Genomic DNA, 54,378 nt, shown 5'->3' with positions numbered 1-54,378 from the left:
TTCTTCCTTGAACGCTACATGCGCGCCTATGCGATCGAGTGGTCGGCCTTTGTCGATGCGGTGGTTGCGGGCACGCCGGTGCCTGCATCGATACAGGACGGCGTCAACGCGCTGGCGCTGGCTGAGGCGGCGAACCGTTCGTTGGCCGAGGGGCGTCCCGTGGCGATCACCTCCGATCTGATCGGGGGCTGATCCATGGCGTTTACCCTTGCTGCCTGCGCCGAGATGCTCTGGCAGGACAAACCGATCGAGTGGCGCTGCGCGCAGTTGCACGAGATGGGGTTTCAGGTTGGGCTGTGGAACTGGCCCGACCATGATCTGAACAAGCTTGAGGCCTCTGGCGCGGTGTTCTCGATCATGAATGGCTACCTTGAGGGGCGGCTGTCGGATGATGCGGGCGCCGATATGCTGCTGGCCTCGGCACGGGAAACGGCGCTGGTGGGCAAGCGGCTGGGCGTGGCGCGGCTGAACCTGCACGGCACCGGGCTGGGTGAGGGCGGACGGCCAAAGCTGGCCGAAGTGGCGACGCCGCTGAAATGGGTCAAGGCCATCGACACGCTGCATCGGATCTGTGATCTGGCCGAAGAGCTGGACGTGCAGTTCACGCTGGAGAACCTGAACCTGCCAGTGGACCACGCGGGCGTGCCCTTTGCACGCGCCGAAGAGACGCTGGCCTTGGTCTCGGCGGTGAACCGGCCGCAGCTGCGCCTGAACCTCGACCTTTACCATGCGCAGATTGGCGAGGGGAACCTGATCGAGCTGTGTCAGGCCTGCCTTCCGTGGATCGGAGAGATTCAGGTCGCCGATGTGCCGGGGCGGTGCGAGCCGGGCACGGGTGAGATCAACTACGCCGGGGTTGCGCGCGCCTTGCAGCACATGGGCTATGACGGCCCGGTGGCGATGGAGGCCTTTGCGGCGGGCGATGAACTGGCGGCGCTCGATGCGTTTCGCGCGGCCTTTACCGTAGCTTAGCGCATCAATCCTACGGGAACCAAAAACGCGCCCTCATGGGGCGCGTTTTCGTATTCAGCCATGATGAGGCGGATCAGACGCCAGCGTCGACGATTGCCTTAGCGAGGATCGGCACGGTCTGTGCGTTGAGGCCTGCGATATTGAGGCGGCTGTCACCGACCATGTAGATGCCTGCATCCACACGCATTTTCTCCACCAGCTCCGGCGTGGTGCCCAGCAGAGAGAACATGCCGCGGTGCTCTGCGATAAAGCCGAAACGGTCAGATCCGGTCAGGCGCTGCAACTCGTCCGCGAGCTGCTGACGCAGGGCGAGCATGCCCAAACGGGTTTCTTCCAGTTCCTTCTGCCAGTCCGCGCGCAATTCAGGATCGTTCAGGATCGTGGTCACAACGCGCGCGCCGTGATCGGGCGGGAAGGAGTAGTTCTGACGGTTCAGATAGGCGAGTGTCTTTTGGTTCAGACCTTCTGCATCGCCCTGCTGGCTGATCGCCATCAACAGGCCGGTGCGTTCGCGGTAGATGCCGAAGTTCTTGGAGCAGCTTGCCGCAATCAGGCATTCCGGCACCGAGGAGGCCACGAGGCGCACGCCAGCGGCGTCTTCTTCCAGACCGTCGCCAAAGCCCTGATAGGCGATGTCGATCATCGGGATCAGGCCGCGCTCGTTGAGCAATTCAACCACGGCTTTCCACTGGGTGAGGTTCAGGTTGGCACCCGTCGGGTTGTGGCAGCAGCCGTGCAGCAGCACCACGTCGCCTTCTTTTGCGCCTTTGAGATCCTCGATCATACCGTCGAAGTTCACGGCACGGGTCTCTGCGTCAAAGTAGCGGTAAACCACGGTCTCGATGCCGACGTATTTCAGGATCGACACGTGGTTCGGCCATGTGGGATCGGACACAAAGACGCGCGCATTGGGGTTGGCCATCTTGATCAGTTCAAACGCCTGTCGCACCGCGCCGGTGCCGCCGGGGGTGGCGACGGCGGCAATTTTGCTGCGCTCGACTGCTGTATCAAGGATCAGACCGATCATTGCGTCGGCATAGGCGGGATCACCCGCGAGGCCGGTGTAGGCCTTGGTGGCTTGCTCGTCGATGATGCGCTGTTCTGCGGCCTTTACGGCGCGCATCACCGGGGTCACACCCTCGGCGTTCTTGTAGACACCTACACCCAGATCGACCTTCTGGTCCCGCGGATCATCGCGGTACATCTGCATCAGCGCCAGAATCTTGTCGGCAGGCTGGGGTTTCAGGTTCTCGAACATGTCTTAGTTGTCTCCGGTTGCAACGGGAAGAGTGGGGAAGGCGCCCCATTCGCTCCATGAGCCGTCATAGAGCGCGTGATCGTGCTTGCCCATGCGCTCCATGGCGAGGCTGAGCACGGCGGCGGTGACGCCCGATCCGCAAGAGGTAATGGCAGGCTTCGTGAGGTCAACACCAGCGCTTTCAAAGATGGAGCGCAAGGCGTCCGGGTCTTTCATGGTGCCATCGTCATTGAGCAAGGTGGTGAAGGGCACATTCTTAGAGCCGGGAATATGGCCTGCGCGCATGCCGGGCCGGGGTTCGGGGGCTTCGCCGCGGAACCGGTCCGCCGCGCGGGCGTCGATAATTTCGTGATCGCCGAGTTTGGCGGCAGAGGACACTTGTGTCACATCGCGCACCAGCTGGTTTTGTACCCGCACCGTCATGTGGCGGTCGCGGATCACCGGCGGCAGATCCTCCAGCGGGCGGCCCTCGGCGGTCCATTTTGGCAGACCGCCATCCAGAACGGCCACATTGACCTGACCCATCAGGCGGAAGAGCCACCAGACACGGGCGGCGGAAAACAGGCCCGCGCCATCATAGACCACCACCTGATGCCCGTCGCCGACGCCCATGGCGCGCAGGCGGGACATGAATTTTTCAACCGGGGGAGCCATATGCGGCAGATCGGAGCGATGATCAGAGATATCATCGATATCAAAGAAGCGCGCGCCGGGGATGTGCCCCGCGTCATACTCTGCCTTAGCATCGCGTTCCATCTGCGGCAGATACCAAGACGCATCGAGAATCCGCAGATCGGGGTCCTTTAGATGCGCGGCCAGCCAGTCGGTGGAAACCAGGGTTTTCGGATCGTCCATACTCAACGCCTCCCGGGACTTGCGTTGGCAAAATGCCTACTACCCGCGCCCCGGTCGTGCAAGGCCGCTTGCCATGCTTTCACGCAGGCGACCCCAGTTGTGCGATGAAATACCGGTTTTGCGCCGTGTTTACCCCACAACGCGCAGGGCAGGTGCGCCGCGCAGCCGTTGCCGCGCGCCCGAAGGGAAGCGATCTGCAAATGACAGACCGGCGCGGATGAGGTCGGGGTCCATTTGCCCGTGGGTCAGGGCCTCGACCGCGTCGCGCGCCTTGGCGGTATTGTCGCGGCGCATGTGGTGCAGCATGGCGATAAACTGCGCTTCATCGGCGCTGAGCAAGTCGCGGGTATCCAGATCAAGGGGGTCATTGGAGGTGAAATCGCCGCTTCTGAGTTCAAGCACCTCGCGCACCACGGGCCACAAGGTATGGGCAACCGCCAGACCATGTGCCTCACCCCAGTTTTCAGCCGCAATGATAAAGGCGCGGTGCCACGCCTGACTGCCCGGCGCGTTGGCCGCCGTAACAAAGTGGCGCATGATCGACACCAGCCGGGTCTCAAACGGATCAAAGCCAAAAGCCACCAGCGGGGCCTGCGCCAGTTCGGGAGTGAGAGGAACCTGAAGTGTCATAATCTGCGCCTTTTACCTGTCCGCCCGCAGCGGTCGCATCAGGGATGCGGTCGGGCTGTTCACATTCTGACCGGGCAAAAAAGGCTGGGCGCTATTTCCTTAGTTATTTTGTCGGATATTGGCAAGGGGCAAAAAAACACCGCAGGGCAAGAGGCTCTGCGGTGCATTATCGGCGTCAGACGGTGCTGAGGCGAGAGGGGTGCCCCTCTCAGTAGCGCGGATCGTCGCTGTCGTCGTCTTCATCCTCATCGCTGCTGGCGGGGAGGTTGAAGAAGCTGTCGGCGTCGACGATTTCGTCTTCTTTCTTGTCCTCGTCATCGGAGGAGCCAAGCGTAAAGGTCTCAAGCCCCTCAATGGCGGTCGGGATCTTGGGCTCTGCGTCCATTTCCAGCGATTGTTCGGTGGAGACCAGTTTGCGGCGCTCGTCGTCGCTCATCACGCCACCTTCGGCAGCGCGTTTCTTGGCGGCTTTTTGCACGGCGGCATCCAGTTCGGACTGTTTACACAGGCCAAGGGCCACCGGGTCAATCGGCTCCATGTTGGCGATGTTCCAATGGGTGCGCTCGCGGATCGACTGAATGGTCGGCTTGGTGGTGCCCACCAGTTTGGCGATTTGGGCATCGGCCAGCTCGGGGTGGAATTTCACCAGCCAGAGAATCGAGTTCGGGCGGTCCTGGCGTTTGGACAGCGGGGTGTAGCGCGGGCCACGGCGCTTTTCTTCGCCTGCAGCTGCGGCATTGAACTTCAGCTTCAGCTTATGCAGCGGGTTGTTTTCCGCTGTGTTGATCTCGTCCTGCGTCAGCTGGTTGTTGGCAATCGGGTCAAAGCCCTTCACGCCAGCAGCCACATCGCCATCTGCGATGCCCTGAATTTCAAGCTCGTGCATGCCAACGAAATCGGCGATCTGCTTGAAGCTGATCGTGGTATTGTCCACCAGCCACACGGCGGTCGCCTTGGCCATCAACGGTTTTGCCATGTGCTTTACTCCTTCGAAACACGTCTGCCCCCGACGGTGTGACCGGACAACCTGCGGATAAACCTCTCCCGTCGCCTTAGATCGGCTTCCCCGGAGCTTCGGGGCGGGTTTCCGTTGTCGGGGAACTTCAGGTCTATATAGTCGCCTCGAAACCATAAGGAAAGAGGCGAATGCGGGGAGTTTTGTTCACAATATTAGCGGCTGCGGGGCTCTTGGGTGGTGCGGCGCAGGCCGAAGGTGAGCGAGCGGGTGAGTTTGACTATTACGTGCTGGCGCTGAGTTGGTCACCCAATTGGTGCGCGATTGAGGGCGACGCCAAGAGATCAGAGCAATGCGATGAGCGGTATGATTACGGCTGGACGTTGCACGGGCTGTGGCCGCAGTTTCATCGCGGCTGGCCCAGCTATTGCCGCACCAAAGAGGCGCCGCCGCGCCGGCGTCAGACCAGCGAGATGAGCGATATCATGGGCACATCGGGGCTGGCGTGGCATCAGTGGAAGAAACACGGAACCTGCAGCGGTCTGTCGGCGCAGGGCTATTTCGACCTGTCGCGTGAAGCCTACGCGAAAATCACCCGTCCTGAGGTGTTCCGTCGTCTCGACAAGGCGGTGAAACTGCCTGCCTCCGTTGTGGAAGAGGCGTTTCTGAAGGCCAATCCAACACTTACGGCCGACAGTCTTACGATCACCTGTCGCGACGGGTTCATACAAGAAGCGCGGGTCTGTCTGTCGCGTGATCTGGCGCCGGTGCCTTGCGGACGGGATGTGATCAAGGATTGCACCTTGCCCAACGCGGTGTTCGAGCCGGTGCGCTAACACGCTGAAGACAATGAAAAACGCGGCCCCGAGGAGCCGCGTTTTTTGGTCTTTATCGGACTGAGGGTCAGCTTGCTTTGAACTCCGGGTAGGCGTCCATGCCAAGCTCCGCCATGTCGAGGCCGTTGATCTCGTCTTCTTCGGTGACGCGGATGCCCATGGTGGATTTCAGGATCATCCAGACCACGCCGGAGACCACGAAGGTAAAGGCACCGATGGCTGCAAAGCCGATGATCTGGGTCACAAAGGACGTGTCGGCGGTATAGAAGGGAACCGCGAAGGTACCCCAGAAACCGGCCAGAAGGTGAACCGGGATCGCACCCACCACGTCGTCGATCTGCATCTTGTCGAGCATCGGCACGGCGAAGACCACGATCACACCACCCACGGCCCCAATCCACAGCGCGCCAAACAGCGTTGGATCAAGCGGACCTGCGGTGATGGAGACCAGACCGGCCAATGCACCGTTCAGGATCATGGTCAGGTCGGGCTTTTTGAACAGCAGTTGGGTCAGCAGTAGCGCGGTGACGGCCCCCGCCGCAGCGGCCATATTGGTATTGGCAAAGATGCGGGACACATCGGTCACATCGCCCACGGTGCCCATCGCCAGTTGCGAGCCACCGTTGAAGCCGAACCAGCCGAGCCACAGGATGAATGTCCCCAAAGTGGCCAGCGCAAGGTTGGAACCGGGCATCGGAACGGTGCGGCCATCTTTGTATTTGCCGATACGCGGACCGAGGATCAGGGCACCGGCGAGGGCGGCAAAACCACCAGCGGCATGCACCAGAGTAGAGCCTGCAAAGTCGGAAAATCCCATCTCGGAGAGGAAGCCGCCGCCCCACTGCCAAGACGCCTCGATCGGGTAGATCACCCCGGTGAGGATCGCGACAAAGATCAGGAAGGGCCACAGCTTGATCCGCTCGGCCAATGTGCCAGACACAATAGATGCGGTGGTGGCGCAGAACATCAGCTGAAAGAAGAAGTCAGACCCGGCGGAGGCATAATCGAGTGCCGCAGCGTCCGTGCCAAGGCCCACAGGCTCCAGCGAGGTGACCGCAAAGAGCGGGCCGAGCACGCCCGGCACAATCCAGCCTTCGCCCGGATACATCAGGTTAAAGCCGATCAGCCAGTACATGATTGCGGCGATGGAGAAGAGCGCCACGTTCTTGGTGAGCTGCATGGTCACGTTTTTGGAGCGCACAAGGCCTGCTTCGAGCATGGCGAAGCCTGCGGCCATCCAGAAGACCAGAAATCCGCCGATCAGGAACAGGAGCGTGGTGAAGATATAGGGGGTGATGTCTGGTGTCTCTGCTGCGGCGTCCTGCGCGAAGGCCAGACCCGGCAGGGTCGCCAGCGCCGTGGCGGCGAGTGTCACTGTCAGTTTCTTCATTTTATTTGGCTTTCCTTTGCGAAAGGCGCGTTAGAGCGCGTCTTGATTGGTTTCGCCGGTGCGCACACGCACGGCTTGGCCGACATCCAGAACGAAGATCTTGCCATCGCCGATCTTGCCGGTGCGGGCGGTCTGGGTGATGGTCTCAACGACCTGATCTGCGAGGTCGGAGGGCACCACGATTTCGAGCTTCACCTTGGGGACGAAGTTCACCTCGTATTCGGCCCCGCGGTAGATCTCGGTGTGACCCGCCTGCGCGCCAAAGCCCTTGATTTCGGTTACCATCAAACCTGACACCCCAAGAGCGGTCAGCGCCTCGCGGACCTCTTCGAGTTTGAAGGGTTTGATGGCTGCAATGATCAATTTCATCTCGTCACCCTTTCCCGGGCCCTGCGCCCGCTGTTTGCAGGTGCAGAAGATCGCTCCTCTCGAGTCGTGGGAACGCGGGACTGGGGTCAAGACGCCTGCTTTATGGGCTTCGGCTGAATAATTTCGCTGAAAAAAGGAGCTTTGCTTGTTATTTAGGCGCGATTTAGATGGGGTTTGGCGGAAAACCGCCTCTCTACATCCTGAGCCAGAGCCGCTATTCTGTGCAAAACAGGCAGGGCGTAAGTCCGCCAAGACCTAAAAGACGAGCAGTCAGAACAGGATTTTCAGTATGACGCAGGGGCGCAATTCCGGGCGCGGAACTTCTGGTCGCGGGCGTGGCCCGCTGGTTGCGGAAAAACGCAACGTGGGCGGGACAACACGCAAACCGGCAAAAAAGGCAACAAAGACGCGCACACCGCGCAAGGCCAAGCGCGGCTGGAGCCTGTTTGGACGCCGCAAGACAAAGCGTGCCGCGCCTCGCAAGCGCGGCCTCATTGGCTGGCTCTTGATGCCGTTTCAGATCGTGTTGCGCGTTGTTTGGGCGGTGAGCTGGCGTATGGGGGTTGTTGGCGGCATTTTCTTGGCGGGCGCGGTGGCCTATCACTATTCTAAGCTGCCCGAGTATCAGGCGCTGCTGGATGGCCGTCATCAAGGCTCGGTGACGCTTTTGGACCGCGAGGGCAAAACATTTGCGTGGCGCGGCGATCAGTTCGGCGGCGTGGTGACGGCGGATACTGTCTCTCCCCATCTGAAAAACGCGATTGTCGCCACCGAGGATAAACGGTTCTACCGCCACTTTGGGATCTCGCCACGCGGCATCGCCAGTGCGGTGCGTATCAACCTGAGCGAAGGTCGCGGGCCTTTGTCGGGTCACGGCGGGTCAACGATCACACAGCAGACTGCCAAGCTGATGTGTCTGGGTGTGCAATATGACCCCACCGTCTGGGAGAGCGAAGCCGCTTATGAGAGCGATTGCCGCCAGTCTTCGCTGTGGCGCAAGGCCAAGGAAGCCATCTTTGCGATGGCAATGGAGGCCAAATACACTAAGAACGAGGTGCTCTCGATCTATATGAACCGCGCCTATATGGGCGGCGGGGCCCATGGTGTAGAGGCCGCGTCTCAGCGCTATTTCGGCAAATCCGCAAATCAGGTGAACCCGCCTGAGGCCGCGATGCTGGCGGGGCTGCTGACCGCACCTTCGACGCTGGCACCGACCAATAACATCGAGCGGTCGCGCAATCGCGCCGCCACGGTGCTGCGCCTGATGGAAGAACAGGGCTACCTGAGCGCACAAGAGCGCCAGATGGCGGCGGCCAACCCGGCAGAACTCAGCGAGGCGGCAGCGGCGCGGGCCGGTGGCTATTTCGCGGATTGGATCATGGACACGGTGCCAAGCTTCCTTGGCGATCAAACCACAGAGGATGTGGTGATCCGCACCACGCTTGATCAGCGCCTGCAGCAGGCGGCTGAAGATGCGGTGACCTTTGTGTTTGAAAACAAGGTGCGTGAGGGCTCCAAGGCACAGGCGGCCGTGGTTGTAATGAGCGCCGATGGCGCGGTGCGGGCCATGGTGGGGGGGCGCAAAGTGCGTGCCTCTGGTGTGTTCAACCGCGCGACACAGGCGAAACGTCAGACCGGATCGGCGTTTAAACCCTTTGTCTATGCGGCCGCGCTGGAGCTTGGCTATTCGCCATATGACCGGGTTTTGGACGCAGAATACTGCATCGATATTCCGGGATCTGGCCCGTGGTGCCCGCAAAACTACACCCGCAAGCACTATGGTGAGATCACACTGGCCCGTGCGTTGCGCGATTCTCTCAACATTCCGGCGGTCAAAGTCTCTGAGGCCGTGGGGCGCGACAAGGTGCGTCTGGTTGCTGGAGAGTTCGGCATCGACAGCGATCTGGCGGATGGGCCGTCGCTGGCGCTGGGGGCGTCCGAGAGCACCCTGTTGGAAATGACGGGCGCCTATGCGGGCATTCTGAACGGTGGCTCATCGGTGACGCCTTACGGTGTGGATGCGCTGACCTTGGTGGGCGATTCAGAGCCCTTGATGGGCGCTTCTGGCGGGATGGGAGAACGGGTGATCCGCCCCGTCGCCGCACAAGAGCTGATCTGGATGATGGAAAAAGTCATCTCAGAAGGCACTGGACGCCGAGCGCAGATCCCCGGCTGGCAGGCGGCTGGTAAATCCGGCACCACGTCGGCGGCGAAAGATGCATGGTTCATTGGCTTCACTGCCGATTACGTCGCCGGGGTCTGGATGGGCTATGACGACAACACGCCGCTCACTGGTGTGACCGGTGGTGGTCTGCCCGCAGAGATCTGGCGCGAAACCATGGTGCGTGTCCACAAAGGGTTGGAGCCGCAACCGCTTCCGATGAAAGCACCAGAGCCAATCATCGTGCCAGAGCCGCAACCCCAGCCGCAACGCCGCAATGGTGGCGGCGGTCTTGGCCGCGAGATTGAACGCACACTCAATGGCGTGTTGCAGGATATCTTTGGCAATTGATGCTCAGGTTTGTGTCGCCCGGTGCGTCTCAGCGCATCGGGCGACATGCTTTGTTCCTTGATAGCCCCGGATGATCAGCCCTCCACTCAGGCCAGTGAGATCAGCAACTCACAAATCGCATCGGGGTTATAGCGGTCGGTATGGTCCCTGCGGGCGAGGGGCAGCGCAAGACAGGGGATGCCGTGATCCTGTGTGACGCGGTCGCGCTCCGACACAGCGACGCTCGCGTCGCAGATCACATGGGTTAAAAACGCGCTGTTGGGCACATCACAAGCATCTCTGCGCAAAGGCTCCAACAAGGCCGCGACCTGATCGCTGAGGCTCATGGCGTGACATTCCGGGTCCGTGCCAAGGCTTGGAATATAGACCTTCGGCACGGTGCGCGCGGCAATGGCCCGGCCGACGCCTTGGGGCAGAAGATTGCACATAACGCTGGAATAGAGACTGCCGGGCGGATAGCAGATCAGCTCTGAGCTGGCGATCAGCTTCTGGTTCCGGTCGGGCAGTTGCACAGCATCGGCGGGCAATTCCGCCGTGCCGTCCGAGAGGAAGAGGCGCGCGATACGGGTGCCGAGCGGCGCGCTCTCCTTGCCTGTCATCTGGCGCTGACCGAAGACGCGCCGCCCGTCCTGAAGCTCCGCGCCGATCTGCAGGTTTACATCCGCAATCGGGCGCACGGTGCCGCGCACATCCACCATCTTTGACATCAAAAACAGCACCGGCTCCAGCACTCGGTCGTGATCCAGATAGCCCCCGGCGAGGATCAGGTTGCCGATGCTGGCGTTGCGATAGTCCAGATCCTCGGGTGCGGCTCTCTCAAAATGGCGCAGATTGCCGACGATCAACTGCCGCATTGGTTTCGACAGCGCCTTGAGCAACGGGTGAGCTCCCTCAAACAGGCTGGCGACCTCGTGTCTCAGATCCTTCTGGCTGCCGTTTTTTGGTAAGCGGTGTGAAAACAGCCGGTAAATATCGGGCTGTCCCAGTTCCGTCTCATCCGCCAGCGCCATCAGGCGGCTGCGCAAATCCCCCACCGCGGGCATACCAAAGGCCTCGCGCAGCACCTGAGAGGAGCCGCCACTGTCAAAGGGTGTGATCAGATGCACCGAGTTATGGGTGTATTGTTTGAGTTTCCGCGAAATCTCATTCAGGGCGCTGCCACCGGAAAAGAACAGCAAGCGCGGCCCCAGATTGGGGGCGGCACGAGACCGTGCAATGCGCAGCGTATCGGGAAGGGTGGCGTGGCGTAGAATCGCGATGTCGGACATGGTCATCCATTGATGCAGCTCTTCTGGACCATGCCACCCCTTTATCCAAAACGCCACCGTGCGCGGCGGATGATGGGGCGTTAGCCCGGCTGATGCTGGTCCGGATGCGCAGCGGCAAAGGCTGGATGATCCGCGCAGGTGGCCTCGATCCGTTCTAGGCGAGGGAAGGGGCTGAGGTCGACCTCCCAGCGCCGCGCATTATAAAGTTGCGGCATCAGGCAGATGTCAGCCAGCCCGGGGCGATCACCGGTGCAATAGGGGGCCTCCTCCCAGCGGTTGAGCAGCGCATCGAATGCCGCAAGCCCGGGGCCAATAAACTGGCGCATCCAGTCGCCCATCTGCAAGTTGCCGCCGCTTTGCGCAACGCCGAAACGGGCAACAGAGAGGTTGCAGACCGGATGCAGATCGACCGCGATAGACTGCGCCAGAGCCTCGACATGGGCGCGCTCGGACGGGGCGCTGGGCAGCAATTCAAGGTTGCGAGTTGTGTTCAGGTAGGTGAGACAGGCCAGCGACTGCGTAAACCGATGCCCGTCGATTTCCAGCACTGGCACAAACCCCTGAGGATTAAGCGCCAGATGATCCGGCGACCGCTGATCGCCTGCTACCAGATCAACGACGCGGCTCTCGTAAACGATCCCTGCAAGGTTCAGCGCAATGCGCAGACGGTAGCTGGCCGAAGAGCGCCAGTAGTCATAAAGCACTGCCTCAGTCATCGCGCAGCCCTCGTTTTGCCTCTGTTAGAGCCTGTTTCAGAACCTGCGGGTCGCCAATGTGGTTGGCCAGAAGCAGGATCAAGCGGGCATTCAGCGTATCACTTTGAGCCTTGGTCAGTCCCTCATGGGCAGCCAGCAGCAGGGCGTAACTGTCATCAGGTTTCGCAAGGTTCGGGGTCAGGGTCAGGGCATCGGTCATATGGGTCACTCCTTACCGATGGCGCGGCGCAGGGCGGCGCGGAAATGGGGCGCGTCAAAACGGTCCATCCGGGTGGCGACATGCTGATCCGGGCGGATCAGATAAACGGCAGAAGCGGCGTCACCCAGATAACGCTCGGCCAATGCCGTGTGGGTTTCGGTGGTGAGCGCCAAAGACGAGACGGTCACGCCAGCCTCCTCAAACCCGTCGGGCAGCTCTGCATTGATCGACAGCAAGGTGAACCCGCCGCCGAGCTGCGCCAGCAGATAGCCCGCGTCCAGCGGCACATCGGGGCAGGGCGCACCGGGACGGGTGCGGGCAGGGCCACCGGGCAGCTGATCGGCAGAATTGAGCCGGGAGCCGTCATAGATAGAGGGCACCGAGAGGCGGCCCGAGTTCACCAGCGGGCGGGCAAAGCCGTGATGTTCGGAGAGATCCAGCACCGCATCGCGGAAGATGCGCGACATCTCTGATTTGGGCGTAATGAAGTCGGTTGAGCGGGAGGAGTTGAGGATATTCTCATCCGCCGCCGCCAGCCGCTCGGCATCGTAGGTATCCAGAAGGCTCTGGTCCGCGACGCCGTCCAGCACCAGTTTCAGTTTCCAGATCAGATTGTCAGTGTCTTGCAGGCCGGAATTTGCCCCGCGCGCGCCAAAGGGCGAAACCTGATGCGCGCTATCGCCGGCAAAGATCACCCGACCGTGGCGAAATTTCTCCATCCGGCGGCACTGAAACGTGTAGATGGAGACCCACTCCAGCTCGAACTGAACGTCCTCGCCCAGCATCGCCTTGAGGCGCGGGATCACGTTTTCGGGCTTTTTCTCGGCCTCTTTGTCGATGTCCCAGCCCAGTTGCAGGTCGATGCGCCAGACGCCATCGGGCTGTTTGTGCAACAGCGCCGATTGACCCTTGTTGAAGGGCGGATCGAACCAGAACCAGCGTTCGGTCGGGAAATCCGCATCCATGACCACATCGGCAATGAGGAAGTTGTCTTCAAACACCCGGCCCACAAAATCGAGCCCCATCTGCGCGCGAATGGGCGACCCCGCTCCGTCACAGGCGATGAGCCACTCGGTTTCCAGCGTGTAGGCCCCGTCCGGGGTCTCCACCGTCAGCGCGGCATAATCACCGTGGTCCGAGACATCCGTGACGCGGTTCTTGCCGCGCATTTCAATCGGCGCGCCCTCAGCCTGCAGGGCGCGGACGCGGTCAACGAGATATTCCTCGATGTAGTATTGTTGCAGGTTCACAAAGGCCGGAAACTGGTGGCCATCTTCGGGCAGAAGGTTGAAGTCATAGACCTTACGATCGCCGAAAAACACCTTTCCGACGTTCCATTCCTCTCCCTTGTTCGCCATCGCATGGCCAACACCAAGGCGGTCCGCGATTTCCAGGGTGCGTTTGGCAAAACAGATCGCACGAGAGCCAAAGCTCACCTTGTCATTGTCGTCCAGTACCACGACTGGAACGCCGGATTGTGCAAGGTCAATGGCGGCGGCAAGGCCCACGGGACCTGCGCCCACCACAACCACCTTGTGGCGCGCAGGCGGATGCGCGTCCTGATCCGCATGTCGCGTATATGGGTATAGCGGCACCTCGAAAATCTTGTTCATCCGGTTTCCTCCCTCCGGGCAAGCAGGCACGGGTCCGGTCCCGCGACTTGGGGACCGGTGCAGGGGCGGACAAGGCCGCCGATGCGTTCAAAATAGGCTCTAAATCAGGTGTTAGAGCCGAAAATCAGGACTGCAGCGCCTCCCACATCTCCAGATCGCGCTGGGCGGTCCAGATGCGGGGGGTGTCGATGCCTCGGGCCTCGTCATAGGCGCGGGCGACGTTGAACGGCAGGCAGTGTTCGTAGATCGCGTAGTCTTTGAACTTGGGATCACAGGCCTCGCGCACCGCGTCCCATGCTTCCTTGAGGGACCCACCACGGGCGGCAACCTTGGCGGCCGGGCGATAGGTGCTCTCGACAAAATCGCGGGTGTTTTCAATGGCGGCGTTGACCATGTCCTTGCCGACCAGCGCGTCGCCACGACCGGGGGCGATGGCGTCCACATCATAGGCCTTGATGTTGTCGAGGGTGTTGCCCCAATCGCCAAAATGCCCGTCGCCGCAATAGCAGGCGGAGTGGTATTCGACGATGTCGCCGGTGAACATGACGTTCTGATCCGGCACATGGATCACCGCATCCCCTGCGGTATGGGCGCGGCCCAGATGTTTGATGTCGATGCGGCGATTGCCAAGGTAGACGGTCATACTGTCCGAGAATGTTGTGGTCGGCCAGGTGAGGCCGGGGATGCTTTCATGGCCCTCAAACAGGCGCGGGAAGCGTTGGAATTCGCTGTCCCAGTCCTCTTGGCCGCGTTCCACCACCATGGCGCGCGCGGTGTCGGACATGATGATGTTCTGTGCGCCAAAGGCCGAGGCCCCCAGCACACGCACCGCGTGGTAGTGGGTGAGCACCACATGGCTGATCGGTTTGTCGGTGACGGAGCGCACACATTCGATCACCTTGTTGGCCAGACGCGGGGTTGCCTGCGCCTCAACAATCATCACCGAGTCATCCCCGATGATGACGCCCGAATTCGGGTCGCCTTCGGCGGTGAAGGCATATAGCCCCTCGCCCACTTCGGTGAAGGAAATTGTCTTTTCGCTCATGTCGCCTTGGGATGCGAATGCCTTGGCCATGGTTGCGTATCCTTTTTGTCTGTTCCGCCGGAGGTCAGGTTGGGATGCCTCCGGCGGAGGTATTTATGAAAAGATGAAGGCGTCAGCGTGCGAAAGGATCGCTGAGCGCGGGCAGGACCGTGCCGGTGCAGTCGCCAAATCCGATGGTATAGCCATCGCCTTTGGCTGCGCCTTTGAGGGTCAGCGTATCGCCGTCCTCGATAAAGCTGCGGGTGTCGCCCGAGGGCAGCGTGAGTGGCTCCTTGCCGCCCCAGCTGAGTTCAAGGAGCGAGCCGCGTTCGTCTTTGTTAGGGCCTGATATGGTGCCGGATCCCAGCAGATCGCCCGCGTTCATCGGACAGCCCGAGGTGGTGTGATGCGCCAGTTGCTGCGCGGCGGAATAATACATTTCCTTGTAGTTGGTGCTTGCGATGGTGGCCTCTTCGCCACCCTCAGGACGCAGGGTCACGGCAAGGTCGATGCTATAGAGCATCGGGCCGCAGTCCTTCAGGTGATCCAGAAGCTCTACTTCGCGCGCAGGCGTGTCGCAGCGGAAAGGCTCTAATGCGGCTTTGGTGACGATCCACGGGCTGATGGTGGTGGCCGTCGCTTTGGCCTGAAAAGGGCCGAGCGGCTGGTATTCCCAAGCCTGGATATCGCGGGCGGACCAGTCGTTCAGCAGCACATAACCAAAGATGTGATCATCCGCTTCCTGCACCGTGATCGGCCCATCCGATGGCGTGCCAACAATCGCGCCCATTTCCAGCTCGATATCAAATCGTGCGCAAGGCGCCCAACGGGGCGCGTCATCATTTGGCCCCTTGAGCTGACCCCAGGGGCGCCGCACATCGGTGCCCGAGACCACGACGGAAGACGCACGACCGTTGTACCCGATCGGAATATGCAGCCAGTTTGGCGGCAGCGCGTTCTCCGCGCCCCGGAACATGGTGCCGACATTGGTGGCGTGGTGACGCCCGGCATAGAAATCGGTGTATTCCGACACCATAAAGGGCATGTGCATCTCGGCATCGGCCATCGGCACAAGGCAGGCTTCGACTTTCTTTTGCTCTTCTGCGCCCTCTTGCAAAAGCGCGATCAGGCGATTGCGAAGCGTGGCCCAGACCGCAGGGCCTTCTTCCATAAACTCGTTCCAGAAGGGCAATTCGAACAGCGCTTCCTCGCCCATATCAACCAGTCCAGCCGCTTCTGCCGCCTGCAGGTCGAGGATCATGTCACCAATTGCCACGCCACAGCGCGGATCGCTGTCGGGGGTTGAAAACACACCATAGGGAAGGTTGTTCAGCGGAAAAGGGTGGTCAGCGGAATTGGCCGACGTCACCCAGGATTTTTTCAAAGGCATGCGCGTTCCTTTTTGGTGGTGAGGGCTCTGTCGGCCCTCCTTCAGCTTTTTACAAATATCTCGGGGGTGAATGCGGCCCCCACTTGGGGCCGCAGAGGGGGCAGCGCCCCCGCCCCCTTACTTCTTACCGGGTGTTCCGTCGAATTTCTTTTCCAGATCGCTCCAACAGTCGATGTATTCATCCTGAAGCGGAGCCTCATTGGCGGCAAACTCCGTCAGATGCTGGGGGAAGCGGGTTTCAAACATGAAGGACATGGTGTTCTCCAGCTTCTCCGGTCCGAGGTTGGAATTCGACGCGCCCTCAAAGGCCTCCCGGTCGGGACCATGCGGCAGCATCATGTTGTGAAGGCTTACGCCACCGGGAACAAAGCCCTGCGGCTTGGCATCATACTGGCCGTAGATGTTGCCCATCAGCTCGGACATGATGTTCTTATGATACCACGGTGGGCGGAAGGTGTTCTCGGCCACCATCCAGCGTTCGCGGAACAGCACAAAATCGATATTGGCGGTTCCCGGCTGGCCCGAGGGCGCGGTCAGCACGGTAAAGATCGACGGGTCAGGGTGGTCAAACAGGATCGCGCCCACCGGGCAATAGGTGCGCAGATCGTATTTATAGGGCGCGTAGTTGCCATGCCATGCCACCACATCGAGCGGGCTCTGGCCGATCTTGGTCTCATGGAATTGGCCACACCATTTCACGGTCAGCGTCGAGGGCACTTCACGGTCCTCATATGCGGCCACCGGTGCCTTGAAATCCCGCGGGTTGGCCATGCAGTTCGCACCGATCGGACCACGGCCGGGCAGATCGAATTTCTGACCGTAGTTTTCGCAGACAAAACCGCGCGCCGGGCCATCCAGCACTTCGACACGGTACACCAGACCACGCGGGAGGATGGCGATTTCTTTAGGCTCAATGTCGATGATACCGAGTTCGGTGGCAAAGCGCAGGCGGCCCTCCTGCGGGACCACCAGAAGCTCTGAGTCGGCGGAGAAGAAATATTCATCCTTCATCGACTCTGTCACAAGGTAGATATGGGTCGCCATGCCGACCTGGGTGTTCACATCCCCCGCCGTCGTCATGGTGCGCATCCCCGTGAGCCAGGTCAGCCCCTGATCCGAATGCGGCACCGGGTCCCAGCGGTATTGGCCGAGCGAAATTACATCCTCTGGAATATGCGGCGCGCTCTTCCAGTAAGGCAGGTCGATTTTCTCGTAGCGGTGTGAATGTTTGACGCTGGGGCGGATGCGATAACACCAGGTGCGCTCGGGGCGCTCTGCGGTAAAGGCGGTGCCGGAAAGCTGTTCGCCATAGAGCCCATATTCGCATTTCTGCGGGCTGTTCATGCCTTGGGGCAGGGCGCCGGGCAGGGCTTCGGTTTCAAAATCATTCCCAAATCCGGGCATGTAACCCTCATGGGTGCCCTGATTGGACGGGGCTTGAATCATCTGGTCAGGCAAAGCGTGACGGGTCATTTTAGCCAACCTCCTCTTGCATTTCCCTCTCGGTAATAGTTGATTTTGTAACTAACAAGAGATGCGGAGCGCGGGTATGGACAAAAATGATGATTTTATAGTGCAGGATTTCCTGCCGTTTCTCCTGAATCGGGCGGCAGAGGATTCCTCGCTGGAGTTTCAAAAGCTCTACAAGGGGCGCTACGGCATGCTGCGAACCGAATGGCGGGTGTTGTTCCATCTCGGCATGTACAATCGCATGACCGCGCGGGACATCAGTCAAAGGGCCAAGATCCACAAGACAAAGATCAGCCGCGCCGTCGCAAAACTGGCGGAACGCCGCTGGGTCAGTCGCAGCCGGGATGAGTCTGATCGCAGGGCAGAGCACCTTGAGTTGACGGCGGCGGGGCGTGGCGTCTACGACGATCTGCGCAAGCAGGCTCGGGCGTATGACCAGAAACTGACTAAGGGGTTTTCGGCTGGCGATGTGGCACTCTTGCGCCGTATGTTACGGCAGTTGGCCAGCATGGAATGCCCGGTCGATCTTGAAACATGACCCACCATGAGGAGGATGGGGCAATTCACGCCGCCACCGAAGATCTAAAGAACTGGCTCACCCGTCAGGGGCTCAAATCCCGTGGACGCGAAGAGCTGTTGCGCGCCTTTTGCGAACGACTGGTCAACCACGGGGTGCCTCTGTTGCGGATGCAGCTGGCGCAGCGCGCGCTGCACCCTGAGTTTGGGGGCATTGGTTTTACCTGGACCCGCAAGGATGGGATGAACGCCGAATACTTTGGTCGCGTCGATCACAAAGAACCGCATCATGAGTGGCTGCAAAGCCCGTTTCATGCGCTTCTTACCTCGGGCGAGACTGAGATGCACAGTGTCTTCAGCGCGCAGGATGTGTCGCGTTTTCCGATATTCACCCGCCTCAAGGCGATGGGCGCAACGAGTTACTTTGCCCATTGGCAGCCGTTGGGACCTGCAAGCGATACCGCCTATGAGCCTGAACGCCCTGATGCCGAGGGCCTCGTGGTGTCCTGGAGTTTTGACGGCGCGCCCGAGGACGCCGCGCCCTACTTGGACATCATTCGGGGGGTATTTGACACGCTGGCTCTTGTGCTTGCAGGCGCGGGTAACCGCGAAATGGGGCGTGCGTTGTTGCAGGTCTATCTGGGCCGGGATGCCGGCGCGCGCGTGCTGTCCGGGGAAATCGCGCGCGGGTCGTCTCAACATATCGATGCGGTGATCTGCCTGTTCGACCTGCGCGGCTTTACAGCGCTCTCTGAGGCTCTGCCGGGCGAGGCGATGGTCGATTTGCTGAACGACTATTTCGGCCATGTGGTGGAGCTGATCCAGTCGCATGGCGGCAATATCCTGAAGTTCATGGGGGATGCGGTCATGGCCATGTTCAACCTTGGCACGCTGCAAGAGGATGCGCAGGCCGCATTGCGCGCCGTTGCGGAACTGGGGCCTCGGATGAAAGCGGTCAATGCCGCCCGCGCCGCGGATGGTCTGCCGCTGGCCGAATATACCATGGCCCTGCATGCGGGTGAGATTCTCTATGGCAATATCGGTGCGCCCAATCGGCTGGATTTCACCGTGATCGGCCCGGCCGTGAATCTGACCGCACGAATTGCGGACATGCATCGCACGGTGGAGCGCTCGATCATCCTCTCGGAAGACGTGCGCAATGCGGCAGGGCGTGACGGAGAGGGGCTGATCTCGGTCGGACGCTACATGTTGCGTGGGGTGGCAGAGCCGGTGGAGCTTTTTACGCTGTATCAACCGGAGGTGTGAGGCGCCAACCAAGCCCCCGGACATCGTTGCAGGATCCCAATCACTCTGTTGGTCGAAGAGGTTTCCACCCGTAACCGGGTGGACCCGCGCGCGCCGGGCCAAAGGCCCGGCGCGCGCCCTTAGCCGATCCCGATCTGGCACACCGAAGGTGGGTCAGGGCAGGGAGCGGAACCCCTGAGTGCCGCTACATAGCCTTTTGGATCAGATGTCGATCTCGACTTCGGGCAATTCCAGCGCTTTCATCATATCGCGCAGCTCCTGACGTGCGGCGATATTCGAGATGTTGAGCTGTTTGACGCCCACATCCTTCAGATCCAGCAAAGTCAGGCCGCGTGGGAAGAGTTCGCGGAAGATCACGCGCTCGGAAAAGCCCGGTGCGACGCGAAAGCCGATCCGCTTGGAGAGCATATTGATCGCACGCTCCATCTTTTCCTTGTTGACCATGCGCTGGGTGCCGACCCGGTTGCGGATCACGATCCAGTCGATGGGGGGCAAACCCGCCTGCGCGCGCAACTGGCGCGCGTTCCAGACCATTTCGGAGTAAACCGAGGGGCCTTTGATTTTCTCGCCCTTCTCATCCGTATGCGCCAGCAGGTCAAAATCCACGAAACTGTCATTGAGCGGCGTGATCAATGTGTCGGCCAGCGAATGCGCCACTTGGCTCAGCCGGGTGTGCGAGCCGGGACAGTCGATCAGGATGAAGTCGTATTCCGGCTCCAGTTCGGAGATTGCTGCAGAGAGACGCAAATCATAGATGTTCTCGCCGGGCTGCAATGTGTCTGCGTCGATCTCCGGAAGCTCGTGCAGCGAAACCATCGGTAGGTCGAGGTTGGATGCTGCAATAAATCCGAGCCGGTTTTCCAGGTAGCGACCAAGCGAGCGTTGCCGCAAATCCAGATCCAGACCTGCCACCTTGTAACCCATACGTGCCAATGTTGTGGCCACATGCATGGAGACGGTGGATTTCCCTGCGCCGCCCTTTTCGTTTCCGACGACAATGATATGCGCCATCTTACGGATCCCTTTAAACCTGCGCTGCTTTTGCTGCCGCGCCTTGTGCTTTGGGTGGACTATAAGCGCCAGTCGAATCAATGGGAAGCGGCCAAAAAGCCCAAGTTAGAGCCTATTTTCCGTGAGGCCGTGGCGGAATGGCCATTCAGGACTCTATTGTGTTCAAATGAAGAACGCCGCCCGAAAAGGGGCGGCGTTCAACAGGAAATCCGATGTGGATAAGTCCGTGGAAGGATTGGATCAGAAACCCAGACCTTCGTATTTTTTCTTGAACTTGGACACGCGGCCGCCGGTGTCCATCAGGCGGGAGGAGCCGCCGGTCCACGCGGGGTGCGCGGAGGGGTCGATGTCCAGTGCCAGCTGGTCGCCTTCGCTGCCCCAGGTGGAGCGCATTTTGACGATGGTGCCGTCGGTCATTTTGACGTCGATGAAGTGGTAGTCGGGATGGATGTCTTTTTTCATGAGACCACTCCTTACGCTTTGGCTTTGTAGTTTGCGTCTTCAGCGATACGGGCGGATTTGCCGCGACGCGAACGCAGATAGTAGAGTTTCGCACGACGCACACGACCGCGACGAACAACCTCGATAGAGTCGATGTTGGTGGAGTGCAGCGGGAACACACGCTCCACGCCTTCGCCGAAGGAAATCTTGCGAACGGTGAAGGAACCAGCAATGCCGGAGCCGTTCTTACGGCTGATGCAGACGCCCTCATAGGCCTGCACACGGGTGCGGGTGCCTTCGGTCACTTTGTAGCCGACGCGGATGGTGTCACCGGCTTTGAAATCGGGGATCTCTTTCCCCAGCGCAGCAACTTGCTCCGCTTCGAGTTGTGCGATCAGATCCATGATCGTCTCCTATGTTGCTCGTGGTTATATCCACGAAGGTCTTGTGATCCCCCAGAGCTCTTGGTCTTCACCGGGTCCGCGATTGCGCCCGCCAGAGATGTGGTGTCGTTACTTGTCGTATTCGCGTTGGGCTGCAGGGCTGCCGAAGAAGACAGCGCAGACACGCAAAGCGAGCCCGGACGACTCATAATGAGCCCCGGACGCGCGGTATCTAGGCCAGATGAGGCCAGTTTGCAAGCCTGTTACGTGATGCCAAGAGGTGCTGATGTCCCCTCAGACCTCGCGCGTTTGTGGCTTTTGCATGCTGTGGAAGATAAGGGCAGTGATTGCCGCTAAAATAAGGGCCGTCGCCAGCGTTGCAAAGGTGCCAGAATAGCCAGTGCTGCGCACCAATGGCAGGGTCAAAAAGGGCGAGATGATCTGCCCCAAGAAGACCGAGGTGGTCATCACACCTGCGGCCCGCCCGCGGCGGCTGGCAGGGGCAGAGCGCAGGGCGATTTCGTTGAAATTCGGCGAGACAGTCGCAAAGCCCAACCCAACGAGCGTTGCGCCGACAAAGATCACCGTAAGCCCCGGCGCAAAGGCCAGCGTTGCCATGCCTGCGCCCATGAGACCATAGCCAAGCATGAACAGTCGAGCATGCCCAAGCCGTGGCTTTAATGCGCCATAGCGGGTGGCGGCGAGAGTCCCTGCCAGTGTCAGCGCCCCCATGACCGCGCCGATGACGGCTGTGTTCTCAATCCCGTGGCTTGCCACAAAGAACGGCACCTGCGTTGGCATTGTGAAGAAACAGATCGTGGTGAGCATCTGCAAAGCCGCCATTGCCCAGAGCCCCACGCCCAGCCCCTGCGTGCTCTCATGATCCTCTGTAGATGTGGTCTGTGCCACTTGCGGACGCTTGGGTTCGGTAATTGTCGTCCAAAGAAAGGGCAAGATCAGCAAGGCGACGCCGTGAATTGCAAAGGCGTGCATCGGTGACATCAAGGCCAGAACACCAGCCAGCGTGATCGAGACCAGCCCGCCGAGGTTGCGCGCCGAGATCTGCAACCCCAAGAGACGACTGCGCGCGGCCCCGTCAAAGTAATCTGCGATGAGCGCGGTTTGAGCCGTCATAATGAGCGCTACGGCAACTCCCAACGCAAGGCGGCTTGCGAGGATCGCCTCAAGGCTGTTCAGCACCATGCCAAGGCTTCCTGCCAGCGCAAACAGCAGCACGCCTGCCAACAGAAGTACGCGCTTGCCAAGCCGGTCAGCCAGCAATCCGGCCCAGCCTGCGATCAGCACAACGGCGACGGACGGGGCAGGCACAAGGAAGCGGGTCAATAATGCCGCATGCGGATGCTCGGCAAAGCGTGCCTCCAACCCCGGCAGCGCCGGGCTGATGGCGGCATTGGCCATGGTTGTCAAAGTGGCGGCCAGCAACAGGGCCACCGCGCGGCGATCTAGCGCGGGGAGGGGAGAGGGGGAGGCAATCATCGAGTTCTCCTTGCCAAATTCAAATTCGATGGGCAGGCTACGAATTCAAGTTAGCTTGAGGTCAATAATGAAATTGCTCGATATTGGTGAGGTCGCAAAGCTGAGCGGCGTGAAGCCGTCAACACTGCGCTACTACGAGGAAAAAGGCCTGATTCAGTCGCTGTCGCGCAATGGGCTGCGGCGCCAATATGGCCCCGGCGTGCTGGAACAGCTGTCGCTCATTGCGCTTGGCAAGCAGGGAGGTTTTGCGCTGGATGACATTGCCGCCATGTTTGGTCCCGGCGGCCGTCCGGAGATCCTGCGTGAGGATGTGCAGGCGCGCGCTGAAGATATGCGCAGACAAGCCCAGCGGTTGGAGGCGCTTTCGGAAATGATGCACCATGTCGCGGTGTGCCCTGCGGAAAATCACATGGAATGCGAGAAGTTTCAGCAGCTCTTACGGTTGGCAACGCGGGTGCAACGGCGGGGTGCAGCTTCCAAGGCATAAAGCTGAACCCCGACGTTTGCCGGGGTTCGCATCAAAGGGATCTGTGTGATGGGATCAGGTCAGATCTTCGACGCGCGCGTCTGGCGCGTTTGATTTGACGGATTCGATGCCGCCATCGCGCCCGGATGCGCTGGCGTAGCTTTGCGAGGTGCCGATGACCTGACCGTTTGTGGCCTTGAGGTTGAACATATGCTTGCCCGCAGCGGTTTCCTTGCGCTCATAGCGGGCATCTTCGCTGGCGTTCTTCTTGACCGACTCGATGCCATTCTCGGCGCTGGATTTTTGCTTGTAGCCTTCGCTGGCCAGAATGTTCTCGCCATTGCCAGCTTTGAGGCGAAAGCGGTACTCGCCCGCATTGTCGGTGTAGAGTTCGAACTTACCTGCCATCGGAGGTCTCCAGTTATTACGTTCACTTACCGCAAGGACTAAAGCACGACATGGGCCACCCGGCAACGGGGGCATGCCACGCGACAGGGGGGTGATCCATCCATAGTGTCACGCCGATGTCGCCGCAGGTCAGAGCGGGGTTGCACCGGATTGACCCTAGGGCGCGCTCAGGCCACTATGACGACAAACCGCAGGAGACATTAAATGGTTTTAAAGCACTGTTTTGCATTGGGATTTTCGGCACTAATGATTGCCGGGTGCGAGTATGCCGGACCCGCCTCTGATGCGGCGGCACAGAAACGGGCACAGAATGAGGCGCTTTGGGCCGAGCGTACAACCGTGCGCGATGGCAGCAAGGCCTATGCGTTTAGTGCGGATACAACGCGCGGATTGGCGTTGATGGCCCCGGCTGCGGATGGGTTTGCCTATACCGCATCGGATCTGGAGCGCATCGCCAGCGCCAAAACCGGCTGCACCGCAGTGTTTCAGGATGGTATCCTTGAGCTCTTGGACGGCTACACGGAGAAAACGAACCTGCGCAGCATGCAAGAGCAATTGGACAGTTTCCGCAGGTGGCAGCTTAAACTGACGTGCTGATCACGTGTCAGACTTGCGGGCCTGATGCGCGGCCCAAAGATCCGGGCGGCGCTCTTGGGTGATCTTTTCGCTCATGTCCTGCCGCCATTGCGCGATTTTGCCGTGGTGGCCGGACATCAGAACCTCAGGGATCGCGCGTCCTTTCCACTCTGCCGGACGAGTGTATTGAGGATGTTCAAGAAGGCCAGAGGAGAAGCTCTCTTCCTCGGTTGAGGCCTGATTGCCCAGCACACCGGGGATCAGCCGGACGGTCGCGTCAATGAGCGCCTGCGCGGCCAACTCGCCGCCGGTCATCACAAAATCCCCAAGCGAGACTTCCTGGATGCCGTAGTGTTCAAGCACACGTTCGTCGACGCCCTCAAAACGGCCACAGAGCAGCGTCATACCGTCGCAACGGGCGAAGTTCTGCATCATCTTCTGGTCCATCCGGCGACCGCGTGGCGACAGATAAATGAGTGGCCAGTTGCCGCGTGTGCCTTGCATGGCGTGTTCAATCGCCTCGCCCAGCACATCGGCGCGCAGCACCATGCCCGCGCCACCACCGGCAGGCGTGTCGTCGACATTCTTGTGCTTGCCGATCCCAAAGGGGCGCAGATCCACAGTTTCCAACTGCCAAAGCCCCTGCTGCAGCGCTTTACCGGTCAGGCTCTCGCCCAAGACACCGGGAAAGGCCTCTGGAAACAGAGTCAGGATCTTGGCCTTCCACACGCCCGCAAGGTCCGGCGTATCGCTCATCAACTCGCGGGGACGCAGGCTGGCACCGATTGAGATGCGCCCATGGGATTTTGTTGGTTTGCTCATGGCAAAAGTGCATGCCGCCCTTCAGATTGGTTTGCAATAGGGATTTGGCGGTTGTTATGCATATGAATGCACAGTCTCGGGGCCTCAATGAGCAATAGCACCAGAAAAACCGAGCCGGGGCTGGATCGAGATGCAGTCGTGAGGGCATTGGGACTGAACCCCGATCAAGCTACGTGGCGATTGATCAAGTCAGTTTCGACGGAGCGCGAGCAACGCGAGGTACTTCTTCTCGATCATACCGACCGCAGCTCGTTTGTGGTGAAACATGAGGCGCGCGGGTCCAAGGAGCATTCTGCGCAGATGCTTGGATGTTACCGCGCGCTTGAAGGTGTCATGGAAGGAAGCCGGGCGTTTCACATGGCGCCGCTGGTTTGGGCAGATTCTGAGCGCCAGATTCTCGTGCTGGACCATGTGCCGGGATTGACCGCCTATGCACGGTTGCAGGCGTCTGAAATTGAACTGGACACCCGGGCAGATGTGCTTCGTCAGTGTGGCGCGTGGCTAAGGCATCTGCATAGCGAAACATCTGTTTTGCAGTTTTACGGAAACGGCATGTTGCGGCGTGTGCGCCGCTTTGCTCAGAGAACCCGCAACGGTGAGCATGAAGCGGCCTATCCGAAAAAGTTTCTGGGGATTTGCGCCTTCATGCACCAATTGATGCGCGCGGCGGACGGGGCCGCGTGCAAATATGGTTTGCGCCATGGTGATGCACACAGTCGCAATTTTATCTTCGGGCGCGATGGGCTCTATGGTATTGATCCGCTCCCACGCGGCGACGGTCCGGTGGCATTGGATGTGGCGCGTTTCATGACCCGGCTGGGCTATTCATTTGGGGTAGAGCGCGCAGGGGAGCGCGGCTTGGCCGGGCTTAATGCCGCTGACTGGGTCGCTTTTGGTTCCGGGTATGGTCAACCCTGTCAGGATGACCCGGTGTTGCATGTGTTCTTTTGCCATCAGCTCTTTAATGACTGGCTACAGATCCCGGCCAAGAAAGAGCTGCGCACACAATCTGAGCAGCGTCGGATCGAGCGAATACTGATGATGTTTCAGACGCTACGTGACCAATTGGGTCGCGATTAAAATACCCCTTCGGGTGGGTCTGCGATGATGCGGCCCTGTGTCAGGTCGACCGTGGGCACCGCCGCCTTGGTAAAGGGCAAGAGCACCGTTGCCGAAAGCCCCGGCCCGTGGAGTTCCAGCAGGTCATCGGCGCCGTAGTTCTGTACCGCCTTAACGCGCCCCAAGAGCGTACCGCCGGTGTCAAACACCTCCAGCCCGATCAGGTCGGCGTGATAAAACTCGTCATCAGGTAGCGAGGGAAGGTCGTCTCGCAGTGCGTAAAGCTGCACACCCTTGAGGGCATCCGCCTGTTCTTTGGTGTCGACATCCACGATACGGGCGGCGAAACCGTTCTTGACCGCGCGGGTGATCGCCAGCGTGTAGCGGGTCTGGCCGTCTTCTCCGAACAGGGGGGAATAGTCCTCGATCTCTTCGGGATTGGCGCAGAAGCTTTTTAGGCGGACCTCGCCACGTACTCCAAAAGAGCCCGCCAGCGCGCCGACACAAATCAGATCTTCACTTACATTGCTCATGTCACATCCGGCAAATCATGCCGGTCCCCGTTTCCGTTCTTGCCCAGTCTCCACCAGCGGTGGCGCAGCGCTCGCGGGCACCGCTGCGTTCATAAAGGACCCCGGCGCCAAAGGCGACAAGGGTGAAGATCAACATGCGGATCAGCCCCATAACGGCTCCTTACGCCTAGCGCGTCTCAATCGGAAGCGCGGCAAAGCGTTGCTCCCAACCTTCCTGCTCCAATTCCGGAATGTCTGACAGACGCTCCGGGTGACCGATGCAGAAATAGCCGATGAGGCTCCAGCTTTGGGGCACGTTCAGATCGCGCGCCATCTGATCGGGGTCGAGCACCGACACCCAGCCAAGGCCAAGGCCCTCAGCGCGCAATGACAGCCAAAAGAGCGTGATGGCCGTGACCACCGAATAGCGGCGCATTTCCGGCATGGTGCGCGCGCCAAGGCCGTGACCTTTTTCGGTTTCGTCATCGCAGAAAAACGCGATCTGGACCGGGGCTTCGCGCATGCCGGAGAGTTTGAGGCGCGCATAGGTGGCGGCGCGGTCCTCGCTGTAATCCGCCAGCGCCTCGGCATTGGCGGTCTCAAAATTCTTTAGCGCCGCTGCACGTGCGGCATCAGAGTCGACGCGAATAATGCGCCATGGCTCGCTCAGCCCCACAGAAGGGGCCAGCGAAACAGCAGAGAGGCAGCGCGTGAGCACTGCCTCGTCTACCGGATCGGTACGGAAGCGCCGGACGTCCCGGCGCAACTTCATCAACAGATCGAGCTCGGCGCGGAACGCCTGCGGGAAACACCCCTTTGCATCCTGCACCGGGCCCGTCATGTGATTATTCCGCGTCTGCTGCGGCTTCGGCTGCTTCAGCTGCCTTGGCGGCTTTTTCTTCAGCGCGCTCCTGAGCTTTTTTGCCCGGCTTTGCTTTGTTGGGGTTGTTGCGCACGGCTTTCTCGCGAACGCCTGCTGCTTCGAGCATACGTGCAACACGGTCGGTCGGCTGTGCGCCTTTGTCGAGCCATGCCTGGATCTTTTCGATGTCCATTTTCACGCGCTCTTCGCTGTCTTTCGGCAAGAGCGGGTTGTAGGTGCCCAGCTTCTCGATGAAGCGGCCGTCACGCGGCATGCGGGAGTCCGCTGCAACGATGCGGTAGAAGGGGCGTTTCTTGGAGCCGCCGCGGGCCAGACGGATTTTCATTGCCATGGTTTCATTCTCCTTTGATGGCGTTGAACGAGGTGTCCTGGTTTCAGGTCAAACCCCGCTTATTCCTGGTGCTTCTTGTGGTGGCGGATGACCTCATCAATGATGAAGTTCAAGAACGCCTTGGCGAATTTTGGGTCCAGATCGGCCTCTTTCGCCAATTCTTCGAGTCGTGCGATCTGCTTCGCTTCGCGCGAGGGATCGGACGGGGGAAGGTCGTGTGTTGCCTTAAGCTGGCCAACAGCCTGCGTGCGCTTAAAACGCTCTCCCAGCGTGTAGACAATGATCGCGTCCAGACGATCAATGCTTTCGCGGTGCTCTTTCAAAAGCTCGGCTGCGCGCGCGGCAGGACCGGTCGTGGTCTCAGTCAATGGCCCATCCTTTCGGTTTGAACAACGGGTCGGCGTAGTGACCGATTTCCATCTCAATGCCATGTGTCAGCTGGCTGTCTCGCAGCTGTGCTGGTGTCGGGTGCCGATAGACCGCGTCGTTGCCGTCGATGGTCTGGGCATCGTGATCTTTTTTCGCACCAAGGCGTTCGGCAAGGCGGATGGAGTCGAGGTTCTTTGGGTCGATGTAGCTGACCGCGCCGTCCCAGCCTGCCGTGTTGTAGAAATGCTTGCGCGCTGCGTGGGTCGCCTCAAGCGCATAGCCCTTGCCTGCCTTCTCTGGCCAGATGATCCATGCGATCTCGCGCTCCGGCCAGCCTGCAGGCTGCCAGCCCCCGGCCATGCCGTAGGTTTCATCGGTGATCTTGTCGTGGATCATCCACATGCCAAAACCGCGCACCTGCCAGTGGCCGATCTCGGCAGCGTAGAGCATCCAAGCCTCGTAGGTATTGAGGGGGCCGCCCATGAAACGCGCACGATAAGACGTGAATGTCGCCTTGAAGTTCGGATAGTCCTCAGCCTCTGGCCCGCGCAGGATCAGACGTTTGGTTTCAATCACCGGAATGGAGGGCGTGCTCATGCGTAGGCCTCCAGTCCGGGGCCCGTGCTGTCGGGCGCATGGCGATAGACCAGATCGACCGTGTCGTAGGTCGCAGCATCCGGGTCAAGCACCGCGCCCATACGTTCCGCGAGCAGAACCGAGCGGCGGTTGTCACGGTCGATGTAGCTTACCAGCGTTGGTACTTCGAGAATTTCAAAGGCAAAGTCGCGCATTGCAGAGGCGGCCTCGAAGGCATAGCCAAAGCCCTCAAATCCTTCAAAAACGATCCAGCCCAGTTCCAATTCGGGAAAGTGCGGCGGTTGGCTGATGCAGACCTGCCCGGCCAATTGACCGTCCTTGGTTTCAATCGCCAGACCACCCCAGCCAAAGATCTCCCAAGAACCGACCTCAGCAAGCAACCCGGCCCAGAGCTGCGACTGGCTGCTGGGCACGTCCATATAACGCGACCGGTCGCTCTGGTAGAACGACCAGAACGCCTCCAGGTCACCCGCTTCATGCGGGCGCAGGACCAAGCGGTCGGTTTCTATGGTAGGTGCCGAGGTCATCTGTCGGAGTTACTTCTTTTTGCCAAAACCAGAGAGGCCGCCGGGCAGCCCCATGCCGCCGCCGAGACCACCCAGTCCACCGAGACCACCGGGCAATCCGCCCTTGCCGCCCATCGCTTTGGCGGCCGCTTCCAGTGCTTTGGGGTCCATCTGCGAGGGGTCCATACCGCCGGGCATACCACCCGGCATCTCGGGCATGCCGCCTTTGCCAAACATGCCTTTCATGGCCTGTTTCAGCATCTTGCCCTTGCCCATTTTGCCCATCTTTTTCATGACATCCGCCATCTGGCGGTGCATCTTCAGCAGCTTGTTAAGGTCGGCTACTTCCATGCCGGAACCTGCGGCGATGCGCTTCTTGCGGCTGGCCTGCAGAAGCGCAGGATTGGCGCGTTCCTTTTTGGTCATGGACTGGATCATGGCGATCTGGCGCGTGACCATCTTGTCGTCAAAGCCCGACTCTTCGACCTGTTTGGCCATTTTGTTCATGCCCGGCATCATCTGCATCATGCCTTGCATGCCGCCCATCTGCTGCATTTGTTCCAGCTGCATGCGCAGGTCGTTCATGTTGAACTGACCCTTCATCATGCGCTTCATCATGCGCTCGGCCTGTTCGGCCTCGATGGTTTCCTGTGCCTTCTCAACAAGGGCGACGATATCGCCCATGCCAAGGATGCGGCCTGCGATCCGGTCCGGCTCGAAGGTCTCAATGGCGTCCATCTTTTCGCCAAGGCCGACAAAGCGGATCGGCTTGCCGGTCACTGCGCGCATCGAGAGCGCCGCGCCGCCGCGACCATCACCATCCATCCGGGTGAGGACCACGCCGGAGATGCCGATCTTGTTGTCGAATTCCTCGGCCACCTCGACGGCGACCTGACCGGTCAGACCATCGACGACCAGCAGGGTCTCGCGCGGGGAGACCACGTCGCGGACGTCCTCGACCTCTTTCATCAGGACATCGTCGATCTGCAAACGACCGGCGGTGTCGAGCATATAGACGTCATAGCCCCCCAGCGCCGCCTGCTGTTTGGCGCGCTTGGCGATATCTACAGGGGTTTGCCCTTTGACGATCGGCAGGGTGTCGACGCCGATCTGGGTGCCGAGCACCGCCAGCTGATCCATCGCTGCCGGGCGATAGACGTCGAGCGAGGCAAGAAGTACTTTCTTGCCCTCTTTTTCCTTGAGCCGCTTGGCGAGTTTACCGGTGGTGGTGGTCTTACCGGAGCCTTGCAAACCAACCATCAGGATCGGTGCGGGCGGGCTGTCGATCTTGAGCGCGCCGGGATCGTCTTCGCCGCGCAGCGTATCGACAAGCGCGTCATGGACGATCTTCACAACCTGCTGGCCCGGTGTCACCGATTTGGTAACGGCCTGACCCGTGGCCTGTTCCTGCACCTTCTTGACGAAATCACGGGCGACGGGCAGCGAAACGTCAGCTTCGAGCAGAGCCACGCGCACTTCGCGCAGAGCGGTTTTTACGTCATCCTCAGAGAGAGCGCCCTGTTTCGTCAGCCGGTCAAAGACACCAGACAGGCGTTCGGATAGATTTTCAAACATGCCTTCGGCCTCCATTGCCGGTTACGATGTGTGCTCCTGATGTAAGGAGCGGTGGAACGAACCTCAATCACCTGCCACCAGATCGCAACCATAGGCACAAACCAACAAGGTTTGCCCCCGCCGTGCAAGAAATGTGGGTGCAAACCAATAAGGTTTGCCCCCACGGGCGCAACGCGCTGGTGGAGGGCGATCCCCGACCCATGTCGAGGACCGGAAGACACGACGACTCCCGGAATTGGCTCTGCCCTACTCTGGGGGCACCTGAGAGTCAAGAAGAAGGGCGCAAGTGCAAAAGAGGGCACTCCCGGCGGCATCGGCAGTTTTCCACCTGTACCCGCCATTTCTGGCGGATCGCCACCAATAGGTGCATTTGATATTCAGTTTTTTCGAGCGGTCCCGTTGACCTTCCCCCGTTGCATTTGCTCAAAGCCGGGTTCGGCAAGGAGTTGTAAAGAAATTATGACAAAAGTCCTCATACTTGGCAGTGCTCCCTATGCGATCGAGGCCGCAGGCTGGCCGGTCGGACTGTTTGATCATGTGGTTGCAATCCATGATGCGTGGAGCATCCGTGAAGACTGGACCCATATGATCCACAGAAGGGACTTTTCCGTGGACAGGAGGCCCGTGCTGCTGGAGGGCGACCAGAAAGTTGTCACCGAGGCAGAGTTTTCACCGGTTCAGACCCTTTACGGCGGCGCGCCATACACCGGCGAGGGTATGGCATTTGTGGCGGGATATTGGGCGCTTGCTGCATTGATGCCCTCGCAGATTTACTACTTTGGTTGTGATATGATCGACCTTGGCGCAGGGCGAACTCAGGGACATGAAGACCAGCTGGGCGAGGCCGGTCGTCCCCACCGCATGGGCGAAAACACCGCTGCCAAGGCGCGGCGGTTGGAGTATTTTGCGGCTCAGGAAACATGCGGCATCGGCAATCTCAGCCCGTATCGCAGTGCGCTCCCGTATCAGCGTGTGACGCTTGAAGGTTTGGACCGCCTGCGCCCTGCATCTGTGTCTCCACGGGATGCAGAGCCGGCGCGGCTGCGCGAGCAGCGTTGTGGCTATCCGGCGGCCCTCGGGTGCGGCCCGAGTGGAGCAGGCCGCGAGATGGCCGACATTGATGCTGCTTGGCTCAGGTGCTTTGAACCACGGGTTGCCGCAGTCGCCTGAAGTTCGGTCGCAACCGCGTTGCACAGATACCGGGCAATCTGCCAAAAGGGCGCTGTATGCCTGTTACGGCCTGAATTCCCTGACCTGAAGGAGCGATTATGGACGCGCCGACCGCCGCACCGGTTTCTATGCCTCTGTCTTCTGATGCTTTGCTGGCCCAGCTGGACGCATGGGGGCTGTCTTATGTCTTGCACCAGCACGTGCCATTGCGCACGGTCGAAGAGTCCAAAGCGGTGGAGGACGAATTGCTGGTGCCCGGTGAAACGGCGCTCCGCCTCAAGAACCTCTATCTGCGGGATCGCAAGAAGCGAAATTACCTTGTCTCCCTGCAGCAGGATCGTGAGATCGACCTGAAGGCGCTTGGCGCGCAATTGGGGGTGGGAGGGCTGTCATTTGGGTCCGAAGGGCGCCTGATGGAACATCTTGGCATTCGCCCCGGCGCCGTCACCCCGCTGGCGATGATCAACGGCGCGCCAAAGGGCGTCAGGTTCTTTATGGACGCTGAAGCTCAGACGGCGGATCGCATATATATGCATCCGCTGGTGAATGACCGCACCGTTGCAATGCCGCGCGCGGATTTCATGGCGTTTTGTGAGAAAATCGGCATCACGCCCGAGTGGATCTGATCTGTTTCAAACCTGAGGATTGAGGTGTTGCGCTCCGCGTTGCGGATCGCCGAGGGGCAGGCCGCGCCTGCGGCGCGGCCTGCCGGGCCCAACGGGGCGCGAGCAGCCTGTGGCTGATCGGCGGACGGGCGGGAGCGCCCCTCCTCCACGGTGTTGTCACTTATGCGGCCAGTTGTGCGATGGCGTCTTTGGCCTTTTGTACGGAGCCTTCGGCGTCAATGGCTTGCTGGTCCGCCGCGACGATTTCAATGTCGGTAATTCCGATAAAACCCAGCATGTGCCGCAGGTAGCGACTGGCGTAGTCGATGTCTGATCCGGCTTCGGTGCCGCCCGATGCAACCGCCAGAACGGCCCGTTTGCCCTTCAGCAGACCTTCGGGCCCGGTCTCGGTGTATTGAAAGGTCACGCCAACGCGGGCGACCAGATCGATCCAGGCCTTGAGGGTGGTGGGGATGGTGAAATTGTAGATCGGGACACCGATCACCACGGTGTCCGCCTCTTTGAGCTCATCAATCAGACTGTCCGACAAGGCCAGCGTCGCTTTTTGCTCATCGCTGCGTTGATCGGCAGGGGTGAAGTTCGCGCCAATCCATGCCTCATCCAGCAGCGGCAGCGGCGTCGACAGATCGCGTCGAATAACGGTTTCGGCATTCAGCCGTTCCACCACCTGCGCGGTCAATACGCGGGAGGTGGAGCCGGATTGGCGGGCGGAGCTGTCGATATGGAGTACGGTGTGAGCCATCGTCTTGGTCCTTGTGAGGAGGAAAATTCGTCTGAGGCTCAGAATGGATATTTGCACACCCGAACACAATTTGTGATATTGAACAAAGTCTGTGCGCATCCGCGCAAATACTTACAGATATCGTCGCGACGGGGGATCAGGTGGAGAATTGGGACGAAGTGCGCACCGCGTATCAGGTGGCGCGGCTTGGCACGGTAAGTGGCGCGGCAGAAGTGCTGGGCGTGCATCATGCGACGGTCATCCGGCATATTGATGCGATCGAAGCGCGCCTTGGTGTGAAACTGTTCCAGCGCCATGCGCGGGGGTACACGCCGACTGAAGCCGGGCTGGATCTGTTGCGTGTTGCGCAGGCGACAGACGATCAGTTCAGCCAGCTGGTTGGGCGGCTCAAGGGGCAGGGCGACGAGGTGTCTGGCGAATTGGTGGTGACATCCCTGTCCTCCATGGCACCGATGCTGGCGCCCGCGCTGACGGAGTTCCAGCAGATGCACCCGGATCTGGTGATCCGCTATCTGACCGGGGATCGGTTGTTCCGGCTGGAATATGGTGAGGCACATGTGGCCTTGCGCGCGGGGGCGGCACCGGAACAGCCGGACAATGTGGTTCAACCCTTCGTGGGGCAGCGCCTCGCGCTTTATGCCTCGCAAGACTACGTCGCGCGCCACGGCATGCTCAAAGGGCAAGACGATATGGTGAACCACCGGTTCGTTGCCAGTGACAATGAAAACACCCGCGCCCCGTTCGAACGCTGGCTGCGCGCGACCATCCCGGCTGAGAACATCGTGTTTCGCTGTTCGGATGCGGTGGCCGGGCATAAGGCCATCCGGGCTGGGGCGGGCATTGGGTTTATCTCCTTGTGGGAGGCGGCAAGCTGCCCGGATCTGGTGATGATGATGGACCCCCGTGACGAATGGTCGGGCAAGATCTGGCTGGTGACCCATGTGGACCTGCATCGCACCAATAAGGTGCAGAGCTTCGTGCGCTTTTTGAAAGAGCACGCAAAAACCTGGCCACAGTGATGAGCGATCTGGATCTGGCACCCATGCGGGGCGGTCTCAGCGACAGCCACAAGGGGCATCTGGCGATGCTGGCGTTTTCGGCGCTGGTGGCGGGGTCGTTTTCGCTTGGCGCGCTGATCGCGAATGAGGTCACGCCTGCGGCTCTGAATGCCGTGCGCTTTGTGCTGGCGGGGATCTTGATCGGTGCGGCGGCGGCCATCGGGCCGGGCCTGAAGTCGCAACATTTCAGCGCACCCTGGCGCTATGCGCTATTGGGCGGGGTGTTTGCGACATATTTCGTACTGATGTTCTACGGGTTGAAAACCGCAGATCCTGTGAGCGCGGCGGCGGTCTTTACGCTGACGCCGGCGATGAGCGGCGTCTTTGGCTGGCTCTTGCTGCGCCAGATCACAACGCCGCGCATGGCGCTGGCCTTGATGATCGGCGGGGCGGGGGCGCTTTGGGTGATCTTTCGCGCAGATCTTGAGGCTGCGGTCCGCTTTGAGATCGGTCAGGGTGAGGTGATCTATTTCGTCGGCTGTGTGGCCCACGCGCTTTATACGCCGATGGTGCGCAAGCTGAACCGGGGCGAGCCTGCGCTGGTCTTCACCTTTGGGGTGCTGGTCGCCGGGGCGGTGGCGCTGATCGCGCTGGCGTGGCGCGATCTGATCGCCACGGATTGGGCGGGGCTGAAGCCCATCGTCTGGATCGGTCTTATTTATGTGTCGGTCTGTGCCTCGGCCTGTACATTTGTCCTGCTGCAATTTGCAACGCTGCGGCTGCCGTCGGCAAAGGTTATGGCCTATACCTATCTGGTGCCCTCATGGGTGATCCTGTGGGAGATCGCGCTGGGCAAAGGCTGGCCTCCGGCACTGATCTTTGTGGGGATCGCGCTGACGATCGTGGCGCTCTGGCTGCTATTGAAGGATGAACACGGTTAAAGGTGCCGAGTTTCACTTGGTCCGCGCCGGGCGTGTGCCTCACTCGCCGTCGCGGAGCTCTTCTTCCAGAAACCGTTCAAAGGCATCTAGATTCACCGGCTCAAACTGACCAAAGCCCTGCATCCAGACCGAGGCCGCGCGCAGCGCATCCGGTTGCAGCTTGCACCATTTCACCCGCCCGCGCTTTTCCTGCTGGATCAGACCGGCACGGGTGAGGATGGTGAGATGTTTGGAAATCGCCGCAAGCGACATCTCAAACGGCTCTGCCACATCGGTGACGGCCATATCGTCTTCGAGCAGCATAGACAGGATTGCCCGACGGGTCGGGTCTGCTAGGGCTGCAAAGACAGTATCAAGAGTATCGCTCATGGGGATATCTCCTAAAGCGCAGGAAGCGGGTCGACAATCCCGAAGCGTATGCGCAAAACGGCGCGGGCGCTATTGAGGGAGAGCACCATGGCATTGCGGTATTGGGCCATCATCGTGATCCTCGGCATCGGCTGGGGGATGTCCTTTATGTTCAACGCGGTGCTGCTGCGCGAGTTGGCACCCTTATGGATCTCAGTCGGGCGTGTCGGGCTTGGCGCCTTGGGGTGCTGGGTTTTCCTGCTGGCGCGCGGGCGCAATTGGCGCATATCGCCATCGCGCGCGCTGGCTCTGGCGGGGTTTGGAGCCCTGAGTTATGCGATCCCGTTTTCCTGTTATGCGCTCGGGCAGCAGCATATCGCCAGCGGTGTTGCGGGGATCGTCAATGCCTGTACCCCGGCGCTCGCAGTGGTGGTGACCCATTTCTGGCCGGGCGGCGAGCGCGCCAATTGGCGCAAGAGTTTGGGTGTCGCCTCCGGGCTGGCGGGGATCGTTCTGCTGTCTTTGCCGATCCTGCAAGGCGGGGAGAGTTCTGCCATCTGGGCGATCCTCGTCACCTTGGGCGCGCCACTGTGTTATGCCTTTTCGGTCAATGTCGCGCGCCAGTTTCGCGATATGGAACCAGTCGTGCTGGTGGCCTGGGCCCTGACCGGGGCAACTGCCTTTATCCTGCCACTGGCCGTCTGGTCCGATGGGGTGCCGGGCGCGCTGTCCGTACAGGCATGGGGGGCGTTGCTGATCATCGGGTTTGCGCTGACCTCTGCCGCCTTCATCGCCATGTACTGGGTGCTTCCCAAGATTGGTCCGACCAATGTCACCCTTCCGACGCTGATCGCGCCAGCCTCGGCGCTGACCTTGGGGGTCTTGGTTTTGGGAGAGCCGCTTGAGGTCAGCCATCTGTCGGGGCTGCTTGCGATCCTTTTTGGTCTTTTGCTGATCGACGGACGACTGTTCCGCCGCCGGGTTCCTGCGGTGTGATTTCAAGATCAACCATTTGGTTGAATATGCATCTGGCGATGCCGAAAGGCATATCCTTAGGCGAAGGATGCCGCGCGTAAACACGTGGTTTGGCTTAGTGCCCTGAAAGTATTGAAGTTTTACCCAGAGTAGATCGGCGTAATGCGCAATTGACTCTGAGCGGAGGACCGCTTAGCAAACCCTCAGATTTCGCGAGAGGATGCGTCACCTTGATCGACGACGACCAAAAGCAGCGCATGGCGCAGCTGGAGGAGAAACTGGCAGCCGCCAAGAAGGCGCATGAAGAGCCAGAACCTCGCGCGGATGAACACTATTCCATGGCCAATCAGGCCTGGCGGATGGTGACGGAATTGGTGGCCGGTCTCGTGATCGGCCTCGGCATCGGATACGGGTTGGATGTTCTCTTGGGAACGACCCCCATTTTCATGGTGCTGTTCATATTGCTGGGTCTGGCCGCCGGGGTGAACGTGATGCTCCGCAGCGCACGCGAGATTCAGGACAAACAAATGGCCGAGGCGGAAAAATCCGTCGACGCTGATAAAGATGCATGAATGCTGGGCGACGGCCTAAGCGACAGGAGAAGCGGAACGATGGGCAAACTGTTCTTTTACGTAGCTTTGGCTTTGGTGCTCGTATCGGGCCTGGTGTTCGCACCGGAAACGGCGGGTCTTGCCATTCACCCGATGGAACAGTTCACCGTGACGCCGCTGTTTGGTGGTGACCATATCGCTTGGTACACGCCCACCAACGTGACGCTGTGGATGTTCCTTGCCGTGGTTGCGATCATCGGCCTCTTGGTGTTTGGCTCCTCCAATCGGGGCATCGTTCCTTCCCGCGCTCAGTCGGTTGCGGAACTGGCCTATGGTTTCATCTACAAGATGGTCGAAGACGTGACCGGCAAAGATGCCGTGAAGTTCTTCCCCTACATCATGACACTCTTCATGTTCATCGTGACGGCCAACTTCCTTGGTCTGATCCCGATGTCCTTCACCACCACCTCTCATTTCGCCGTGACCGCGATCCTCGCGATGCTGGTCTTCGTGACCGTGACCATCACCGGCTTTGTGCTGCATGGTGCGAAATTCCTCGGCCTGTTCTGGGTTAGCTCCGCTCCGCTGGCGCTGCGTCCGATCCTGGCCATCATCGAACTGATTTCTTACTTCGTGCGCCCCGTCAGCCACTGCATCCGTCTTGCAGGTAACGTGATGGCGGGCCACGCGGTTCTGAAGGTTTTCGCAGGTTTTGCTGGCGCGCTGGGCGCCGGGGCATTCCTGCCGATCTTTGCCATCACCGCGGTCTACGCACTCGAAGTTCTCGTGGCCTTCATTCAGGCTTACGTGTTCACCATTCTGACCTGTGTCTATCTGAAAGACGCGCTGCATCCGTCCCACTAAGGGCAGGTTGCTGGTCTGAACTACTACCTCAACTTCCAATCGTAAGGAGATATCAAATGGAAGGCGATCTCGCATACATCGGCGCTGGCCTGGCTGGCATGGGTACTGGTATTGCTGCTCTGGGTGTTGGCAACGTTGCTGCTAACTTCCTGGCGGGCGCTCTGCGCAACCCCTCCGCGGCTGCTTCCCAGACCGCAACCCTCTTCATCGGCATCGCATTTGCAGAAGCTCTGGGCATCTTCTCGTTCCTGGTCGCTCTGCTCTTGATGTTCGCCGTCTAAGACTCCGGAACACTTTTTCCTTACGGCCGGGCGGAGTGCCAACCGCGCCCCGCCCGGTGTAACGGCAAGTTCCATAGGAGGACGACATGGCATCTAATACGGCCGATACAGGTCATGGAGCTGCCGACGCGGTGCACGGGTCTTCCGGCATGCCGCAGCTGGACTTCTCGACCTACGGAAACCAGATCTTCTGGCTTCTGGTCACGCTTGTCGTGATCTACCTGATCCTGTCGCGCGTCGCGCTGCCCCGTATCGCAGCCATTCTGAACGAGCGTCAGGGGACTATCACAAACGACCTCGCTGCGGCTGAAGATCTCAAAGCCAAAGCTGTCGAGGCCGAAAACGCTTATAACAAGGCACTGGCTGATGCCCGCGCGGAAGCGCAGCGCATTGCCGCCGAAACCCGCGCCGAAATTCAGGCAGGGGTCGACGAGGCAATCGCAAAGGCGGATGAGGAAATCTCTGCGAAAGCAGCGGAATCCGAGAAAGCCATTGCTGAAATCCGCGCTGGTGCGCTGGAAAGTGTCAAAGTCGTTGCAACCGACACCGCATCCGCTCTGGTTGCGGCTCTGGGTGGCAAGGACGACGCTGATGCTGTGGCGGCTGCTGTCGCCAAACGGACGGAGGGCTAAGACCATGCGCGCAACTCTTGCAATTGCTCTGACCCTCGCAACCGCATCTCCTGCCTTCGCTGCTGGCGGTGGCTGGAACCTCGGCAACACCGACTTTGTTGTTGTTCTCGCATTCCTGCTGTTCATTGGCATCCTGCTCGCTGCCAAAGTGCCGTCTTTGATCGGCAAACAGCTCGACAATCGCGCGGACAGCATCAAATCGGAACTGGAAGAAGCCCGCGCGCTGCGCGAAGAGGCCCAGACCCTTCTGGCCTCCTACGAGCGCAAGCAGCAGGACGTCCAGGCCCAAGCCGAGCGCATCGTCGCCAACGCCCGTGACGAGGCCGCTGCTGCGGCTGAGCAGGCGAAGGCAGATCTCGCGGCTTCCATTGCGCGCCGTCTGGCCGCTGCGGAAGAGCAGATTTCCTCTGCAGAAGCTTCTGCAGTGAAAGAGGTCCGTGACCGCGCCATCACCATTGCTGTCGAAGTCGCCGATCAGGTGATTTCCAAGCAAATGTCCGCAGCCGATGCAAACAAGCTGATCGACGCGGCCATTCAGGACGTGGACGCCAAGCTGCACTAAGCAGATCTTGCATGCGACGATTATTGCGAAAGCCCCGGCCTGACGGCTGGGGCTTTTGCATTTGGGAATCGACGGAGGGCTTGTTTTGCACCTCTCATGGTACTGCGGTCGCTTCATGAATTTTTCATGACAACTGCAATCGGTGGGATGATCCGTTAACCCTGCCGTGCGAAGAGCGAGGGCATCCCGATAAGAACAGGGTCCCGATGTTTCATTCATTGCCGCTCCATCACAAGACATCTCAGCTGACGAAGGATCGGGTGACGCTTCCTGCGGCGATCAGCGTGCGAGAGTTTAGTCTTAAGGTTGGCGGGCGGGATGTGCTTTGCGATGTCACACTAGATATTCGCAAGGGAGAGGTTCTGGGGCTGATAGGGCGCACTGGTGCAGGTAAGTCCGTCTTGATGCGGGCCATGTGCCGGCTGTTGCAACACGAGCGTCAGCTGGCGACGACTGGCAGCCTGACATATGGCGACACAGAGGTGTTCTCACCCCAGTGTGATCTGCCTGCGCTGCGGCGCAAGGTGGCCTATATCCCTGAGACACCAAACCCGTTCCCGTTGTCCGTCTGGGACAATATCGCCTATGGCCTCAAACTGAACCAGATCGCGACCAGCCGCCATGAGGTGGCTGAGATCGTAGAGACGGCATTGCGGCGATGTATGCTCTGGGATCATGTGAAGGATGTCCTGCACAAACGGCGTGGCGTGGATCTGCCGCGCCACCAGCAACGCCTGCTGTGCATCGCGCGCAGCATCTCGGTGCAACCCGAGGTCCTGTTGCTGGATCGCTCTACCGGGTCGATTGATCAGGGCGAAGGCGAGGCCCTTTGTGCGCTCTCAGTGGATCTGAAAAAAGATCATGCGGTTGTGGCTGTGTCTGCAACCTTGGCGGAAACCGCGCAAATTGCTGATCGTGTGGCGTATTTTGAACAGGGCCGCCTCGTTGAGGTGGACAGCGCCGAGATGATCTTTACCGCCGCACTCAAGGCTGAAACCCGTGGATTTATCGACAGCACATCCGCCTAGCGATTGCGTTCATGTTCTAGTCGCTGCGCTGCAATCCGGGCATTTCGATCTGCCCGTATTTGTTCGTCGAGCGCCTGTTTCACATAGTCCATGTGGGTTTCGACAGCCGTTCGTGCCGCATGGGCGTCGCGGGCCTGCAATGCGGCGTTGATGGCGCGGTGTTGTTCCAGCAGTGCCTCATAAGTGGTGTGCTGGCCGAACATGATACGGCGGTTGTAGAACACACCTTTGCGCAGCATGTCGAACATGGAGCGCATCATATGCAAGAGCACGACATTATGGCTGGCTTCCAGAATGGCGGAATGGAATTGCGCGTCGAGCTCCGCAGCGGCCTCTGAAATGCTGGGATCTCCCGCTTCTTCCATGCGGTCAAAGATCTCCTGAATGACGCCGAGGTCCGCGTCGGAGCCGAATTTTGCAGCGCGTTCAGCGGCCATGCCTTCGAGGTCACGGCGAAACGACAGGTAGTCAAAGACCGCCTCATCGTCGCTGGCGAAAAGCTGGATCAGCGCAGGCGAGAAGGCGGAGCCAAGGACATCGGCCACAAACACACCGGATCCCGCGCGGCTGGAGAGCAATCCGCGGTCCTGCAATTCTGCCAGCGCATCGCGCAAGGAGGGACGGGAGACCCCCAGTCGCTCGGCCAGTTCGCGCTCTGAGGGCAAGCGTTCCCCGGGGCGTAGAATGCCGCGCAGAATGAGTTTTTCGATTTGGCGCACCACTGCGGTGGAGAGCTTTTCCGGCTGCACTTTCTGGAACGGCATCGAAGACCTCGAAAAACAAAGATTGGTCAAATCATATGACCACCAACATGAGGGGCCTGCAAGATCACGAAAGCTGAAATAATAGGTCAGAAGTATTGACTTGTTTTGCGCTTTCCTGTCGATTTCGCGAAGGTGACGAAAGGAAGTGATTGAAATGACCCTCGCTGCGCAATATGCAACACGTATTGGCCGTATGAAGGCTTCGGAAATTCGCGAACTGCTCAAATTGCTTGATCAGCCGGGGTTGCTTTCTTTTGCCGGTGGGATACCTGATCCGGCGTTGTTTCCGGCGCAGGCGTTTGCTGATGCGTTTCAGGCGGCGCTCTCGCCAGAGCATCAGGCGCAATCCCTGCAATACTCTGTCTCTGAGGGCTATCTGCCCCTGCGTCATTGGATTGCCGCGCATATGGCGAAGATTGGTGTTCAGTGCGGGCCTGAGAATATTCTGATCACGTCGGGATCGCAGCAGGCGATTGATTATCTGGGTAAACTGTTCCTCAGTCCCAAGGATACGGCGCTGGTGGGCTGGCCCACTTATCTGGGCGCGCTTGCGGCCTTTAACGCATATGAGCCACGCTACGACCGGCTTCGGTCTGGTGAAAATCAACCACCCGAGCGTTACGCGCAAGCCGCCGAAGCGGCAGGAGGTCGGGTTAAGTTTGCCTACCTCAGCCCGGATTTTGCCAATCCAACGGGTGTGACGATGACCCGTGCAGAACGTCTGCAGATGTTGGATCTGGCCGAAACGCTTGATACGGCGGTCATTGAGGATGCCGCCTATCAGGACCTGCGATTTGACGGGGAGCCGGTGCCGCCGATGCTGGCGCTGGAGCAAGACCGGAAGGGCGGCGATATTGAGGCCTGCCGGACGATCTATTGCGGCACATTTTCCAAAACCCTGTCGCCGGGTTTGCGCGTGGGATGGGTGGTTGCGGCGTCGCCGGTGATCCAGCAGTTGGTGCTGATGAAGCAGGCTTCGGACCTGCACTCTCCTACGATCAACCAGATCGTGACCTGTCAGGTGGCGGAGCAGTTGTTCGACACTCATGTTGCGGAATTGCGTTCGGTCTATATGCGGCGACGTGATGCGATGCTGGCTGCCCTCAAGGAACATATGCCCGCAGGCGTCACTTGGACCAAGCCCGAGGGCGGCATGTTCATCTGGGTCACCTTGCCTGAAGGCATAAGTGGTGCACAGTTATTGGAGCGTGCCTTGGAGCAGGAAAAAGTCGCTTTTGTGCCGGGACAAGCCTTCCATGCGGATGGGTCGGGCGAAAACACCCTGCGGCTGAGTTTCTCAAACAGTAATGAACCCGCAATCGCCGAGGGGATTGCGCGGCTGGGACGTGTGCTGAAAGTCCCGATGTGAAACGGGGTTATCCACAAGATATGGTGTGAGCGCAGGTGGGAAACTGCCGATTTTGCGGCATGTGCCGTTGACTCGGGGGGCGCAAGGCTGCTGTGATTTCCTGCAACGGAATCACCAGAAGGGGCGAACTTGCGCTTTTCCAAACTCAGGCTCAACGGCTTCAAAAGCTTTGTGGACCCCACTGACCTGCTCATCGCCGATGGGCTGACAGGTGTTGTGGGGCCGAATGGCTGTGGCAAGTCGAACCTCTTGGAGGCGCTGCGTTGGGTGATGGGGGAAACCCGTGCCAAGGCGATGCGGGGCGGTGGCATGGAAGACGTGATCTTTGCCGGCACCGCCACCCGGTCTGCACGCAACTTTGCCGAAGTCAGTCTGCAGATCGACAACTCCGAACGACTGGCGCCTTCCGGGTTCAATGACTCTGACCAACTCGACATTGTGCGCCGGATCACTCGTGACGTCGGCTCGGCGTATAAGGCCAACGCGAAGGATGTGCGGGCCAAGGACGTGCAGATGCTCTTTGCCGATGCCTCAACCGGAGCGCATTCGCCCGCGTTGGTGCGGCAAGGTCAGATTTCTGAGCTGATCAACGCCAAACCCAAAGCGCGCCGTCGGGTGCTCGAAGAGGCGGCCGGGATCTCGGGCCTCTATCAGCGCCGTCATGAGGCGGAACTGAAGCTCAAAAATACGGAACAGAATCTGCTGCGCATCGATGATGTGATCGAGCAGCTTGCGACGCAGTTGGGCCAGCTTGGACGACAGGCCAAACAGGCGCAGCGCTACCGCGAGATTGGCGAAAAACTGCGGCTGGCCGAGGGCATGCTGCTCTATCGCCGCTGGCGTGAGGCGGATGAGGCGCGTCTGGCGGCCGAAGAAGAACTCCGCACGCGTGTGACACAAGCCGCCAAAGCGGAGGCGCTGGCGCGTGTTGCAGCCGAAAAACGGGCTGAGGCAGAGGACGGGTTACCACCGCTGCGCGAAGAAGAGGCGATCGCAGCGGCTGTGCTGCAGCGTTTGATGGTACAGCGCGACGCGCTCTCCGATCAAGAAGCGCAGGCGCGGCAGAATATCGAACGTCTGAACAGCCGCATCCAACAGCTTGGCAATGATATCGAACGCGAGGCCGGGCTGAACCGGGATGCGGGCGAGACGATTGAACGTCTGGAGTGGGAAAAGCGGGAACTGGCCAAGGCGGGTGAGGGGCACGATGACCGCATGGCGGAGGCCGCAGAGGTTGCCCAAGAGTCCACATCCATCCTCCACAATGGTGAGGAACATCTTTCGCAGGTGACAGAGGATGTTGCACGGCTCGCCGCGCGCCATCAGTCTGCGCAGCGCCTCGTCGAGGATTGCCGCCGCGCATTGGAGCGCGCCGAAGGTGAGGGTGCCAAATCCCGCGCCGCTCAGTACACTGCGCGAGAGGCCTTGGCTGCGTCCGAGGCGGCCTATGAGGCGGCTTTGGAGGCGGAGGAAGAGGCCCGCGACGCCGCCGAAACGGCAGAAGACGCGCTGGCCGAGGCGGATGAGCTGCGCACTGAAACGCAGGCACATGAAACCGAAGCGCGTGCGAAACGCTCTGAGGCGGAGGGGGAGCTGGGCGCGCTCAGGGCCGAGGTCACGGCGCTGGCAAAGCTGGTTGAGCGTGACACCGCCGAGGGCGGTCAGGTCATGGATGATCTGCGGGTGACACCGGGTTACGAGAAAGCCCTTGGTGCTGCATTGGCGGATGATCTGCGCGCGCCGCTTGCGGATAGCGATGGGCCGACGGGCTGGCTCACCTTGCCGTCCTATGAACGTGATGCGCCGCTGCCGGATGGGGTGGAGCCGCTGGGCAAATATGTCGATGGTCCCGATGCGCTCTGGCGGCGGATTGCACAAATTGGCGTGGTCGATTCGGATGAGGCGGCGCGTTTGCAGCCTTTGTTGCAACCCGGTCAGCGTTTGGTGACGCTAGAGGGCGATCTGTGGCGCTGGGACGGGTTCCGCTCTTGGGCCGAAGATGCGCCCTCAGCGGCGGCGATGCGACTGGAGCAGATGAACCGCTTGGAGGCGCTGAAACAGGATCTGGCGCATGCCACGGCCCGTACAGAGGGTGCGCAGGCCGCGCATGAGACCTTGGTGCGCAAGCTTGAAGAAGTGACCCTTGCGGATCAGGCCGCCCGTCAGGCCCGCCGTACCGCCGATCAGCGCGTCGCGGATAGTGCCCGTGCCCTCAGCCGCGCTGAGGCGGAAAAGAACCTCGCCGAAGGCAAGCTGGAGAATTTTGGCATTGCTGTCGCGCGCCATGATGAGGATGCGCTGACTGCATCCTTGCAACTGAAAGATGCCGAAACCGCGCAGGCGGCTCTTGGGGATCTCTCTGAGGCGCGCGCCAAGGTTGAGGAGATCAAACACGGGGTCGAGGCGGCGCGGATCACCATGCTTACGCACCGCTCCGCGTTGGATGAGTTGCGCCGCGAAGGGGAGGCACGCACCAAACGCGCGCAGACCGTGACCAAGGAAATCTCTGGCTGGCGGTTGCGTCTGGACTCGGCCGGTAAGCGGATTTCCGAGCTCGAAGAGCGTCGTGAGACCAGCCAGGAAGAACTGGAAGACGCGATGGCGGTGCCCGGCGAGATTGCCGAGACCCGCGAGGAGCTTAACGAACAGATCACCGACGCCGAGGCGCGTAAGGCTGAGGCGACGGATGCGCTGGTTGCTGCCGAGGCTGTGCTGCGCGAGGCGGTCCACAATGAGCGCGAATGCGAGCGTCTGGCCTCTGAGGCGCGCGAAGCACGGGCGCGGTCCGAAGCCCGCACAGAGGCTGCCCGCGAAACCGTCGAAGCCACGGCTGAGCGCATCGATGAGGTGATGCAGCTGGAGCCTGCCGAGCTGTTGGAGCAACTAAACGTCGCGCCTGAGGATATGCCGAACGCCGAAGCGCTGGAGGTCGAGGTCGCCCGTCACAAACGCCAGCGCGATGCGCTTGGTGCGGTGAACCTGCGTGCAGAGGAAGATGCCCGCGAAGTTCAAAGTGAGTATGACACACTGGTGGCAGAGAAGCTGGATCTGGAAGAGGCGGTGAAGACCTTGCGCTCAGGGATTGCCTCTCTCAACCGCGAGGGGCGGGAGCGCCTGCTGACCGCCTTTGAGCAAGTGAACAGCTCTTTTGCGATGCTGTTCACTCATCTGTTCGGCGGCGGCGAGGCGAACCTGTTGATGGTCGAAAGCGATGATCCGCTGGACGCAGGTCTGGAAATCATGTGCCAACCGCCGGGCAAGAAACTGTCGACCCTGTCGCTTTTATCTGGTGGGGAACAGACCCTGACGGCGATGGCGCTGATCTTTGCTGTGTTCCTGTCAAATCCTGCGCCCATCTGCGTGCTCGACGAGGTCGACGCGCCACTTGATGACGCCAATGTCACGCGTTTCTGCGATCTGTTGGACGAGATGTGCCGCCAGACCGACACGCGCTTTTTGATCATCACCCACCATGCGGTGACGATGGCGCGCATGGATCGGCTGTTTGGCGTGACCATGCAGGAAAAAGGCGTGAGCCAGCTGGTTTCTGTCGATCTGAAAAAGGCAGAGGCGCTGGTCGCCTAGCGGAAACGGCTCCAATTAAATTGCTTCTTTGGCAATCGGAATTGGTTGATAAATATGCACATTAGTTCTCAATGTGGTTTGTAACTTCTTCGCCAGTAATTAATGGAAAATAAACCATAATCGTGTACTCAGATAGTGCGTTTTCCTGTACCCTTATCGGGCCGTATTAAGGTCAAGTAAGGAGGTGTACAAACTGGATCAGTCAACGTTTTCGAAATGGATGGTAGCACTAACTGCGATCGCGGTATTAGTTTCAATCATCAGACTTATACTCGGGCTCTGAACCGTAGAAGAAGAAAGCCGGGTAGAGTTGCAGCTCTGCCCGGCTCATTTATTCGGTGAATTCACTGAATAACGTTCTCGATGTTTATACTGTAGTCTATACCGTTATGAGCTGTAAACAGTACAAGGCTCTTCCTAGAGCGCGTTCAGCAGATCCGGCGTGGGCCAAGCATCTGCGGGAAGCCCCAGACGCTTTTGCTCTTCCTGTACCGCCAGTCGGGTGTTCGCGCCGAGAATGCCATCAACATCACCTACGTCGTGACCGCGGGCTTGCAGGCGGCGCTGCAACTCTTTCATTTGATCGCCAGACAATCCCTGCTCAGAGTTTCCGGCATCGTAGACAGGCGCGCCTTCCAATCGGGTTGCAAAATAGGCGGCCGTCAGAACATAGGTAAAGCTCTGATTCCACTCAAAATAAATGTCGAAATTGGGGTAGGCAAGAAAGGCAGGGCCTTTGTGGCCTTGCGGGAGCAGCAGCGAGGCCTCTGCATCCTTCATCGCAAAGCTGGTCGTTCGGGGTGCGACACCCATCGCCTCCCAGTCGGCAAGGGACTTCTTATAAGCGGGGCCGGAAGCAGAGACATCCATGTCTGCCGGGATCGTGACCTCTTGCAACCACGGCTCATTTGCGCGCCAACCAAGGTGCGAGAGCATCCGTGCAGCTGACATCAGCGCATCCGCTGCCGATGTCTTGAGCGTTACATGGCCATCGCCGTCCGCGTCCACTCCGTGCTCAAGGATATCGCTGGGCAGCATCTGCACCATGCCTATTTCGCCGGCCCAAGCACCAGTGGTGCGCGCCGGGTCAAAGTCCCCTTTGCGATAAAGCTCCAGCGCCGAGAAAATTTGCGGCCTGAACAGGTCTGGGCGGCGGCAATCATGCGCGAGCGTCACCAGTGCATTCCGGGTGTTGAAATCGCCCTGCACTGCGCCATAGTCGGTTTCAAACGCCCAGAACGCCAGCAGGACGCCCCGGTTGATGCCATAGGTCGTCTCGATCCGGTCAAAGATTTTGTCGAATTCCTCGCCCTTGCTGCGGCCACGGTTCAAGCGGCTCTGCGAGATCAGGCGGCGGGAAAATTCGACAAAGGGTTTCTGGAACACGCCCTGAGAGCGGTCAGCTCGGAGCACGCTCTGGTCTTGCGAGACGCCATCAAAGAACTCGTTGACGGTACTGATCGCATAGCCTGCCGAAACGGCCTCGTCTTTCAGGCCACGTACGAAGTTTTGAAAACTCCCACCGCATTGCGCTGCGGCAAGGGTCGGGGCACTCAGTAGGGCAATCAAGGCGGTGCGGTGCAAGACCGCTTTGGCGCTGGGCAGCACACGCATGGCTCTTTGTCCTCTGGTCGGATCGGTTCGCGCTAACGATATCTAGAAGAGCAGACCCAATGCAACCACCAGAACCAGTGTCAGACCCCAAGATTTCCAAAGAACGTCGCAGCACCGTGTGATTGCATGGGCGTTGGCGCTTTTTGACCCCGCCTCATTTACCCAAGCAAAATCCCGCATCTCGCCGTCATAGGATCGGGGACCGGCCAGCGCGACACCCAGTGCGCGTGCCATCGCGGCTTCGGGCCAGCCCGCGTTGGGGGAACGGTGCTTGCGCGCATCGGCACTGATTTCTCCCCACTCGCTCGTGCGCCATGTGACCACTGCCAGCAGCAGCGCACTCAGACGGGCGGGAATGATATTGAGCACATCGTCAAACCGCGCCGCCGCCCAGCCGAATTCCTCGTAAGCCTCGGTGCGATAGCCGATCATACTGTCGGCGGTGTTGATGAGTTTGTAGATTAACAGGCCCGGCAGGCCGGCAACCAGAAACCAGAATGCTGGCGCGATGACACCATCCGAGAAATTTTCTGCGCCGCTTTCAATTGCCGAGCGCGCAACCTGCGGGCCGGTCATATTGGCTGTATCGCGACTGACAATCTGCGCAACGGCTTCGCGCCCCTCAAGGAGGCCATGGCGCAAACCGGTGGCTACCGCGCGTACATGATCAACCAAAGAGCGTTGAGCGATGAGGATGGCAGCGATCAATACGCTGACCACATCTCCTAACCACGACACTGCCCAGCCCAGACACAGGCCAGTGACAACAAGCACGAGGACGGCCACAACGCCCTTGCCACGTCGTCCGTCACCGTCATTCAGCCCATCATCGAGCGCCTGTACAAGTTTGCCCATCAGAACCGCCGGATGCGGCACGCGGGACCAGAGCCATTTGGGTTCTCCAAAAATGGCATCGAGGATCATTGCCGGGATCAATAGCGCAGCGGTGCTCATAAAAGTGCGGCCTCTAGTTGGTTCCAGCGATCTGCGGGCGGCAGGCCGAGGCGCAGGAAACGGCTGGAATAGGGAAATATACGGCTCCAGATATGAGCGCGGGCAAGGCGGTCTTGCCAGGCACTTGCGTCCTCAACGTCGTAAAGCCGGAACAGATCGGTGCCGCCGACAGTTTGCGCACCGGCCTGCTGCATCAGTTGATCCAGCCGAGAGGTTGCGTCAGCCAGTTCAAGCCGTGTGGTGGCCGCCCAGTCGTGATTGTTCAAAGCATGCGCGCCAATGCGCAGTGCAGGCCCAGAGACAGCCCACGGCCCCATTGCTGCGCGCAACCCTGCGATCAGATCGGGATCACCAATGGCAAAACCCAGTCGCAAGCCAGCAAGCCCCCAGAATTTGCCAAAACTCTTGAGAATAATGGTGCCCGAGGCAGATGCGCGGGTGATGAGGCTCTGTTCCGGGCAAATGTCGCAGAAACTCTCATCTATCACGCAGAAGGGGGCGTTGATTTCGTCTGGCTGCCACAGGCGGCCATCTGGGTTGTTGGGGTGGACCACGACCTGCGCCTCGGCTGGGCCATGATCCAGAATTTGCCAGCCGCAATGATCAAACGCTGCGGCGTGTTCATTGTAAGTGGGCGTGGTGATCTGAACCGTTCGCGCAGGGCGCAGTGCGGGGAGGCGTGCAATCAGGGCGGAGGCACCGGGAGCGGCGAGGATGTCTGCCCCCTCCGGCACGCGCCAAAAGCTGCGCGCGGCATCGATGAGCGCCTGTTGGGCATCGCGGTCGGGCAATGCGGTCCAGTCCTCAGCCATGAGCGGCGGCAACGGGTAGGGCGCTGGATTGATCCCTGTCGAGAGGTCAATCCAGTCTTCTCGCAGACCTCCAAATCGGGCGATTGCCGCAGCGAGGTTGCCACCGTGGTCACGCGCTCCTCCGGCAGAGGCCGTGGCCTGCGCCGGGTCTTGCACAGCGGCAAACTGAGAGGGTTCTGCCATCGCGGGGCGGCCTTTTATCAGATCAGCGTCTAGGCACGATATGCCCCTGCAATGGCCATAAAGCAAGCGCGGCAACCCATAGCCCGCCTCACGAGGGCGGGACTGAGCCGCGCCCGTGCGGTGCCTGCCAGTCAAGTACCGGATTGATCGGCAAGATCCGGTTGGGGTTTATGGTGTCGTGACTGTAGTGATAGTGGCGCACGATATGTGGCATGACCACCGTCTCCGCCACGCCGCTCATTTGGTAGAGTTCACGTGTGTAGCCCCAGAGGTTTGGGTAATCGATAATGCGACGTCGATTGCATTTGAAATGCAAATGATAGACCGGATCAAATCGCACCAATGTGGTGAACAGGCGCCAGTCTGCTTCTGTGAGTTTGTCGCCCATCAGGTAGCGGTGTTGGCTCAGGATATCTTCCAGCCAGTCGAGGCTCTCAAACAGCGGCACAACGGCGGCGTCATATGCCTCTTGCGAGGTCGCAAAACCTGACTTGTAAACGCCGTTGTTCACCGTGTCGTAGACACGTTTGTTCACGGCCTCGATGGGTTCGCGCAGCTCCTCGGGCCAGAAATCAAGGGTGTTTCCCGTGATGTCGTCAAAGGCAGAGTTCAGCATGCGGATGATTTCCGCGCTCTCATTAGAGACGATGGTGTTGTCTTGCTTGTCCCACAGAACGGGGACCGTCACCCGGCCAGAATACTTTGGGTCCGCCTTGGTGTAGACCTGATGCATATAGTCAAAGCCAAAGAGCGTATCGCCAGTTGCGCCATCCTCGTCGGTTTTAAACTCCCACCCTTTGTCCAGCATATCCGGGTGAACGACCGAAGCACTGATGTGGTCTTCCAGACCCTTGAGTTTGCGGAAAATCAACGTGCGATGGGCCCATGGGCATGCATACGACACGTAGAGATGGTAGCGCCCGCTTTCAGCCTTAAATCCCTGTTGTCCGTCCGGGCCGGGGCTGCCATCCGCCGTCAGCCAGTTGCGGAACTGCGATTCCGAACGCTTGAACGCGCCGCCGTTTGATTTCGTGTCGTACCAGACATCTTGCCATTCGCCGTCTACCAGCAGTCCCATAATCGGTCCTTCCTTGTTCGCTTGCGGATAAGGATAGGGTCGGGAAGGGGACGCGGCCACCTGTGCCACTGCGCAGGGTCCCTGCATGCGCGCACAGGTAAGTGGCACTGCGACAGGCGAAGCCTCATCACCACAATTACCCTTCTCGAAGGAAATTCACCGTTTCTTCACTTGATTTTAGCCAATTTGACGTCACCCTAAGACTCGGTCTGCTAAAGCCGGAGGTTGAGACCATGACCACATATGTTCCCAAATCTGTTCAGGACGCCCTTGATAAGGCGCGTATTGAGGGCATGAAGAAAAAGAACCGCCTGCGGGTGCATGTGGGCGATGAAATCTACCCGGTATTGCGCCTGTGGGATCGCGGATTTTCTGTCGAAGAGGAAACCGTGCCGCAACTACGTGGCCTCGTGGACCTCTACGATGGCGCGCGTCATCTGTCACAGTGTCTCATCGTCGCTTCCGAGGCAGAAGCGGGTGAGATGTGCTACGACTTCAAACGCGCCACGGCTGCTGCGGAGACTGCGCCACTTGATTTCTATCGCGCGCCAGATGCGCCAGTCGGCCTCTTGGGGCACGAGCAACATCTGGGCGAGGGCTGAAGACGCCCCCTAGGCCACTATGGGCTGAGATTTGACAAACCTCTGTCGCCAGTGATGATCCCGGCGACAGAGACTTTATAAACCCGCGTTACTGCAAATCAGCGAACGCTTTTGATAGCCGCTCGCAGGCTTCTTCGACCCGCGCGCGCTGCGTGCCGAGGTTGAAGCGCAGGAAACTCTCGCCACCGGTGCCAAAGGTCGTGCCATGGTTGGCGGCGATCTTTGCGCCCTGCTCGACGCGACGGATGAATTCTTCGCGCTCCATGCCAGTGCCAGAGAAATCAACCCAAGCCAAATAAGTGGATTGCAACTCCATCGATTGCAGGCCCGGAATGGCGTTCACCGCTTCATCAAACAGTTTCTTGTTGCCCTCGAGGTAGGGAACCAGTTCCTCCACATAGGCGACGCCATCGGGAGAATAGGCGGCGATCGTGGCAAACTCTCCGGCCGTATTGCCTTGCAGGTAGATTGCCATCATGCGACGGCGGAACTGTTCGCGCAGCGTTTCATCAGGGATGATCACTTGCCCGGTGTGAAGGCCCGCAAAGTTAAAGGTTTTCGACGGTGCTGTCAGCATGATCAAACGCGTGCTTACCTCAGGCACAGCGACGGCCATCGGGATATGCTTGCGCCCGCCAAAGACCAGATCATGGTGGATTTCATCAGAGATCAGCATCAGGTCATGACGCTTGCAGAAATCGGCGACCTGCTGCAGTTCGTCCTGGGTCCAGACGCGCCCGCCGGGATTATGCGGCGAGCAGAGGATGACCATTTTCTCCTTGCCGGTCATCTGCGCGTCATAGGCTGCAAAATCCATTTTATAGGCGCCATCTTCCTGCACCATCTGGCATTCCACCACCTCGCGCCCGGCAAGGCGGATCACCTTGGCAAAGGCATGATAGACCGGAGTAAACAGCACAATGCCATCGCCGGGCTGGGTGAAAGTATCAAGGCACATGCCGACGCCGTTCACCAGACCGGTTGTGGTAAAGATCGCATCCGCGTCGACGCTCCAACCGTGGCGGTTTTCCATCCACCATTGAATGGCGTTCTTGTATTGGGATTCGCAGTTCACATAGCCGTAGACACCATGATCAGCCATCTCGCGCATCTTGGCTGAGACAGCGTCCGGCACGGCAAAATCCGTATCGGCGACCCACATGGCCAAGCCTTCCTCAGGGGTGACGCCATAGAGCGGTTCCATCATATCCCATTTGGCGCAATGGGTGCCGCGTCGGTCGATGATCTTGTCGAAATCCATTAATCTGTCTCCGTGGTGTTTGTTGCAAAAGCTAGGTGATTGCGCGCGCGCTGCAAAGCCTTGCCAATGTGCTGGTACAAACACGCCCTGCGGCGCGTAGGTGTCTAACGATGATGAGACGTTGCGGCCTTGCGGGGATTGGCCTAAAGCCTTTGCCCATGAAACGCTCCATTCTGATCCACCCCGACCCGCGTCTGAAGAAGATCGCCGCCGATGTGCCGGACCTCTCTGATGAGTTGCGCGCGCTTGCCGATGACATGCTTGAAACCATGTATGCCGCGCCCGGTATAGGCCTTGCTGCGCCACAGATCGGTATTCTGGACCGCCTGATCGTGCTGGATTGCGTGAAGGAAGGCGAAGGCGAGGCGCGCCCGCTGGTGATGTTTAACCCCCGCGTCATTGCCGCCTCGGATGAGACGAACGTCTACGAGGAAGGCTGCCTCTCCATTCCCGAACAATATGCCGAGGTGACCCGGCCCAAAGTGGTGGATGTCGAGTGGTTGGACCGTGATGGCAACCTCCAGACCGAGACGTTTGACGGGCTCTGGGCCACATGTGTCCAGCATGAGATCGACCACCTCGATGGCAAGCTTTTCATCGACTATCTGAAGCCGTTGAAGCGTCAGATGATCACGCGCAAGATGCAAAAGCTCAAGCGCGAACGCGCACGCGGCAACGTATGAGCCTCTTACCCATCGTCAAATGGCCCGATCCCCGCCTGACGGCGGTCTGCGCTCCGGTAGCAGAGGGCGAAGACCTCTCAGGCCTGATCGCGAATATGCTGGAAACCATGTATGACGCGCCGGGACGAGGCTTGGCCGCGCCGCAGGTGGGTGTTCTCAAACGGCTATTTGTGATGGACGTCGATTGGAAAGATGGGGCACGAAATCCCGTTGTGATGGTAAACCCCGACATCCTGTGGCGCGCGACTGAGACCGCCGAGGGCGAAGAGGGCTGCCTGTCTATTCCCGGCGTCACCACACCAGTCACTCGCCCAACAGAGATCCGAGTGCGCTGGTATGATGCCGGAAACGCAGTGAACGAACAGTGTTTTGACGGGTTCGCGGCCCGTTGCATTCAACATGAATACGACCATCTCGACGGGCGCGTAACATTCGATCACTTGTCGCCAGAGATGCGCCACACGGCTCAGCAGCACTATCTTTCCCAAAAGGAGGCCAATGCATGACCACCCGAACCTGTCTGCCATGGCCCGATAAACGCCTGCGCACCGCAGCGACTGAGGTCAGCGAGATCACCGATGAGATCCGTGCGATCTGGGATGATATGATCGACACGATGGAGGCAATGCCGGGTGTGGGCCTGGCGGCCCCTCAGATTGGGGTCATGCTGCGTCTCGCAGTGGTGGATGGCTCGACCGAGCGTGGCCGCGCTGTGCGTCTCGCCAACCCCGAAATTCTGCACGCTTCAATCGAGCTGCGTGAACACGAAGAAGCCAGCCCGAACCTCCCAGGTATCTCAGCAAAAATCAAACGCCCCCGCGCGGTCACAGTGCGGTTCCTCAATGAGGATGGCGTGATCGACCGACGTGATTTTGTCGGTATTGAGGCCACGTCAGTGCAGCATCAGATCGATCACCTGAATGGAAAGATGTACTTTGACAATCTCTCCAAGGTGAAACGCGACATGCTGATTAAGAAAGCGCGCAAATTCGCGCGCTGAGCGGTTTCATCTTTTCCCAAATACCTCCGCCGGAGGCACTGGCCTGACCCAGAGGGGCAGGCTTGACCCGTCGCGCGTCA

61 protein-coding genes (1 of these 61 only partly in view) are annotated in these 54,378 nt (G+C 59.8%); 26 read left to right on the top strand and 35 right to left on the bottom strand.

Going from position 1 to position 54,378, the window contains the following annotated elements:
• Positions 1–192, top strand: partial view of an inositol 2-dehydrogenase gene (iolG, locus tag QNI81_RS12255; protein ID WP_283966662.1) — the 3' end only. 810 nt of this gene lie to the left of the window's left edge; 192 of the gene's 1,002 nt are visible here — the last part of the coding sequence; its start codon lies beyond the left edge, outside the window; the stop codon is at positions 190–192.
• 3 nt (positions 193–195) lie between these two features.
• Positions 196–972, top strand: a complete 777-nt coding sequence (locus tag QNI81_RS12250; RefSeq protein WP_283966661.1) for a TIM barrel protein — start codon at positions 196–198, stop codon at positions 970–972.
• A gap of 73 nt (positions 973–1,045) precedes the next feature.
• Here QNI81_RS12250 and QNI81_RS12245 read toward each other — a convergent pair whose 3' ends face one another.
• The 4 genes from QNI81_RS12245 to QNI81_RS12230 form a co-directional block, all read right to left on the bottom strand.
• Positions 1,046–2,230, bottom strand: a complete 1,185-nt coding sequence (locus QNI81_RS12245) for an amino acid aminotransferase (protein WP_065326314.1) — start codon at positions 2,228–2,230, stop codon at positions 1,046–1,048.
• 3 nt (positions 2,231–2,233) lie between these two features.
• Positions 2,234–3,085: a 3-mercaptopyruvate sulfurtransferase gene (sseA, locus tag QNI81_RS12240; protein ID WP_009177995.1), complete on the bottom strand. Its 852-nt coding sequence runs from the start codon at positions 3,083–3,085 to the stop codon at positions 2,234–2,236.
• A gap of 129 nt (positions 3,086–3,214) precedes the next feature.
• Positions 3,215–3,715, bottom strand: a complete 501-nt coding sequence (locus tag QNI81_RS12235; protein ID WP_126137714.1) for a hypothetical protein — start codon at positions 3,713–3,715, stop codon at positions 3,215–3,217.
• A gap of 208 nt (positions 3,716–3,923) precedes the next feature.
• The gene (locus QNI81_RS12230; RefSeq protein WP_009177891.1) at positions 3,924–4,691 is read right to left on the bottom strand and encodes a DUF1013 domain-containing protein; all 768 of its coding nucleotides are present in this window, start codon (positions 4,689–4,691) and stop codon (positions 3,924–3,926) included.
• Positions 4,692–4,861: 170 nt separating this feature from the next.
• On the opposite strand from QNI81_RS12230, the gene QNI81_RS12225 reads away from it, so the two are divergent.
• A complete protein-coding gene (locus tag QNI81_RS12225) occupies positions 4,862–5,506 on the top strand; it encodes a ribonuclease T2 family protein (protein WP_283966660.1) in 645 nt (214 codons plus the stop codon).
• A gap of 67 nt (positions 5,507–5,573) precedes the next feature.
• Here QNI81_RS12225 and QNI81_RS12220 read toward each other — a convergent pair whose 3' ends face one another.
• Together QNI81_RS12220 and QNI81_RS12215 are read right to left on the bottom strand one after the other, a co-directional pair.
• The gene (locus QNI81_RS12220) at positions 5,574–6,896 is read right to left on the bottom strand and encodes an ammonium transporter AmtB (RefSeq protein WP_283966659.1); all 1,323 of its coding nucleotides are present in this window, start codon (positions 6,894–6,896) and stop codon (positions 5,574–5,576) included.
• A 30-nt stretch (positions 6,897–6,926) separates the two neighbouring features.
• Positions 6,927–7,265, bottom strand: a complete 339-nt coding sequence (locus QNI81_RS12215) for a P-II family nitrogen regulator (protein ID WP_065321123.1) — start codon at positions 7,263–7,265, stop codon at positions 6,927–6,929.
• A gap of 289 nt (positions 7,266–7,554) precedes the next feature.
• On the opposite strand from QNI81_RS12215, the gene QNI81_RS12210 reads away from it, so the two are divergent.
• On the top strand, positions 7,555–9,777 hold the full coding sequence (locus tag QNI81_RS12210; protein WP_283966658.1) for a transglycosylase domain-containing protein: 2,223 nt from the start codon (positions 7,555–7,557) through the stop codon (positions 9,775–9,777).
• 86 nt (positions 9,778–9,863) lie between these two features.
• Here the strand turns inward: QNI81_RS12210 and QNI81_RS12205 are convergent, their stop codons facing one another.
• The 7 genes from QNI81_RS12205 to hmgA form a co-directional block, all read right to left on the bottom strand.
• Positions 9,864–11,045 carry a GAK system CofD-like protein gene (locus QNI81_RS12205; protein WP_283966657.1) on the bottom strand — a complete coding sequence of 394 codons (1,182 nt, stop codon included), beginning with the start codon at positions 11,043–11,045 and terminating at the stop codon, positions 9,864–9,866.
• Between the two features lie 80 nt (positions 11,046–11,125).
• Positions 11,126–11,761 (bottom strand): maleylacetoacetate isomerase, encoded by a 636-nt coding sequence (gene maiA / locus QNI81_RS12200; RefSeq protein ID WP_283966656.1) that lies wholly within the window; start codon positions 11,759–11,761, stop codon positions 11,126–11,128.
• A complete protein-coding gene (locus tag QNI81_RS12195; protein WP_283966655.1) occupies positions 11,754–11,960 on the bottom strand; it encodes a DUF2783 domain-containing protein in 207 nt (68 codons plus the stop codon). The genes maiA and QNI81_RS12195 overlap by 8 nt, the downstream gene beginning before the upstream one ends.
• Before the next feature lie 5 nt (positions 11,961–11,965).
• Complete coding sequence (locus QNI81_RS12190; protein WP_283966654.1) at positions 11,966–13,573, bottom strand: FAD-dependent oxidoreductase; 1,608 nt, start codon at positions 13,571–13,573, stop codon at positions 11,966–11,968.
• 124 nt (positions 13,574–13,697) lie between these two features.
• Positions 13,698–14,648: an MBL fold metallo-hydrolase gene (locus QNI81_RS12185; RefSeq protein ID WP_009178110.1), complete on the bottom strand. Its 951-nt coding sequence runs from the start codon at positions 14,646–14,648 to the stop codon at positions 13,698–13,700.
• A gap of 82 nt (positions 14,649–14,730) precedes the next feature.
• Complete coding sequence (fahA, locus tag QNI81_RS12180; protein WP_283966653.1) at positions 14,731–15,987, bottom strand: fumarylacetoacetase; 1,257 nt, start codon at positions 15,985–15,987, stop codon at positions 14,731–14,733.
• 117 nt (positions 15,988–16,104) lie between these two features.
• Entirely contained in the window at positions 16,105–17,460 is a 1,356-nt protein-coding gene (hmgA, locus tag QNI81_RS12175) for a homogentisate 1,2-dioxygenase (protein ID WP_110362748.1), read from the bottom strand.
• Positions 17,461–17,536: 76 nt separating this feature from the next.
• Between hmgA and QNI81_RS12170 the strand changes: the two genes are divergently transcribed.
• Both QNI81_RS12170 and QNI81_RS12165 read left to right on the top strand, forming a co-directional pair.
• The gene (locus QNI81_RS12170) at positions 17,537–17,995 is read left to right on the top strand and encodes a MarR family winged helix-turn-helix transcriptional regulator (RefSeq protein ID WP_009178138.1); all 459 of its coding nucleotides are present in this window, start codon (positions 17,537–17,539) and stop codon (positions 17,993–17,995) included.
• Positions 17,992–19,239, top strand: a complete 1,248-nt coding sequence (locus tag QNI81_RS12165; protein WP_283966652.1) for an adenylate/guanylate cyclase domain-containing protein — start codon at positions 17,992–17,994, stop codon at positions 19,237–19,239. The genes QNI81_RS12170 and QNI81_RS12165 overlap by 4 nt, the downstream gene beginning before the upstream one ends.
• 201 nt (positions 19,240–19,440) lie before the next feature.
• On the opposite strand, the gene QNI81_RS12160 is transcribed toward QNI81_RS12165, so the two are convergent.
• The 4 genes from QNI81_RS12160 to QNI81_RS12145 all read right to left on the bottom strand — a co-directional run bounded on the left by QNI81_RS12160 (position 19,441) and on the right by QNI81_RS12145 (position 22,571).
• The gene (locus tag QNI81_RS12160) at positions 19,441–20,250 is read right to left on the bottom strand and encodes a division plane positioning ATPase MipZ (RefSeq protein WP_005618244.1); all 810 of its coding nucleotides are present in this window, start codon (positions 20,248–20,250) and stop codon (positions 19,441–19,443) included.
• A 240-nt stretch (positions 20,251–20,490) separates the two neighbouring features.
• Entirely contained in the window at positions 20,491–20,712 is a 222-nt protein-coding gene (gene rpmE / locus QNI81_RS12155; RefSeq protein WP_005618243.1) for a 50S ribosomal protein L31, read from the bottom strand.
• 11 nt (positions 20,713–20,723) lie between these two features.
• On the bottom strand, positions 20,724–21,095 hold the full coding sequence (gene rplS / locus QNI81_RS12150) for a 50S ribosomal protein L19 (RefSeq protein ID WP_005618242.1): 372 nt from the start codon (positions 21,093–21,095) through the stop codon (positions 20,724–20,726).
• A 273-nt stretch (positions 21,096–21,368) separates the two neighbouring features.
• Positions 21,369–22,571, bottom strand: coding sequence for an MFS transporter (locus QNI81_RS12145; RefSeq protein ID WP_283966651.1), 1,203 nt, complete (start codon positions 22,569–22,571; stop codon positions 21,369–21,371).
• 67 nt (positions 22,572–22,638) lie between these two features.
• Here QNI81_RS12145 and QNI81_RS12140 point away from each other — a divergent pair, with 67 nt between their 5' ends.
• Positions 22,639–23,058, top strand: coding sequence for a helix-turn-helix domain-containing protein (locus QNI81_RS12140; protein WP_283966650.1), 420 nt, complete (start codon positions 22,639–22,641; stop codon positions 23,056–23,058).
• Positions 23,059–23,112: 54 nt separating this feature from the next.
• Here the strand turns inward: QNI81_RS12140 and QNI81_RS12135 are convergent, their stop codons facing one another.
• Entirely contained in the window at positions 23,113–23,445 is a 333-nt protein-coding gene (locus QNI81_RS12135) for a YegP family protein (protein ID WP_005618234.1), read from the bottom strand.
• A 204-nt stretch (positions 23,446–23,649) separates the two neighbouring features.
• On the opposite strand from QNI81_RS12135, the gene QNI81_RS12130 reads away from it, so the two are divergent.
• On the top strand, positions 23,650–24,042 hold the full coding sequence (locus QNI81_RS12130) for a hypothetical protein (protein WP_009178113.1): 393 nt from the start codon (positions 23,650–23,652) through the stop codon (positions 24,040–24,042).
• Here QNI81_RS12130 and trmD read toward each other — a convergent pair whose 3' ends face one another.
• Positions 24,043–24,843 (bottom strand): tRNA (guanosine(37)-N1)-methyltransferase TrmD, encoded by an 801-nt coding sequence (gene trmD, locus QNI81_RS12125; RefSeq protein ID WP_126137701.1) that lies wholly within the window; start codon positions 24,841–24,843, stop codon positions 24,043–24,045.
• An 87-nt stretch (positions 24,844–24,930) separates the two neighbouring features.
• Between trmD and QNI81_RS12120 the strand changes: the two genes are divergently transcribed.
• A complete protein-coding gene (locus QNI81_RS12120) occupies positions 24,931–25,923 on the top strand; it encodes a phosphotransferase (RefSeq protein WP_283966649.1) in 993 nt (330 codons plus the stop codon).
• Here QNI81_RS12120 and rimM read toward each other — a convergent pair.
• From rimM to ffh, 8 genes are read right to left on the bottom strand one after another with little or no spacing between them, the layout of a single operon-like run.
• Complete coding sequence (gene rimM, locus QNI81_RS12115) at positions 25,920–26,435, bottom strand: ribosome maturation factor RimM (protein WP_005618222.1); 516 nt, start codon at positions 26,433–26,435, stop codon at positions 25,920–25,922. The two genes, QNI81_RS12120 and rimM, sit on opposite strands and share 4 nt — an antisense overlap.
• Position 26,436: 1 nt before the next feature.
• Positions 26,437–26,586, bottom strand: a complete 150-nt coding sequence (locus tag QNI81_RS12110; RefSeq protein WP_172599695.1) for a hypothetical protein — start codon at positions 26,584–26,586, stop codon at positions 26,437–26,439.
• 15 nt (positions 26,587–26,601) lie between these two features.
• The gene (gene bluB / locus QNI81_RS12105) at positions 26,602–27,255 is read right to left on the bottom strand and encodes a 5,6-dimethylbenzimidazole synthase (protein WP_283966648.1); all 654 of its coding nucleotides are present in this window, start codon (positions 27,253–27,255) and stop codon (positions 26,602–26,604) included.
• A 4-nt stretch (positions 27,256–27,259) separates the two neighbouring features.
• Positions 27,260–27,628, bottom strand: a complete 369-nt coding sequence (rpsP, locus tag QNI81_RS12100; protein WP_283966647.1) for a 30S ribosomal protein S16 — start codon at positions 27,626–27,628, stop codon at positions 27,260–27,262.
• Between the two features lie 59 nt (positions 27,629–27,687).
• A complete protein-coding gene (locus QNI81_RS12095) occupies positions 27,688–27,996 on the bottom strand; it encodes a chorismate mutase (protein ID WP_283966646.1) in 309 nt (102 codons plus the stop codon).
• On the bottom strand, positions 27,989–28,594 hold the full coding sequence (locus QNI81_RS12090) for a GNAT family N-acetyltransferase (protein WP_005618210.1): 606 nt from the start codon (positions 28,592–28,594) through the stop codon (positions 27,989–27,991). The genes QNI81_RS12095 and QNI81_RS12090 overlap by 8 nt, the downstream gene beginning before the upstream one ends.
• The gene (locus QNI81_RS12085; protein ID WP_009177784.1) at positions 28,591–29,121 is read right to left on the bottom strand and encodes a GNAT family N-acetyltransferase; all 531 of its coding nucleotides are present in this window, start codon (positions 29,119–29,121) and stop codon (positions 28,591–28,593) included. The genes QNI81_RS12090 and QNI81_RS12085 overlap by 4 nt, the downstream gene beginning before the upstream one ends.
• A 9-nt stretch (positions 29,122–29,130) precedes the next feature.
• Complete coding sequence (gene ffh / locus QNI81_RS12080) at positions 29,131–30,675, bottom strand: signal recognition particle protein (RefSeq protein WP_283966645.1); 1,545 nt, start codon at positions 30,673–30,675, stop codon at positions 29,131–29,133.
• A 459-nt stretch (positions 30,676–31,134) separates the two neighbouring features.
• Here ffh and QNI81_RS12075 point away from each other — a divergent pair, with 459 nt between their 5' ends.
• A complete protein-coding gene (locus QNI81_RS12075; RefSeq protein ID WP_283966644.1) occupies positions 31,135–31,845 on the top strand; it encodes a hypothetical protein in 711 nt (236 codons plus the stop codon).
• Positions 31,846–31,943: 98 nt separating this feature from the next.
• A complete protein-coding gene (locus QNI81_RS12070; protein WP_283966643.1) occupies positions 31,944–32,471 on the top strand; it encodes a prolyl-tRNA synthetase associated domain-containing protein in 528 nt (175 codons plus the stop codon).
• 160 nt (positions 32,472–32,631) lie between these two features.
• Here the strand turns inward: QNI81_RS12070 and QNI81_RS12065 are convergent, their stop codons facing one another.
• Positions 32,632–33,213 carry an FMN-dependent NADH-azoreductase gene (locus QNI81_RS12065; RefSeq protein ID WP_283966642.1) on the bottom strand — a complete coding sequence of 194 codons (582 nt, stop codon included), beginning with the start codon at positions 33,211–33,213 and terminating at the stop codon, positions 32,632–32,634.
• A 140-nt stretch (positions 33,214–33,353) separates the two neighbouring features.
• On the opposite strand from QNI81_RS12065, the gene QNI81_RS12060 reads away from it, so the two are divergent.
• Both QNI81_RS12060 and QNI81_RS12055 read left to right on the top strand, forming a co-directional pair.
• Positions 33,354–34,232 (top strand): LysR family transcriptional regulator, encoded by an 879-nt coding sequence (locus QNI81_RS12060; protein WP_283966641.1) that lies wholly within the window; start codon positions 33,354–33,356, stop codon positions 34,230–34,232.
• The gene (locus QNI81_RS12055) at positions 34,232–35,152 is read left to right on the top strand and encodes a DMT family transporter (protein WP_110590935.1); all 921 of its coding nucleotides are present in this window, start codon (positions 34,232–34,234) and stop codon (positions 35,150–35,152) included. Before QNI81_RS12060 ends, QNI81_RS12055 begins: the two co-directional genes overlap by 1 nt.
• Positions 35,153–35,191: 39 nt before the next feature.
• On the opposite strand, the gene QNI81_RS12050 is transcribed toward QNI81_RS12055, so the two are convergent.
• Complete coding sequence (locus QNI81_RS12050) at positions 35,192–35,521, bottom strand: ArsR/SmtB family transcription factor (protein WP_005636424.1); 330 nt, start codon at positions 35,519–35,521, stop codon at positions 35,192–35,194.
• A gap of 87 nt (positions 35,522–35,608) precedes the next feature.
• On the opposite strand from QNI81_RS12050, the gene QNI81_RS12045 reads away from it, so the two are divergent.
• The 7 genes from QNI81_RS12045 to QNI81_RS12015 all read left to right on the top strand — a co-directional run bounded on the left by QNI81_RS12045 (position 35,609) and on the right by QNI81_RS12015 (position 40,393).
• A complete protein-coding gene (locus QNI81_RS12045; protein WP_283966640.1) occupies positions 35,609–36,496 on the top strand; it encodes a DMT family transporter in 888 nt (295 codons plus the stop codon).
• A 209-nt stretch (positions 36,497–36,705) separates the two neighbouring features.
• Positions 36,706–37,047, top strand: a complete 342-nt coding sequence (locus QNI81_RS12040) for an AtpZ/AtpI family protein (RefSeq protein ID WP_219174565.1) — start codon at positions 36,706–36,708, stop codon at positions 37,045–37,047.
• 39 nt (positions 37,048–37,086) lie between these two features.
• Positions 37,087–37,890: a F0F1 ATP synthase subunit A gene (locus QNI81_RS12035; RefSeq protein WP_005636431.1), complete on the top strand. Its 804-nt coding sequence runs from the start codon at positions 37,087–37,089 to the stop codon at positions 37,888–37,890.
• Positions 37,891–37,946: 56 nt separating this feature from the next.
• Positions 37,947–38,171, top strand: coding sequence for a F0F1 ATP synthase subunit C (locus tag QNI81_RS12030; RefSeq protein ID WP_005636439.1), 225 nt, complete (start codon positions 37,947–37,949; stop codon positions 38,169–38,171).
• A gap of 86 nt (positions 38,172–38,257) precedes the next feature.
• The gene (locus QNI81_RS12025; protein WP_009178147.1) at positions 38,258–38,803 is read left to right on the top strand and encodes a F0F1 ATP synthase subunit B'; all 546 of its coding nucleotides are present in this window, start codon (positions 38,258–38,260) and stop codon (positions 38,801–38,803) included.
• A gap of 4 nt (positions 38,804–38,807) precedes the next feature.
• Positions 38,808–39,365, top strand: coding sequence for a F0F1 ATP synthase subunit B (locus QNI81_RS12020; RefSeq protein WP_005636444.1), 558 nt, complete (start codon positions 38,808–38,810; stop codon positions 39,363–39,365).
• 206 nt (positions 39,366–39,571) lie between these two features.
• Positions 39,572–40,393: a phosphate ABC transporter ATP-binding protein gene (locus QNI81_RS12015; RefSeq protein WP_283966639.1), complete on the top strand. Its 822-nt coding sequence runs from the start codon at positions 39,572–39,574 to the stop codon at positions 40,391–40,393.
• Here the strand turns inward: QNI81_RS12015 and QNI81_RS12010 are convergent.
• A complete protein-coding gene (locus tag QNI81_RS12010; protein ID WP_005636449.1) occupies positions 40,390–41,157 on the bottom strand; it encodes a FadR/GntR family transcriptional regulator in 768 nt (255 codons plus the stop codon). The genes QNI81_RS12015 and QNI81_RS12010 overlap by 4 nt on opposite strands.
• A 154-nt stretch (positions 41,158–41,311) precedes the next feature.
• Here QNI81_RS12010 and QNI81_RS12005 point away from each other — a divergent pair, with 154 nt between their 5' ends.
• Positions 41,312–42,526, top strand: a complete 1,215-nt coding sequence (locus tag QNI81_RS12005) for an aminotransferase-like domain-containing protein (protein WP_283966638.1) — start codon at positions 41,312–41,314, stop codon at positions 42,524–42,526.
• 129 nt (positions 42,527–42,655) lie between these two features.
• Complete coding sequence (locus QNI81_RS12000; RefSeq protein WP_283966637.1) at positions 42,656–46,111, top strand: chromosome segregation SMC family protein; 3,456 nt, start codon at positions 42,656–42,658, stop codon at positions 46,109–46,111.
• A gap of 417 nt (positions 46,112–46,528) precedes the next feature.
• Here the strand turns inward: QNI81_RS12000 and QNI81_RS11995 are convergent, their stop codons facing one another.
• From QNI81_RS11995 to QNI81_RS11980, 4 genes are all read right to left on the bottom strand, one after another.
• Positions 46,529–47,725, bottom strand: coding sequence for a lytic murein transglycosylase (locus tag QNI81_RS11995; RefSeq protein ID WP_283966636.1), 1,197 nt, complete (start codon positions 47,723–47,725; stop codon positions 46,529–46,531).
• A 42-nt stretch (positions 47,726–47,767) separates the two neighbouring features.
• On the bottom strand, positions 47,768–48,679 hold the full coding sequence (cbiB, locus tag QNI81_RS11990) for an adenosylcobinamide-phosphate synthase CbiB (protein WP_009177554.1): 912 nt from the start codon (positions 48,677–48,679) through the stop codon (positions 47,768–47,770).
• Entirely contained in the window at positions 48,676–49,674 is a 999-nt protein-coding gene (locus QNI81_RS11985) for a threonine-phosphate decarboxylase (RefSeq protein ID WP_283966635.1), read from the bottom strand. The genes cbiB and QNI81_RS11985 overlap by 4 nt, the downstream gene beginning before the upstream one ends.
• An 88-nt stretch (positions 49,675–49,762) precedes the next feature.
• Positions 49,763–50,752: a glutathione S-transferase family protein gene (locus tag QNI81_RS11980; protein WP_283966634.1), complete on the bottom strand. Its 990-nt coding sequence runs from the start codon at positions 50,750–50,752 to the stop codon at positions 49,763–49,765.
• Positions 50,753–50,985: 233 nt separating this feature from the next.
• Between QNI81_RS11980 and QNI81_RS11975 the strand changes: the two genes are divergently transcribed.
• Positions 50,986–51,354, top strand: coding sequence for a hypothetical protein (locus QNI81_RS11975; RefSeq protein ID WP_009178119.1), 369 nt, complete (start codon positions 50,986–50,988; stop codon positions 51,352–51,354).
• Between the two features lie 88 nt (positions 51,355–51,442).
• On the opposite strand, the gene QNI81_RS11970 is transcribed toward QNI81_RS11975, so the two are convergent.
• The gene (locus QNI81_RS11970) at positions 51,443–52,615 is read right to left on the bottom strand and encodes a MalY/PatB family protein (RefSeq protein WP_283966633.1); all 1,173 of its coding nucleotides are present in this window, start codon (positions 52,613–52,615) and stop codon (positions 51,443–51,445) included.
• A 158-nt stretch (positions 52,616–52,773) separates the two neighbouring features.
• Between QNI81_RS11970 and def (QNI81_RS11965) the strand changes: the two genes are divergently transcribed.
• The 3 genes from def (QNI81_RS11965) to def (QNI81_RS11955) are packed head-to-tail and all read left to right on the top strand — an operon-like array spanning position 52,774 to position 54,298.
• A complete protein-coding gene (gene def / locus QNI81_RS11965) occupies positions 52,774–53,298 on the top strand; it encodes a peptide deformylase (protein ID WP_009177735.1) in 525 nt (174 codons plus the stop codon).
• A complete protein-coding gene (gene def, locus QNI81_RS11960) occupies positions 53,295–53,804 on the top strand; it encodes a peptide deformylase (RefSeq protein WP_283966632.1) in 510 nt (169 codons plus the stop codon). Before def (QNI81_RS11965) ends, def (QNI81_RS11960) begins: the two co-directional genes overlap by 4 nt.
• Positions 53,801–54,298: a peptide deformylase gene (gene def, locus QNI81_RS11955; protein ID WP_283966631.1), complete on the top strand. Its 498-nt coding sequence runs from the start codon at positions 53,801–53,803 to the stop codon at positions 54,296–54,298. The genes def (QNI81_RS11960) and def (QNI81_RS11955) overlap by 4 nt, the downstream gene beginning before the upstream one ends.
• Positions 54,299–54,378: the final 80 nt, after the last annotated feature.

Origin of the sequence: Tritonibacter sp. AK171 (assembly GCF_030127025.1) — a bacterium.
In the GTDB taxonomy this organism is placed as follows: Bacteria; Pseudomonadota; Alphaproteobacteria; order Rhodobacterales; family Rhodobacteraceae; genus Epibacterium; species Epibacterium mobile.
Note: the sequence above shows the minus strand (reverse complement) of the source record. Positions and strands in the feature narration are given on the sequence as shown.

Excerpts from the sequence above, each read along its gene's own strand:
- QNI81_RS12250 (WP_283966661.1), top strand. The coding sequence starts at position 196 with ATGGCGTTTACCCTTGCTGCCTGCGCCGAGATGCTCTGGCAGGACAAA.
- QNI81_RS12245 (WP_065326314.1), bottom strand. The coding sequence starts at position 2,230 with ATGTTCGAGAACCTGAAACCCCAGCCTGCCGACAAGATTCTGGCGCTG.
- sseA (WP_009177995.1), bottom strand. The coding sequence starts at position 3,085 with ATGGACGATCCGAAAACCCTGGTTTCCACCGACTGGCTGGCCGCGCAT.
- QNI81_RS12235 (WP_126137714.1), bottom strand. The coding sequence starts at position 3,715 with ATGACACTTCAGGTTCCTCTCACTCCCGAACTGGCGCAGGCCCCGCTG.
- QNI81_RS12230 (WP_009177891.1), bottom strand. The coding sequence starts at position 4,691 with ATGGCAAAACCGTTGATGGCCAAGGCGACCGCCGTGTGGCTGGTGGAC.
- QNI81_RS12225 (WP_283966660.1), top strand. The coding sequence starts at position 4,862 with ATGCGGGGAGTTTTGTTCACAATATTAGCGGCTGCGGGGCTCTTGGGT.
- QNI81_RS12220 (WP_283966659.1), bottom strand. The coding sequence starts at position 6,896 with ATGAAGAAACTGACAGTGACACTCGCCGCCACGGCGCTGGCGACCCTG.
- QNI81_RS12215 (WP_065321123.1), bottom strand. The coding sequence starts at position 7,265 with ATGAAATTGATCATTGCAGCCATCAAACCCTTCAAACTCGAAGAGGTC.
- QNI81_RS12210 (WP_283966658.1), top strand. The coding sequence starts at position 7,555 with ATGACGCAGGGGCGCAATTCCGGGCGCGGAACTTCTGGTCGCGGGCGT.
- QNI81_RS12205 (WP_283966657.1), bottom strand. The coding sequence starts at position 11,045 with ATGTCCGACATCGCGATTCTACGCCACGCCACCCTTCCCGATACGCTG.
- maiA (WP_283966656.1), bottom strand. The coding sequence starts at position 11,761 with ATGACTGAGGCAGTGCTTTATGACTACTGGCGCTCTTCGGCCAGCTAC.
- QNI81_RS12195 (WP_283966655.1), bottom strand. The coding sequence starts at position 11,960 with ATGACCGATGCCCTGACCCTGACCCCGAACCTTGCGAAACCTGATGAC.
- QNI81_RS12190 (WP_283966654.1), bottom strand. The coding sequence starts at position 13,573 with ATGAACAAGATTTTCGAGGTGCCGCTATACCCATATACGCGACATGCG.
- QNI81_RS12185 (WP_009178110.1), bottom strand. The coding sequence starts at position 14,648 with ATGGCCAAGGCATTCGCATCCCAAGGCGACATGAGCGAAAAGACAATT.
- fahA (WP_283966653.1), bottom strand. The coding sequence starts at position 15,987 with ATGCCTTTGAAAAAATCCTGGGTGACGTCGGCCAATTCCGCTGACCAC.
- hmgA (WP_110362748.1), bottom strand. The coding sequence starts at position 17,460 with ATGACCCGTCACGCTTTGCCTGACCAGATGATTCAAGCCCCGTCCAAT.
- QNI81_RS12170 (WP_009178138.1), top strand. The coding sequence starts at position 17,537 with ATGGACAAAAATGATGATTTTATAGTGCAGGATTTCCTGCCGTTTCTC.
- QNI81_RS12165 (WP_283966652.1), top strand. The coding sequence starts at position 17,992 with ATGACCCACCATGAGGAGGATGGGGCAATTCACGCCGCCACCGAAGAT.
- QNI81_RS12160 (WP_005618244.1), bottom strand. The coding sequence starts at position 20,250 with ATGGCGCATATCATTGTCGTCGGAAACGAAAAGGGCGGCGCAGGGAAA.
- rpmE (WP_005618243.1), bottom strand. The coding sequence starts at position 20,712 with ATGAAAAAAGACATCCATCCCGACTACCACTTCATCGACGTCAAAATG.
- rplS (WP_005618242.1), bottom strand. The coding sequence starts at position 21,095 with ATGGATCTGATCGCACAACTCGAAGCGGAGCAAGTTGCTGCGCTGGGG.
- QNI81_RS12145 (WP_283966651.1), bottom strand. The coding sequence starts at position 22,571 with ATGATTGCCTCCCCCTCTCCCCTCCCCGCGCTAGATCGCCGCGCGGTG.
- QNI81_RS12140 (WP_283966650.1), top strand. The coding sequence starts at position 22,639 with ATGAAATTGCTCGATATTGGTGAGGTCGCAAAGCTGAGCGGCGTGAAG.
- QNI81_RS12135 (WP_005618234.1), bottom strand. The coding sequence starts at position 23,445 with ATGGCAGGTAAGTTCGAACTCTACACCGACAATGCGGGCGAGTACCGC.
- QNI81_RS12130 (WP_009178113.1), top strand. The coding sequence starts at position 23,650 with ATGGTTTTAAAGCACTGTTTTGCATTGGGATTTTCGGCACTAATGATT.
- trmD (WP_126137701.1), bottom strand. The coding sequence starts at position 24,843 with ATGAGCAAACCAACAAAATCCCATGGGCGCATCTCAATCGGTGCCAGC.
- QNI81_RS12120 (WP_283966649.1), top strand. The coding sequence starts at position 24,931 with ATGAGCAATAGCACCAGAAAAACCGAGCCGGGGCTGGATCGAGATGCA.
- rimM (WP_005618222.1), bottom strand. The coding sequence starts at position 26,435 with ATGAGCAATGTAAGTGAAGATCTGATTTGTGTCGGCGCGCTGGCGGGC.
- QNI81_RS12110 (WP_172599695.1), bottom strand. The coding sequence starts at position 26,586 with ATGGGGCTGATCCGCATGTTGATCTTCACCCTTGTCGCCTTTGGCGCC.
- bluB (WP_283966648.1), bottom strand. The coding sequence starts at position 27,255 with ATGACGGGCCCGGTGCAGGATGCAAAGGGGTGTTTCCCGCAGGCGTTC.
- rpsP (WP_283966647.1), bottom strand. The coding sequence starts at position 27,628 with ATGGCAATGAAAATCCGTCTGGCCCGCGGCGGCTCCAAGAAACGCCCC.
- QNI81_RS12090 (WP_005618210.1), bottom strand. The coding sequence starts at position 28,594 with ATGAGCACGCCCTCCATTCCGGTGATTGAAACCAAACGTCTGATCCTG.
- QNI81_RS12085 (WP_009177784.1), bottom strand. The coding sequence starts at position 29,121 with ATGACCTCGGCACCTACCATAGAAACCGACCGCTTGGTCCTGCGCCCG.
- ffh (WP_283966645.1), bottom strand. The coding sequence starts at position 30,675 with ATGTTTGAAAATCTATCCGAACGCCTGTCTGGTGTCTTTGACCGGCTG.
- QNI81_RS12075 (WP_283966644.1), top strand. The coding sequence starts at position 31,135 with ATGACAAAAGTCCTCATACTTGGCAGTGCTCCCTATGCGATCGAGGCC.
- QNI81_RS12070 (WP_283966643.1), top strand. The coding sequence starts at position 31,944 with ATGGACGCGCCGACCGCCGCACCGGTTTCTATGCCTCTGTCTTCTGAT.
- QNI81_RS12065 (WP_283966642.1), bottom strand. The coding sequence starts at position 33,213 with ATGGCTCACACCGTACTCCATATCGACAGCTCCGCCCGCCAATCCGGC.
- QNI81_RS12055 (WP_110590935.1), top strand. The coding sequence starts at position 34,232 with ATGAGCGATCTGGATCTGGCACCCATGCGGGGCGGTCTCAGCGACAGC.
- QNI81_RS12050 (WP_005636424.1), bottom strand. The coding sequence starts at position 35,521 with ATGAGCGATACTCTTGATACTGTCTTTGCAGCCCTAGCAGACCCGACC.
- QNI81_RS12045 (WP_283966640.1), top strand. The coding sequence starts at position 35,609 with ATGGCATTGCGGTATTGGGCCATCATCGTGATCCTCGGCATCGGCTGG.
- QNI81_RS12035 (WP_005636431.1), top strand. The coding sequence starts at position 37,087 with ATGGGCAAACTGTTCTTTTACGTAGCTTTGGCTTTGGTGCTCGTATCG.
- QNI81_RS12030 (WP_005636439.1), top strand. The coding sequence starts at position 37,947 with ATGGAAGGCGATCTCGCATACATCGGCGCTGGCCTGGCTGGCATGGGT.
- QNI81_RS12025 (WP_009178147.1), top strand. The coding sequence starts at position 38,258 with ATGGCATCTAATACGGCCGATACAGGTCATGGAGCTGCCGACGCGGTG.
- QNI81_RS12020 (WP_005636444.1), top strand. The coding sequence starts at position 38,808 with ATGCGCGCAACTCTTGCAATTGCTCTGACCCTCGCAACCGCATCTCCT.
- QNI81_RS12015 (WP_283966639.1), top strand. The coding sequence starts at position 39,572 with ATGTTTCATTCATTGCCGCTCCATCACAAGACATCTCAGCTGACGAAG.
- QNI81_RS12010 (WP_005636449.1), bottom strand. The coding sequence starts at position 41,157 with ATGCCGTTCCAGAAAGTGCAGCCGGAAAAGCTCTCCACCGCAGTGGTG.
- QNI81_RS12005 (WP_283966638.1), top strand. The coding sequence starts at position 41,312 with ATGACCCTCGCTGCGCAATATGCAACACGTATTGGCCGTATGAAGGCT.
- QNI81_RS11995 (WP_283966636.1), bottom strand. The coding sequence starts at position 47,725 with ATGCGTGTGCTGCCCAGCGCCAAAGCGGTCTTGCACCGCACCGCCTTG.
- cbiB (WP_009177554.1), bottom strand. The coding sequence starts at position 48,679 with ATGAGCACCGCTGCGCTATTGATCCCGGCAATGATCCTCGATGCCATT.
- QNI81_RS11985 (WP_283966635.1), bottom strand. The coding sequence starts at position 49,674 with ATGGCAGAACCCTCTCAGTTTGCCGCTGTGCAAGACCCGGCGCAGGCC.
- QNI81_RS11980 (WP_283966634.1), bottom strand. The coding sequence starts at position 50,752 with ATGGGACTGCTGGTAGACGGCGAATGGCAAGATGTCTGGTACGACACG.
- QNI81_RS11975 (WP_009178119.1), top strand. The coding sequence starts at position 50,986 with ATGACCACATATGTTCCCAAATCTGTTCAGGACGCCCTTGATAAGGCG.
- QNI81_RS11970 (WP_283966633.1), bottom strand. The coding sequence starts at position 52,615 with ATGGATTTCGACAAGATCATCGACCGACGCGGCACCCATTGCGCCAAA.
- def (WP_009177735.1), top strand. The coding sequence starts at position 52,774 with ATGAAACGCTCCATTCTGATCCACCCCGACCCGCGTCTGAAGAAGATC.
- def (WP_283966632.1), top strand. The coding sequence starts at position 53,295 with ATGAGCCTCTTACCCATCGTCAAATGGCCCGATCCCCGCCTGACGGCG.
- def (WP_283966631.1), top strand. The coding sequence starts at position 53,801 with ATGACCACCCGAACCTGTCTGCCATGGCCCGATAAACGCCTGCGCACC.